This window comes from Ramlibacter sp. (assembly GCF_041916345.1).
In the GTDB taxonomy this organism is placed as follows: domain Bacteria; phylum Pseudomonadota; class Gammaproteobacteria; order Burkholderiales; family Burkholderiaceae_C; genus Ramlibacter.
This window is the reverse complement of sequence record NZ_JAYRZR010000011.1, coordinates 1-54,130: the sequence shown is the minus strand read 5'-3', so window position 1 is coordinate 54,130 and position 54,130 is coordinate 1. Positions and strand designations below refer to the sequence as shown.

Sequence of the window (54,130 nt, the reverse complement as noted above, 5' to 3'; positions counted from 1 at the left end):
TTCGACTACATCATCATCGGTGCCGGTACCGCCGGCTGCCTGCTGGCCAACCGGCTGAGCGCGGACCCCTCGAAGCGCGTGCTGCTGATCGAGGCGGGCGGGCGCGACGACTATCACTGGATCCACATTCCGGTGGGCTACCTCTACTGCATCGGCAACCCGCGCACCGACTGGCTGTACTTCACCGAGCCCGATGCGGGGCTCAATGGCCGCAAGCTGCGTTACCCGCGCGGCAAGACGCTGGGCGGCTGCTCCAGCATCAACGGCATGATCTACATGCGGGGCCAGTCGCGCGACTACGACCAGTGGGCGGGACTGACCGGCGACGCGGTCTGGCGCTGGGACCAGTGCCTGCCCTACTTCAAGCGGCATGAGGACCACCACCGCGGCGCCGACGCGCTGCATGGCGCCGGCGGCGAGTGGCGGGTGGAGCGCCAGCGCCTGCGCTGGGACGTGCTGGATGCCTTCGCCGAGGCGGCCGTGCAGGCCGGCATCCCGCGCACCGACGACTTCAACCGCGGCAGCAACGAGGGCGTGGGCTACTTCGAGGTCAACCAGAAGGCCGGCTGGCGCTGGAACACGGCCAAGGCCTTCCTGCGCCCCACCTGCTACGGCCGGCCCAACTTCGAGCTGTGGACGCGCGCGCAGGTGGCGCGGCTGATGCTGCAGCGACAGCCCGATGGCACCCAGCGCTGCACCGGCGCACAGGTGTGGACGGGCGACGAGATGGTGACGGTGGAGGCCACGCGCGAGGTCCTGCTGTGCGCGGGCAGCATCGGATCGCCGCAGATCCTGCAGTTGTCGGGCATTGGCGCCGGTGCGCTGCTGCGCGAACACGGCATCGAGCCGCTGCATGAACTGCCGGGTGTGGGCGAGAACCTGCAGGACCACCTGCAGATCCGCGCCGTGTTCAAGGTGGAGGGCGTGCAGACGCTCAACACGCTCGCCAACAGTCTGGTGGGCAAGGCGAAGATCGGGATCGAGTACGCGCTGCGGCGCAGCGGCCCGATGAGCATGGCGCCCTCGCAGCTGGGTGCGTTCACGCGCAGCGACTCCGGCCGCGAGTGGCCCAACATCGAGTACCACGTGCAGCCGCTCAGCCTGGACGCCTTCGGCGAACCGCTGCACGGCTTCGATGCCTTCACCGCCAGCGTGTGCAACCTCAACCCCACGAGCCGCGGCTGGGTGCGCATCCGCAGCCCGCGCTTCGAGGACGCGCCGCAGATCGCGCCGAACTACCTGAGCACCGAGGAAGACCGCCAGGTCGCGGCCGACTCGCTGCGTGTGACGCGGCGCATCGCGGCGCAGCCGGCGCTGGCGAAGTACCGGCCGCAGGAATGGAAGCCCGGCCCGCAGTACGAGAGCGACGAGGATCTGGCCCGCCTGGCCGGCGACATCGCCACCACCATCTTCCACCCGGTGGGCACGACGAAGATGGGCGCCGACGGCGACCCGCAGGCGGTGCTGGACAGCCAGCTGCGCGTTCGGGGCGTGGCGGGCCTGCGCGTGGTCGATGCCGGCGCCATGCCCACCATCACCAGCGGCAACACCAACTCACCCACGCTGATGATGGCCGAACGCGCGGCCGAATGGGTGATCCGCGCGGCGAAGCAGGCCGTTTAGAGCGGCCGCAGATTCAGCGGATGCCGCCCACGTAGCGCGGCACCGCGGGGGTGGGCCGGGGCTTGTCGGGCTCGAGCGTGGAATCGGCGAAACCGGAAGCCTTGAAGGCGGATGCCGCAAAGGCCCCGCTGCGTTCGGTGACGGGCACGGCGGGCGGCTGCGTGGTGGCCACCGCCGGCTGGCCACCGCGCTCCTTGAGCAGTTGCACCGCCGTCTGCACCAGGGGCCTGGCTCGCGGCTCGGGGCTGGCCGCGAGCACGGCACTTTCCAGCTTGTCGGCCCACTCGCGCAAGTCTGCATGACCGTCTTCGTCGGCCTTCGCGCGGGCGAAGCGCACGATCTCCAGCGCGTACTCCAGGTTCTCGGCCATCCACTCGGTATCGGTGACACGACCGGTCTTGCGCCGCAGCAGCACGTGCATGTGCGCGGCGATGGCGAGCTTCTGACTGGCGAGCATGAGGGTGCTCCTTGGTGGATGAAGTCGATCAGGGCCTGGCGGGCTCAGCCTCCCAGGCGCTCACGGTGCAGGCCGATGTCCAGCCCGGTCTGTTCGATCTGCTCATCGACCCGCAGGCCCACCAGCAGCTTGGTCACGAGAATCAGCACCACGGACATCACGGCCGCGTAGGCAAACACCGCCAGCGCGCCGAGGGCCTGCACCAGCAGGCTGCCTTCCACGCCCGATACGGCCTTGCTGGCGAGCGGGCCGGTCAGCAGCGAGCCGATGATGCCGCCGATGGCATGCACGCCGAACACGTCGAGCGAGTCGTCGGCGCGCAGCATGCGCTTGAGCGAGGTGGCCCCCCAGTAGCACGCGATGCCGGCGATGGCGCCGATCAGCAGCGCCGAGCGCGGCGTGACGAAACCCGAGGCCGGGGTGATGGCCACCAGGCCGGCGACGAGCCCCGAGCACAGGCCCAGCAGCGAGGGCCGGCCACGGATCGTCCACTCGCCCACCATCCAGCCCACCGCGCCCGCTGCCGCGGCGATGTGGGTGACGAGCATCGCCAGGCCCGCCCGCCCGTCCGCAGCGACCGCCGAACCGGCATTGAATCCGAACCAGCCGACCCACAACAGACCGGCGCCGGCCATGGTGAGGCCCAGGTTGTAGGGCTCGAAGGCCTCGCGGCCATAGCCGCGGCGCGGCCCCAGCGCGTAGGCGCACACCAGGCCCGTGACACCTGCGTTGATGTGCACGACCGCGCCGCCCGCGAAGTCGAGTGCGCCCATCTGCGCCAGCCAGCCGCCCGGCTCCCACACCCAGTGGGCCACGGGCGCGTAGACACACACCGTCCACAGGCTCACGAACACCAGCATGGCCGAGAAGCGCATGCGCTCGACCAGTGCGCCCACGATCAGCGCCGCGGTGATGACCGCGAAGGTGAGCTGGAACATCGCGTAGACCGACTCCGGCACGTTGGGCGCGATGTGGCTGACCATCACCTTGCCGGCATCCTTGAGGTAGTCCATGCCCTCGAAGCCCATGCGGCTGCCGTTGCCGATGAAGGCGTTGCCCGGCGTGAAGGCCCAGGAATAGCCGACCGCGAACCACAACAGGCTGACCACGCCGGCGATGGCCACGACGCTGGCCATGGTGTTGATGACACTCTTGCGCCGCACCATGCCGCCGTAGAAGAGCGCGATGCCGGGCAGCGTCATCAGCAGGACGAGCGCGGTGGATGTCATCAGCCAGGCCGTGTCGGCGCCATTGATGCGGTCGGCGGCGACGAGGGCCGGGCGTGTGATGGGCGCCGGGGCTGCCGGTGCGGCAGACGGAGTGGCCGGCGCAGCCGCCGCCGGCGCGGCAAGCGTTGCGGCCGGTTGCAAGGCGGCTGGCGCTGCTTCAGGGGCCGCTGGGGGGGCCGTCTGGGGGGCCTGTGCTGCCGCGGGCACCGAGAGGACAGACGCGGCGGCCAGGAGCAGGGCGGCGAGTGTTCGTTGCATGAGAGGGGCCTGCGCGGACGCGGAGTGGGTGACGTCCGATCACCTCACGCATAAGCTGTGCCAGTGACCAGCGGCGCCGACCCGGAGAGAAGCTCGTCGCGTCGCAGGATCCAGCACCCGGCTGCTTCGGGACTTTCGTATTCACAAGCCGCCGTGGGGAGGAGCCCGGGTTACTCCGGATGCACTGGGCGGGTGCGGCCCGCTACATTCCATGCACTCGCACCGGGCCCGGCACGGGGCCCTTGGGGGCGAGGGACCGAGGAGACAAACCCCCCGCAACAACACGAATATTCGCCGCTGGCTCATCGCAGGGCCAGCCGCACTCCAGGCGCCGCCCTTGCGGCGCCTTTTCTTTTGGTGCCCGGCCAGGTGGTCTGGCCCGGACCGCCCCGCATAATCAGGCCATGGACGACATCGTGCGCCAGGCCATGGCCAAGTGGCCCCGCGTGCCTCACTGCCACGGCTGGCTCGGCCTGGATGCCCGCGGCGGCTGGTACATGCGGGACGACCGCACGCAGGCCGCCGGGCCCTTTCCGCAGAGCAAGGGGTCGCTGCTGCGCCACGACAAGCTGATCGCCTTCATCCACCGCAACTACGAGCGCGACGACCAGGGGCAGTGGTACTTCCAGAACGGACCGCAGCGGGTGTACGTGGAGCTGGAAGCCACGCCCTGGATCTGGCGACTGGATGGACAGGGCGGGCTGTCCACGCACACCGGCCGTTCCGCCGTTGTCCGGGCGGCGTACGTCGACGAGGCCGGACGCCTCTACCTCGACACGGACCTCGGCCTGGGCCTGGTGCACACGCTCGACATGGCGCTGGCCGCGGACCGGGTGGAAAGCGGGGAATGGCAACCTGTCGAGGTGTCCAGCGCGGACTTGCCCACGCGCTTCGGCTTCATCCGCAGTCCGTGGGCCGCCCAGGCGGCGGTGGCAGCGCCAGAATGAAAAGAGCCGGCACGCAGCCGGCTCTCTTGCAGCGGTAGCGGCGACTTACTTGACGGTGCCGACCATGTATTCCACGGCGGCCTTCAGTTCGGCCTCGGAGGCGGCGGATCCGCCCTTGGGCGGCATGGCGCCCTTGCCCTTGACGACGGACTGCACCAGTGCCGGAACGCCTTGCGCCACGCGCGGCGCCCAGGCCGCCTTGTCACCCAGCTTCGGGGCGCCCGCCACGCCGGCGGCGTGGCAAGCCACGCAGGCCTGCTTGTAGAGGGCTTCACCACCGCCTGCCGCGGCAGCGGCCGCCACCGGGGCGGCTGCAGGCGCCGGCGCAGCCGCAGGGGCGGCAGCCGCCGTGGGGGCCGCCGGCGCAGCGGCTGCGGCGGGCGCCTCAGCGGCAGCGGCCGCACCGGCAGGGCCCTTCGGCTCTTCGAACTTGGCACCTGCCGCGTTGGCCATGTAGGCCACGGCGCGAGCAATCTCCACATCCTGGAAGTCACCGCCACCTTGCGCAGCCATGGCGCCCTTGCCCTTCAACGCGGAATTCACCAGCGCGTCGAAGCCGGTCTTGATGCGCGCGGCCCAGGCCGCGTTGTCGCCCAGCTTCGGGGCACCAGCGGCGCCGGCGGCGTGGCAGGCGGCACACTGGGTCTTGTAGACGGTCTCGCCGCCGGCCAGGGGGCGATTGGCATCGCGGATCTCGACCGTGCCGACCTTGCGCAGGCGCTCGGTGATGCCGCGCTCGATGGCGTCGGCAGACACGCCGCCCAGCGTCTGGCGATCGGCGTCGGCGCTGCCCGCGGGCTTGGGCTCGGAAGTCACGTAGGCCACGAGGCCGATGATGATGAAGACGGGCACCACGAAGGAGAAGAACACCGCCAGCAGCAGTTGCTTGGGCGTCTTGATCGGGCCGGTGTGGGCTTCTTCGTGCGTGCTGTCGCTCATGGCGTCCTCGGTGGTTGGCGCGGTGGACGCGCCTTGTTCGAAATCAACCTTCGATTATAGCCAGCGTGACTTTTCGGCCCGTGGGGCGTAGGGCGTGGCGGCCAGGCCCGCGCGCTTCGGCCATAATGCCGGATTCAGCAGCCACGCGGCTGTAGCTCAGTGGATAGAGTATTGGCCTCCGAAGCCAAGGGTCGTGGGTTCGATCCCCGCCAGCCGCGCCACATCCCCCCTTTTTTTGACTTGACCGCGCGCGACCCGCGTCGCGCAGCGGCCTTGCGTCAGCGACCGGGCGAGCCCGACGCTCCGCCGAGTGCATCCGGAGATGGGATGTCCAGCTTGAAGCCTTCCGCGCCGGCGGGCGCTGCTGCAGGCGCAGCAGCCACGGCAGCCGAGGCCCCGCCAGGCGCCAGCAGGTAGGAGAGGTCGGCAGGCCGGGGCACGATGAGCGTGACGGCGGCGGTGTTGCCGATCACGAGCACCAGGGTCCGCAGCATGTCGCAGATCGGATCGACCGCCAGGAACAGGATGAACGCGGCCTCGAAGGGCAGGCCCAGGTAGGCGCAGGTCATCCCGACGAGCGACACGGTCACCAGGCCCGTCATCCCGGCGGATGCGAAGCCCGCCAGCACCGAAGTGGCGATGACCAGCATGACGTCGGTGAACGTGAGGCTGCGTCCGTAGAGCTGGGCGATGAACAGCGTGGCGCAGACGTAGAACACGACCGGGCCGATGCGCAGCAGCGACACGGACAGGGGCACCAGCAGTTCGATGCGCGCGCGGGCGAAGCCGAGATGGGTGGCCAGCGCCTCGATCATCACCGGCATGCAGGTGGCGCTGCTGCGGGTGGCGAGCGCCAGCGCGAACGGCTCGCGCAGGGACTCCAGCACATCCTTCATGCTGCGGCCGGAGCGGCGCCAGATGACGAACACCGAGATGGCCAGGATGATGAGGCTGGCGATGGTGAAGGCCACGACGAACTGAACCATGGCCTTCAAGGGCTCCATGCCTGTCTTGCCGAGCTGTGCCGCGCTCATGCAGAACAGCACGATCGGCATCGGATAGGCCAGCCATCGCACCAGTGTCTGACACGCCTGGTAGATCGTCTCCAGCGAGACTGTCAGGCCGTCGGAGATCTTGGTGGGCACATGCCCCACGGCCAGGCCGAACAGCATGGCGAAGACCAGCGCCTTCAGTGTGTCGCCCACGGCCAGGGCATTGAAGATGTTCGCCGGCACCATGCTGATCAGCATCTCGGTGAAGGTGATGGACTTCTTCACCTCGTCGGTGCCTTCCAGGCTCATCGCAGTGTCGCTGGAGTTCAGATCACTGCCGACGATCTGGCCGAACTTGGCCATGGTCTCAGGCGGCAGATCGGCACCCGGGCGCAGGATGATGACCGCCACCGCACCGATGATGGCGACGAACACCGATGCCGCCAGGAACACCACCGCCAGGCGGCCAAGCAGCTTGCCCGTGCCACCCTCGCGGAAGAGCCGCTGCAGGCTGAAGATGATGGCCGACACCATGAAGGGCAGCGTGATCATCTTCAGCAGGTCGACGTAGATGTCCCCCAGGAAGCCAAGCTGCATGGCCTGTTTGGGCGCGATCGAGCCGACCAGGAAGCCCAGCGCCAGGCTGCCCAGGATGACCCAGGGATTGAGGGCGAGTGCGTAGAGTTTCTTGGCGTCCATGGTGTGTCGGTGTCAGTTCTCGAGGGCCGCCAGGACCTTGTTGATGGTCAGCTTGTCCCCGCGCTGGACGAGGAATTCATTGGCGAAGGCCAGCAGGGTGCGGTCGTTGATGCCCACTGCCATGCCGAGGGTGTCATTCAGGTCCTTCAGCGTGACGGTGCGCAGCGTGAGCGACAGCGTGGCGTCGGACTTCAGGATGCGCTTGACCTCGAATTCGTCGCGATACGCGGCCATCACCTCGCCCTTTTCGAGGGCCTTGAGCACGTCGGGCCAGCCCGGGTACGTCTTGATCTGGGCCTTGGGGAAGTAGCGGTTGGCGTAGTCCTGGAAGGACGAGCGGTTGATCACGCCGATGGTGCCCGTAAAGCGACGGATCACGTCGGGCAGCGGGCGTTCGCGCGCGAACTGCGCGAAGGCAACGCGGTTCAGGATCAGCGCGTGGTTGAGCGTGAGGTACGGCTCGGTGAAGGAGATCACCTGTGAGCGCGCGAGCGTGCGCGACAGCTTGCTGATGGCGATGTCGGCCTCGCCGCGGGCGATGATGTCGACGACGCCATTGAAGCTCTTGGCGGCGCGATTGAAGCGCACGTTGACACCCAGCTCCTTGGCCATGGCCTTGGCGAGATCGACCTCGAGGCCGACCAGCTCACCGTTCTTCTCGTAGAAGAACGGAGGCGTGTCCACGCCGAGCATGGCCACGATGAGCTCGCCGCGGGCCGCGATGCGGGCAATGTCGGGGGCCAGCATGCGGCCATCGGGCATCTTGACCAGCCCGCTGGCCATGGGTGTCGGGAACGCGGGGTTCGCCGCCGCCGAGGCGGCCGACCGGGCCGGCGTCGCGGCGGGCTTGGCCGCCTGCGCGGGAGCCTGCGTCTGCGCCAGGGACAAGCCGGCGAGGCCCCCGAGGCACACGGCAAGCAGCATGCCGCGCAACCAACCCGTAGCCTGTTTCCTCATCGATAGACCCCCACTCAAGAACGCTGGCAATCAGAACCCGGGCCACCGCGGCCCAGGCAGTCTGCGTGGAGCGGCTACTACCGGGGCGCCCCAGGCCGGGCATAGGTTTTGTTACCGCTGGATCCTAATGCAACATCGCGCCTCGGGGCAATCCCGGATAAACGCGGGCCGCTGGCAGATGTAGCGAATGAGGCGCCCGGCATGAATTGGGCCCCGCGCGAGTGGCGCCGATGCATCGCGACCGTGCGGAGCCCGTCAGGACCGCATCGATCCACGAGGCAGCGGCAGCTGAACAGCACCCACTCTTCCGTGCGGGGGCACCAAGCAAAACGCCCACCGTGAGGTGGGCGTTTTGCAGAAGGGAAGACCCTTCGTGTTTGGTTGCGCGGGCAAGATTTGAACTTGCGACCTTTGGGTTATGAGCCCAACGAGCTACCAGGCTGCTCCACCGCGCGTCGAGTCCGAGATTATAGCGTCATTCGGCGGCTTGTTCACCGGTCGTAGCAGCGGGCTCGGGCCGGTCCACCAGTTCGACCAGCGCCATGGGGGCGTTGTCACCCACGCGGAAGCCCATCTTGAGGATGCGCGTGTAGCCGCCCGGGCGGGTCTTGTAGCGCGGGCCCAGCTCGTTGAACAGCTTGGTCACGTTGTCGCGGTTGCGCAGGCGGTCGAAGGCCAGACGCTTGTTGGCGACCGTGGGCTCCTTGCCGAGCGTGAGCATGGGCTCGACCACGCGGCGCAGTTCCTTGGCCTTCGGCACGGTGGTCTTGATGACCTCGTGCTCGATGAGCGAATTCATCATGTTGCGCAGCATCGCCAGGCGGTGCTCGCTGGTGCGGTTCAGTTTACGGAGTCCGTGTCCGTGGCGCATGGTGTTTTCCTTTCCTTATCGAGCCCGCAGCCGTGTCAGGTACTGCGGGGTCACCATTCAAGATCAGGACGAGGCTCTGCCAGGCGCCTCGTCCTCGTTCGTTATCGCTTGTCCAGACCGGCCGGCGGCCACGACTCGAGCTTCATGCCCAGCGTGAGGCCGCGCGAGGCCAGCACTTCCTTGATCTCGTTGAGCGACTTGCGGCCCAGGTTGGGCGTCTTCAGCAGCTCGTTCTCGGTGCGCTGGATCAGGTCACCGATGTAGTAGATGTTCTCGGCCTTCAGGCAATTCGCGGAACGCACCGTGAGCTCGAGCTCGTCCACCGGACGCAGCAGGATGGGATCGAACTGCTGCGAGGTGCGCTGCGCGGGATGCTGGTCGAAGGCGGCGAGCTCGCTGCCCTCCAGCTGCGCGAAGACGGCCAGCTGCTCGACCAGGATCTTGGCAGAGGCGCGCACGGCGTCCTCGGCGGTGATGGCGCCGTTGGTCTCGATCTCCATCACCAGCTTGTCGAGGTCGGTGCGCTGCTCGACGCGGGCGCTCTCGACCGTGTAGCTCACGCGCTTGACGGGCGAGAACGAGGCGTCGAGGACGATGCGGCCGATGGACTTGGTCGGCTCGTCGCCGTAGCGGCGCATCGTGCCCGGCACGTAGCCACGGCCCTTCTCGACCTTGATCTGCATGTCGATCTTGCCGCCTTGCGACAGATGGGCGATGACATGATCGGGATTGATGATCTCCACATCGTGCGGCGTCTGGATGTCAGCCGCGGTGACCACGCCTTCGCCATCCTTGCGCAGCGACAGCGTCACCTCGTCGCGGTTGTGCAGCTTGAATACCACACCCTTGAGGTTCAGCAGGATCGTGACCACGTCTTCCTGGACGCCATCGATCGACGAGTACTCGTGCAGCACGCCGGCGATCGTCACCTCGGTCGCCGCGTAACCCACCATCGACGAGAGCAGCACCCGGCGCAGCGCGTTGCCCAGGGTGTGGCCGTAGCCGCGCTCGAACGGCTCCAGCGTCACCTTGGCCCGGTTGGTGCCAAGCTGTTCCACGTTGATGGACTTGGGTTTCAGCAGATTGGTTTGCATGCAGGGCTTCCTCTCAATACCCCCGGCTCGTTACACCGGTAAGGCTGGGGCCTGGATCACCAGGGAATAAAACTTGCAAGGACGAGGCTCCGCAGGAGCCTCGTTTCCTGTTGGTACTCGCGTCTATCGCGAGTACAGTTCCACGATCAGCGATTCGTTGATGTCGGCACCGAACTCGTCGCGATCCGGCACTTTCTTGAACGTGCCTTCGGCCTTGTCGGCGTTGACTTCCACCCACGCCGGGATGCCCACCTGCTGTGCCAGCTGAAGCGCCTCGACCACGCGGTTCTGCTTCTTCGACTTCTCGCGCACGGCGACCACATCGCCCGCCTTCACTAGGAAGGACGGGATGTTCACCGGCTGGCCGTTGACCGTGATCGCCTTGTGGCTGACCAGCTGACGGGCCTCAGCACGCGTGGAGCCGAAGCCCATGCGGTAGACCACGTTGTCCAGGCGGGACTCGAGCAGGAACAGCAGGTTGGCGCCGGTGTTGCCCTTGCGGCGGTCGGCTTCCTCGAAGTAGCGGCGGAACTGCTTCTCCAGCACGCCGTACATGCGCTTGACCTTCTGCTTCTCGCGCAGCTGCAGGCCGAAGTCGGAGGTACGCTGGCCCGAGGTGCGGCCGTGCTGGCCGGGCTTGGAGTCGAACTTGGCCTTGTCGCTGATCGCGCGGCGGGCGCTCTTCAGGAACAGGTCGGTGCCTTCACGGCGGGAGAGTTTGGCCTTGGGGCCGAGGTAACGTGCCACTTTTCTCTTTCCTTCAAACGACTACCGCGGCCTGTTGCCGCGGGAGCTGGCATGCGGAGATGCCAGCGGTGGTCTTACAAAAACGCGAGGGGTCGCACGCCGGAGGCGCCGCACCCTCGTTCGCTCAGATTCTCCGGCGCTTCTGCGGACGGCAGCCGTTGTGCGGCACCGGCGTCACGTCCGAAATCGAGTTGATGCGGATGCCCAGCGCGGCCAGGGCGCGCACCGAGGACTCGCGGCCCGGGCCGGGACCACGGATCTCGACATCGAGGTTCTTGATGCCCTGCTCCATGGCAGCGCGGCCAGCGACTTCGGACGCCACCTGGGCGGCGAACGGCGTGGACTTGCGCGAGCCCTTGAAGCCCTGCCCCCCGGAGGAAGCCCAGGACAGCGCGTTGCCCTGGCGGTCGGTGATCGTGATGATCGTGTTGTTGAAGGACGCGTGGACGTGCGCGACACCGTCGGACACGTTCTTGCGAACCTTCTTGCGCACGCGCTGCGCCGCGTTGTTGGCTGGAGCCTTGGCCATGTGTTTTTCCTAGTCAGTGGGGTCCGGACACCAGCGCTGCGCGCCAGGCACCCCGACCCCAGGTCATTATTTCTTCAGCGCCTGGGCCGCCTTGCGCGGGCCCTTGCGGGTGCGCGCATTGGTGCGGGTGCGCTGGCCGCGCATGGGCAGGCCGCGGCGATGGCGGAAACCGCGGTAGCAGCCGATGTCCATCAGACGCTTGATGTTCATCGTCGTCTCACGGCGCAGGTCACCTTCGATCGTGAACTGGGCGATCTGGTCGCGGATCTTCTCCAGGTCGGCGTCGGACAGTTCCTTGACCTTCTTGGAGTAGGGGATGCCGCAGGCTTCGCAGATCTTGCGCGCGCGGGTGCGGCCGATGCCGAAGATGGCGGTGAGACCGATCTCGGCGTGCTGGTGCGGCGGAATGTTGATGCCGGCGATACGTGCCATGTCTTTTCCTTCGAAACCGGTTGGGTCAGCCCTGGCGCTGCTTGTGCCGCGGGTCGGTGCAGATCACGCGGACCACGCCCTTGCGGCGGATGATCTTGCAGTTGCGGCAGATCTTCTTGACGGAAGCCGAAACTCTCATTTGCTTTCTCCTAAACCTTTCAACATCCGCTCACTTCGCGGAACACGATTCGTGCCCGCGAGGGATCGCAGGGCTCAACTCTTGAAATTCGCCTTCTTGAGCAGCGATTCGTACTGCTGGCTCATGAGGTAGTTCTGCACCTGGGCCATGAAGTCCATGGTGACCACGACGATGATCAGCAGCGAGGTGCCGCCGAAGTAGAAGGGCACGTTGTACTTCAGGATCAGGAACTCCGGCAGCAGGCAGACGATGGTGATGTAGATCGCCCCCGCCAGCGTGAGCCGGGCCAGGATCTTGTCGATGTAGCGCGCGGTCTGGTCGCCCGGCCGGATGCCCGGCACGAACGCACCGCTCTTCTTCAGGTTGTCGGCGGTCTCGCGGCTGTTGAACACGAGCGCCGTGTAGAAGAAGCAGAAGAACACGATGGCCGCGGCATACAGCATCACGTAGATCGGCTGTCCGGGCGCCAGGGTCGAGGCCATGTCCTTCAGCCAGCGCATGCCGTCGCCCGTGGAGAACCAGCTCACCACGGTGGCGGGCAGCAGGATGATCGACGACGCGAAGATCGGCGGGATCACGCCAGCCATGTTCAGCTTCAGGGGCAGGTGGGACGACTGGCCGCCGTACACCTTGTTGCCGACCTGTCGCCGCGCGTAGTTGACCAGGATCTTGCGCTGACCGCGCTCCACGAAGACGACCGCGTACGTCACCAGGCCGACCAGCGCCACGATGAAGATCGCCGCCAGGATGCTCATCGCACCCGTGCGCACCAGCTCCAGCAGGCCGCCGATCGCGCTGGGCAGGCCCGCCGCGATGCCGGCGAAGATCAGGATCGAGATGCCGTTGCCCAGCCCGCGCTCGGTGATCTGCTCGCCCAGCCACATCAGGAACATCGTGCCCGCCGTCAGGCTCACCACCGCGGTCATGCGGAAGCCGAAGCCCGGGTTGAGCACCAGGCCCTGCGAGCTCTCCAGCGCCATGGCGATGCCCAGCGACTGGAAGATCGCCAGGCCCAGCGTGCCGTAGCGCGTGTACTGCGTGATCTTCCGGCGGCCGGCCTCGCCTTCCTTCTTGAGCGCCTCGAACGTGGGGACCACGTACGTGAGCAGCTGCATGATGATGGAGGCGGAGATGTAGGGCATGATGCCCAGCGCGAACACCGTGAAGCGCGACAGCGCCCCTCCCGAGAACATGTTGAACAGGCTCAGGATGCCGCCTTGCTGGCCCTGGAAGAGCTGCTGCAGCTGCGTCGGGTCGATGCCCGGCACCGGGATGTGGGCGCCGATGCGGTAGACGACCAGGGCGAGCAGCAGGAAGACGAGCCGGCGACGCAGGTCGCCGTACTTGCCGGTCTTCGCGATCTGGGCTGCGCTAGTTGCCACGTATGCCTTTCGAACGGGTCAGAGGCCGGGTCAGGCGAAGCTGCCGCCGGCCGCTTCGATCGCGGCCTTGGCGCCGGCGGTCGCACCGATGCCCGTCAGCTTGACGGCGCGCTTGATCTCGCCGGTCTTGATGACCTTGACGTTGCGCGCGATCTCGCCGACCAGGCCGGCCTGCTTCAGCACCAGCACGTCGACTTCCGGGGCGCCCAGCTTCTCGAGCGCGGCCAGGGTGACTTCGGCGTTGAACTTCAGCGCAGCGGACTTGAAGCCGCGCTTGGGCAGGCGGCGCTGCAGCGGCATCTGGCCGCCTTCGAAGCCGACCTTGTGATAGCCGCCCGCTCGGGACTTCTGGCCCTTGTGGCCACGGCCGGCCGTCTTGCCCAGGCCGGAGCCGATGCCGCGGCCGACGCGGCGGCGCGCCTTCTTGCTGCCTTCAGCGGGCTGGATGGTGTTGAGTTCCATGTCAGAGCACCTTCACGAGGTAGTCGACCTTGTTGATCATGCCGCGCACCGCAGGGGTGTCCTGCAGTTCACGCACGGAGTTCAGCTTGCGCAGGCCGAGGCCGCGCACGGTGGCGCGATGATCGGCCTTGGTGCCGATCGGGCTGCGCACCAGCTGCACCTTGAGAGTCTTTTGTTCGGTAGCCATCGTGTGCTCCTCAGGCGGCGAAGATGTCTTCGACCGACTTGCCGCGCTTGGCCGCCACTTCCGAGGGAGTGGTGGAGTTCTTCAGCGCGTCGAACGTGGCGCGGACCATGTTGTAAGGGTTCGTCGAACCATGGCTCTTGGCCACGATGTCGGTGATGCCCATCACTTCGAACACGGCACGCATCGGGCCGCCGGCGATGATGCCCGTGCCCTTGGGAGCCGGGGCCATCATCACGCGGGCGGCACCATGGTGGCCGACCACGTTGTGGTGGATGGTGCCGTTCTTCAGCGACACCTTGGTCATGTTGCGGCGCGCTTCTTCCATCGCCTTCTGCACGGCGGAGGGCACTTCCTTGGACTTGCCCTTGCCCATGCCGACGCGGCCGTCACCGTCGCCCACCACGGTGAGCGCGGCGAAACCGAGGATGCGGCCGCCCTTCACCACCTTGGTGACGCGGTTGACCGCGATCATCTTCTCGCGCAGGCCGTCTTCCGGACCGTCACCCTGCGTCTTTGCTTGAACCTTAGCCATATCGCGCTTTCGTATCCGTTAGAACTGCAGGCCGGCTTCCCGGGCGGCATCGGCCAGGGCCTTCACGCGGCCGTGGTAGGCGAAGCCGGCGCGGTCGAACGCCACCTTCTCGACGCCGGCGGCCTTGGCCTTCTCGGCGATGCGCTTGCCGATCAGCTGCGCAGCGGCCACGTTGCCACCCTTGCCGGTGGTGCCGAGGGACTTGCGCACTTCGGCTTCGGCGGTGGAGGCCGTGGCGAGCACCTTGGCGCCGTCGCCCGAGATCAGGCTGGCGTAGATGTGCAGGTTGGTACGGTTCACCGTCAGGCGGGGCACGCCTTGCGTAGCGATGCGGATGCGAGTCTGACGCGCACGGCGCAGACGCTGTTCCTTCTTGGTCAACATCGTCATGCTCCTTACTTCTTCTTCGTTTCCTTGATCGCGACCTTCTCGTCCGAATAACGGATGCCCTTGCCCTTGTAGGGCTCGGGCGGACGGACGGCGCGGATCTCGGCGGCGAGCTGGCCCACGCGCTGGCGGTCGGCACCCTTGACGACGATTTCCGTCGGCGCGGGGGTCTCGAACTTGATGCCTGCGGGGGCCTCGATGTTCACGGGGTGCGAGAAGCCGACCGAGAGGTTCAGCTTGCTGCCCTGCACGGCGGCCTTGTAGCCCACGCCGACCAGGTTCAGCTTCTTCTCGAAGCCCTTGGTGACGCCGACGACCATGTTGTTCACCAGCTGGCGCATGGTGCCGCTCATGGCGTTGGCTTCGCGCGACTCGTCGGCGGGCGTGAACGTCAGCTTGCCGCCTTCGTTGGACACGGTCACCAGCGCGTTCGTGGACAGCGCGAGCGTGCCACCGGCACCCTTGACGCTGATCTGGTCTTCCTGGATGGCCACCTCGACGCCCGCGGGGACGGCGACGGGGGATTTTCCGACTCGGGACATGTTCTGCTTCCTCCGGTCAGGCCACGTAGCACAGGACTTCGCCGCCGACGCCGCTCGCGCGGGCCTTGCGGTCGGTCATGACGCCCTTGGGGGTGGTGACGATCGCCACGCCCAGGCCGTTCATGACCTGGGGAATGGCGTCGCGGCCCTTGTACACGCGCAGGCCGGGGCGGCTCACGCGCTCGATGCGCTCGATCACCGGACGGCCGGCGTAGTACTTCAGGGCAATCTCGAGCTCGCTCTTGCCGCCCTCGGTCTTGACCTGGAAGCCGTCGATGTAGCCCTCGTCCTTCAGCACCTGGGCAATGGCCACCTTCACCTTGGAGGCGGGCACGCTCACGGTCGACTTGGACACCATCTGCGCATTGCGGATGCGCGTCAGCAGGTCGGCGATGGGATCACTCATGCTCATGTTGGGTCTCCTTCGCGCTTACCAGCTGGCCTTGGTCACGCCCGGGATGTCGCCGGTGAAGGCCATCTCGCGGATCTTGGCGCGGGCCAGACCGAACTGGCGGAACGTGCCGCGCGGGCGGCCGGTGATCTCGCAGCGGTTGCGCTGGCGCGTGGGGTTCGCGTTGCGCGGCAGCTTCTGCAGCGCGAGGCGGGCGGCGGCGCGCTCCTCTTCGCTCTTCTTGGCATCGCCGGCGATGGCCTTCAGTTCCGCGTACTTCTTTGCGTACTGGGCAACCAGCTTGTCGCGCTTCTGTTCGCGCTGGATCAAAGCAGTCTTGGCCACGATGCTCTCTCAGTTCTTGAAGGGGAAACGGAAGCCCGCGAGCAGCGCCTTGCACTCCTCGTCGGTCCTGGCCGTCGTGGTGATGGAGATGTTCAGGCCGCGCAGCGCGTCGACCTTGTCGTACTCGATCTCGGGGAAGATGATCTGTTCCTTCACGCCGATGTTGTAGTTGCCGCGGCCGTCGAAGGCCCGGCCGCTCACACCGCGGAAGTCGCGCACGCGCGGCAGGGCCACGGTGACGAAGCGATCGAGGAATTCATACATGCGCACGCCGCGCAGGGTGACCATGCAGCCGATGGCCTGGCCTTCGCGGATCTTGAAGCCGGCGATGGCCTTGCGGGCCTTGGTCACCACGGGCTTCTGGCCGGAGATCTTGGTCAGATCGGCCACCGCGTGCTCCATCACCTTCTTGTCGGCGACGGCTTCGCTCACGCCCATGTTGAGGGTGATCTTGGTCAGGCGCGGCACCTGCATCGGCGACTTGTAGCCGAACTTCTGGGTCAGCTCGGGAGCGACCTTCTCGCGGTAGTGTTGTTGCAGACGGGACATGGTCAGGCCACCTTGATTGCTTCGCCGCTGGACTTGAAGACGCGCACGCGCTTGTCGCCCTCGACCTTGATGCCGACACGGTCGGCCTTGCCGGTGGCGGGGTTGTAGATCGCCACGTTGGACTGGTGGATGGGCATGGACTTCTCGACGATGCCGCCGGTCGTGCCCTTCAGGGGGTTGGGCTTGGTGTGCTTCTTCACCAGGTTGATGCCCTCGACCACCACGTGGTCGGCATCCTTGCGCAGCAGCACCTTGCCGCGCTTGCCCTTGTCGCGGCCAGCCAGCACGACGACCTCGTCGCCCTTGAGGATCTTGTTCATGGCGGTTCCTTAGAGGACTTCCGGGGCCAGGGACACGATCTTCATGAACTTCTCCGTGCGCAGCTCGCGCGTCACGGGGCCGAAGATGCGGGTGCCGATGGGCTCCAGCTTGTTGTTGAGCAGCACGGCGGCATTGCCGTCGAACTTGATGAGGGAGCCGTCGCCGCGGCGGATGCCCTTGGCGGTGCGCACCACCACGGCACTGTAGACCTCGCCCTTCTTGACGCGGCCACGGGGCGCGGCCTCCTTGATGGAGACCTTGATGATGTCGCCGACGCTCGCGTAGCGACGCTTGGAACCGCCGAGCACCTTGATGCAAAGAACGGACTTCGCACCGGTGTTGTCGGCGACTTCGAGCCGAGATTCAGTCTGGATCATTTCAGTTGTTCCCAACTTGTCCCGAATGCACCCTGGCGGACGATTCCGGCAGGACATCGGGGCAGTCTTGGGCCCGCCGTCCCCCCGCTGGCTGCTGGCCGGGCGAGGCTTCGAATGGGCAGATGTTCGCCTCCAAAAAAGGCGAGCCCGCGATTATGACCGATCGCGGCCGTTTGTCAAACACGGGGCTGAATCGGCCGCTCAGGCAGGCATGCGCAGATAGGTGGCGGCCAGTTCGCGGAACCCCGCTGCATCCGGGTCGCGGCCGTTTTCCTCCTGCAGGATCGCGCCGACTTCCGCCGCCAGCGAAGCTGCCAGCGCCGCATCAATGAAGAGCAATCGGCTCCGCCGTGCCAGGACATCCTCGACAGTACGCGCATACTCACACCGTGCCGCGAACCGCACCATGGCCACCGTCAGACCGCCTCCCAGGTGCCGCGCGTGGCCGGGCAACGCACCCACCTCGCCCGCTTCGCTGCCATACAGATGAACCCCCGGCGCGGCACTGATGCGCACGGCCGGGCCCGCGGCGCCGGCCCCCACCAGGGGCAGCGATGTCGTCTGCCCGGCGGGCCGGGCGGGCAGCAGGCCGGCTGCAGCGCAGCGCGCAAGCACGTCCTCCGCCATGGCCCGGTAGGTCGTCCACTTGCCGCCGGTCACCGTCACCAGGCCGCTGCGGCTGACGATCACGGTGTGCTCGCGGCTCAGGCCCTTGGTTTCCTCGCCGTCATCGCTCTGCGGCTTGACCAGCGGGCGCAGACCGACCCACAGGCTGCGGATGTCGGCCGGCTGGGGCGCGCGCTGGAGGTAGCGGGCCGACTCGCTGAGGATGAACGCCAGTTCCTCGCGGAAGGGGCGCGGCTCGCGCGCGAGGTCACCCCGCGGGGTGTCGGTCGTGCCCAGGATCACCTTGCCCATCCAGGGCACGCCGAACAGCACGCGGCCATCCGCCGTCTTGGGCACCATGAGCGCATGGTCGCCGGGCAGGAACTCGCGGTCGACCACCGCATGAACGCCCTGGCTCGGCGCGACCATCGGCCGGACGGTACGGCCGATGGCTTCGCCGTCCTGCTGCCGCAGTTCATCCACCCACACGCCTGCCGCATTGACGATGCAGCGGGCGCGCACTTCATAGGCACGCCCGGTTTCGGCGTCGCGCGCGCGCACGCCGGTGATGCGCCCGGCCTCGTGCACCAGGGCCTCCACCGGGCAGTAGTTCAGCAGCAGGGCGCCCTGCGCAGCGGCGGTGCGGGCGAGGGCCAGGGCCAGCCGCGCGTCGTCGAACTGGCCATCCCAGTACTTCACCCCGCCCTTCAGGCCCTCGGTGCGGACTGTCGGCAGGCACGCGATGGTGCCCGCGCGCCCGAGGAACTCCGTCGGCCCCAGGCCCGCCGAGCCCGCCAGCGCGTCATACAACTTGAGGCCGACGCCGTAGAACGGCGTCTCCCAGACGAGATACGAGGGCATCACGAAAGGCAGCGGCTGCGCCAGGTGCGGCGCATTGCGCAGCAGGTTGGCCCGCTCGTGCAGCGCCTCGCGCACCAGCGCCACGTCGCCCTGCGCCAGGTAACGCACACCGCCATGGACCAGCTTGGTCGCGCGCGACGAGGTGCCCTTGGCGAAGTCATGCGACTCCAGCAGCACCACCGAGTGGCCGCGCGCCGCCGCGTCCAGCGCCACGCCCAGCCCGGTGGCGCCACCGCCCACCACGGCCAGGTCCCAGGTACCGCCACGGGCCAGACGGGCCAGAAGATCGGCTCGCCGCGCGGGGGCGGCTGCTGTCGAGGCGGCCGCGCTCAAGGCCGGGCCCAGTTCTTGGCGCGCTCGACCGCCTCGCGCCAGCGGGCCAGCTTGGCGACGCGGTCCGATTCGCGCCAGCGCGGCTCGAAGCGGCGATCCACCTGCCACTGCTGCGCGATCTCATCGGCATCGCGCCAGAAGCCGGTGGCCAGCCCGCCCAGGTAAGCCGCGCCCAGCGCCGTGGTCTCGGTCACCCGCGGCCGGACCACCGGCACACCGAGAAAGTCCGCCTGCATCTGCATCAGCAGGTTGTTGCGCGCGGCGCCGCCATCGACGCGCAACTCGGCCAGCGCCAGGCCGGCATCGCGCGACATCGCGCCGAAGACGTCGGCCGCCTGCAGCGCGATCGCCTCCAGCGCCGCCCGCGCGATGTGGGCGCGATTCGAACCGCGGGTCAGGCCGACCAGCGCCCCCCGCGCGTAGCCGTCCCAGTCCGGCGTGCCCAGGCCGGCGAAGGCGGGCACCAGATAGACATCCCCGGTATCCTCCACTTGCGCCGCCAGTGACTCCACCTCCTCGGCGGAGCGGATGACCTGGAGGCCGTCCCGCAGCCACTGCACCGTGGCGCCGGCCATGAAGACGCTGCCTTCCAGGCAGTAGGCCGTGCGATGCGGCCCCTCGGGGCCCTGCCAGCCCACGGTCGTGAGCAGGCGGTTGCGGCTGGTCACCGGCCGCGAACCGGTGTTCATCAGCATGAAGCAGCCCGTGCCATACGTGTTCTTGGCCATGCCGGGCGCGAAGCAGGCCTGGCCGAAGGTGGCGGCCTGCTGATCCCCCGCCATGCCGGCGATGGGCAGCGCGCCGCCCAGCAAGGCGGCATCGGTCTCGCCCACCACGCCACTGGACGGCACCACCTGGGGCAGCACGGCGCGCGGGATGCGCAACAGCGTGAGCAGCTCGTCGTCCCAGGCCTGGGAGCGCAGGTTGAATAGCATGGTGCGGGAGGCATTGCTGGCATCGGTCACATGCACGCGGCCACCGGTCAGGTTCCAGACCAGCCAGCTGTCGATGGTGCCGAAGGCCAGTTCGCCGCGCTCGGCCCGGGCCCGCGCGCCGGGCACGTGATCCAGCAGCCAGGCGAGCTTGGTGCCGCTGAAGTAGGCGTCGATCAGCAGGCCGGTCTTGCGCTGGATGCGCGGCGTGTGGCCGGCCGCGCGCAGGGCATCGCAGGCAGCGGCGGTGCGGCGGTCCTGCCAGACGATGGCCGGCGCGACCGGCTGGCCCGTGGCGCGGTCCCACAGCACCGTGGTCTCGCGCTGGTTGGTGATGGCGAGCGCTGCAAACAGGCGCGCATCGGGCGTGCCGCCGCAGGCCGCCTGCATCGCCTGCAGGGCCACCGCATGCTGCGTGGCCCAGATCTCGCGGGCGTCATGCTCCACCCAGCCCGGCTGGGGAAAGTGTTGGCGGAACTCCTGCTGCGCCAGGGCGACGGTGCGCCCCTCCCGGTCGAACACGATGGCGCGCGAACTGGTGGTGCCCTGGTCCAGGGCCAGCACGTATTTCATGGGCCATCAGCGTACCGCATGGCGGGCGCCGGGACTAGACTTGACCGGAAGCGGATTGCCTTGCTGCACAGGAACACACCCATGACCTCTCCCACCGGCCGCATCGCCTTCATCGGCGGCGGCAACATGGCCAGCGCCATCATCGGCGGCCTCGTCCGCCAGGGCCTCACCCCGGATCGCATCGCGGTGGTGGAGCCGTTCGAGGAGGCGCGCCAGCGCCTGGCACAGGCCTACGGCGTGACCGCGGAACCTGCGGCCGGCCCCGCCCTGCAGGGCGCCGGGGTGGTGGTCTGGGCCGTCAAGCCGCAGACCTTCCGCGAGGCCGCGGCGCAGGCCCGGCCGCATCTCCCGGGCGCCATCCATCTGAGCGTGGCCGCCGGCATCCGGTCGGACAGCATCGCCGCTTGGACCGGCAGCGAGCGCATCGTGCGCGCCATGCCCAACACGCCGGCGCTGGTCGGCCGCGGCATGACCGGGCTCTATGCGCGCGAAGCGGTGAGCGCCGCCGACCGCGCCCAGGTGGAATCGGTGCTGGCCACCACCGGTCAGCTGCTGTGGGTCGGCGAAGAGCGCCACCTGGACGCCGTCACCGCCCTCTCGGGCTCGGGCCCGGCCTACGTCTTCTACTTCCTGGAGGCGATGCAGCAGGCCGGCGTGGAGATGGGCCTCTCCGCCGAGCAGGCCCGCACGCTGGCCGTGGGCACCTTCGATGGTGCGTCGGCGCTGGCAGCCGCTTCACCGGACCCGCTGGCCACGCTGCGCGAGCGCGTCACCTCCAAGGGCGGCACCACCTACGCCGCGCTCACCTCACTGGAGGCCGCTGGCGTCAAGGCCAGCTTCGTCACCGCCCTGCACGCCGCCTGCCGCCGGGCCGACGAACTGGGCAACGAGTTCGGCGCTAGCTGAGCAGGTACCCGGCCACCACGCCGGCGAACAGCGTGAAGCCGAACCAGTGGTTGAGGCGGAAGGCGCGGAAGCAGCCCTCGCGGCTGCGGTCACGGATCAGCGTGTAGTGCCACAGCGCCTGGGCCGCAGCGATCACGACTGTCACCGCGATCACCCCCACCGGCAGGCGGTCCGCCAGGGCCAGGGCCCAGATCGCCAGCGCGGCGCCATAGCACAGCATGACCACGAGCACGTCGGCGCGGCCGAGGGTGATCGCCGAGGTCTTGATGCCGATGCGCAGGTCGTCGTCGCGGTCCACCATGGCGTACTCGGTGTCGTAGGCCAGGACCCAGAACAGGTTGCCCACCAGCAACACCCAGGCCAGCAGGGGCACGCGGGATTGCACCGCGGCAAACGCCATCGGGATGCCGAAGCTGAAGGCCACGCCCAGCACCGCCTGCGGCATGGAGACGTGCCGCTTGGCATAGGGGTAGGCGATGGCAATGGCCAGCGCCGCGAACGACCACGCCACGGTGGTTGCGTTGGTGGTGAGCACGAGCCCGAACGCCGCCAGCGCGAGCACCGCGCCCACGGCCAGCGCTTCGCGCACGCCCACCGCGCCCGTCGTCACCGGCCGCTGCGCGGTGCGCTTGACGTGGCGGTCGAACTCGCGGTCGGCCACGTCGTTCACGCAGCAGCCCGCGCTGCGCATGAGGATGGTGCCCAGGGTGAACACCGCCACCAGGTGCCACCCAGGAAAGCCGTGCGCGGCCACCCACAGGGCCGCCAGCGTGGGCCAGAGCAGCAGCAGCCAGCCCGCCGGACGGTTCCAGCGGATCAGGTCGAGGTAGCGCGCGAACCGCTCGCGCAGCACGGCGCTCACACCCCCAGCAGCCGCAGGTCGAGGCGGCCTTCGCGCAGCGGCGGGCACCAGAAGGCCGCCGAGGTGACCGGCCGCGAGAAGCTGAACAGGGCATCGGTGATGCCGTCGTCATGGCCGGTCATGCGCTGCAGTTGCGCCTCGAACGCGTCCAGGGAATGGCCGAAGGAGACGAACACCAGTCCGCTCTGCAACCCGCGCACCCAGGGCATGGAGCGGCGCACGACGAAGGCTTCGGGCTCGAAGTCCTCCTGCGCGGTGCGCTTGACGTGCGCCGACTCGGGCGCGTCGGCCAGTTCCTCGCTGTCGGCCCGACGGCGGCCGATGCAATGGTCCCGCTCCATGGTCGACATGGCGTCGAAGGCGTTGAAGTCATGCTGCCAGCGTTGGACGGCGACGAAGCTGGATCCGGCAAGGCCGTCACCGGTGGCCAGCGCTGCCGCCTCGGCCGCCTCGTCGACCGGGTTCTCGATGCCGTCCTCGTAACCGGTGAGATCCAGTCCGTGGCCATTGGGGCCCCGGCCGTGGCGAAAGGCCTCCACCGCTTCGGCCAGCACGAAGGCCGGCGCCAGGGCGCGATCGATGCGGCGCGTCACCTCCAGCAGCGGCCCGGGCGCATCGCCACGCAGCCAGATCCACAGCGGGCCCGGCGTCACCGGCAGCGGCAGGGCCGGCGTGGAGAAGTCCTTCAGCTCGCGCAGGCCCGGCACCCGTGCCTGCAAGGCGGACGCCAGCGAAGCGCCCACGCCGACGACGGCTGCGTTGCCATCCACCTGCCCTGCCAGTCGCGAAAGCGCCGCGCGAATCACGGCCGCCGGAGGTGGCGGCTCGGCCAAGCGGAAGTCGAGATAGCGGCCGAAGTCCGGCAGCGGCGCGAGGATGCCCGGCTGGGCGAGTGCGGAGGCTTGCATGGAAGTGGATCAGGACAGTCGCTTCACGCCCGGCAGCTCGCAGGCGTAGATGGCATTGCGCAGGGCCGCGATGGCCTCGTAGCGGGTGAAGCTGCGCCGCCACGCCAGCACCACGCGCCGGCTGGGCGGCACCCCCTCGAAGGGGATGTAGCGCACATAGGCCTCGTCGTCGGCCTTGCGGCGCCCGCGCGGCGCCAGCGCCTCCTTCGGCACGGACAGCCGAGGCACCAGCGTCACGCCCATGCCGGCGGCCACCATGTGCTTGATGGTCTCCAGCGAGGAGCCCTCGAAGCTCTTGCGGATGCCCTCGGCGTCGCTGGAGAAGCGCGCGAACTCGGGGCAGACCTCCAGCACGTGATCGCGGAAGCAGTGGCCGGTGCCCAGCAGCAGCATCGTCTCCTTCTTCAGCTCCTCGGCCTGGATGGTCTTGTGGCCCGCCAGCGGATGCGTGCTGGGCACCGCGGCCAGGAAGGGCTCGTCGTAGAGTGCCGCGATCGCGAGGCCGGTATCGGGAAAGGGCTCGGCCATGATGGCCGCGTCGATCTCGCCGGTGCGCAGCATCTCCAGCAGGCGTACGGTGAAGTTCTCCTGCAGCATCAGCGGCATCTGCGGCGTGCGCGCGATGGCCTGGCGCACCAGGTCCGGCAGCAGGTAGGGGCCGATGGTGTAGATCACGCCCAGCTTCAGCGGGCCGGCCAGCGGATCCTTGCCGCGCTTGGCGATCTCCTTGATGGCGGCGGCCTGCTCCAGCACGCTCTGCGCCTGGCGCACGATCTCCTCGCCCAGCGGCGTGACCGAGACCTCGTTGGCGCTGCGCTCGAACAGCTTCACCTCCAGCTCTTCCTCCAGCTTCTTGATCGCCACGGACAACGTCGGCTGCGAGACGAAGCACGCCTCGGCCGCGCGGCCGAAGTGCTTCTCGCGCGCCACGGCCACGATGTACTTGAGTTCGGTGAGCGTCATGCCGGTGTCAGGCCTTCAGATAGTCGGATTTTCCACCCAACCAGCGGGCCACATGGCGCCGCGCCTGCTCGGGGTGACGGTCGAGCATCACGGCGGCGGTGTCGCGTGCCCAGGGAATGAGAGCGGCATCCGCGCTCAGGTCGGCGAAGCGCAGCAGCGGCGCGCCGGATTGCCGCGCGCCCAGGAACTCCCCCGGGCCGCGGATCTCCAGGTCGCGCCGGGCGATCTCGAAGCCGTCGGTGGTCTCGGCCATGGCCTTCAGCCGTGCGCGCGCCGTCTCGCCGACGCGCCCGCTCTCGCCGGGCGCCTAGAGCAGCACGCACGCCGAAGCGGCCGCGCCACGGCCCACCCGCCCACGCAGCTGATGCAGCTGCGACAGGCCGAATCGCTCCGCATGCTCGATCACCATCAGCGACGCGTTGGGCACGTCCACGCCCACCTCGATCACCGTGGTGGACACCAGCACGCCCATCTGGCCGCCGGTGAACAGCGACATCACCGCCTTCTTCTCCGCCACCGGCATGCGCGAGTGCAGCAGGCCCACCATCACGCCCGGCAGGGCCTGCGTGAGCTCGGCGTGCGTCTCGGTGGCATTCGTCAGGTCGAGCGTCTCGCTCTCCTCGATCAGCGGGCAGACCCAGTACACCTGCCGGCCCTGGGCCACCTGATCGCGGATGCGCGCGACCACCTCCGCGCGCCGTGTCTCGGCAATCAGCTTGGTCACCACCGGCGTGCGGCCCGGCGGCAACTCGTCGATGGTGGAGACATCCAGGTCCGCGTAGTAGCTCATCGCCAGCGTGCGCGGGATGGGCGTGGCGGACATCATCAGCAGGTGCGGCTCCCACTGTGCATGCGAATCGGCGCCCTCTTCCGCCGCGCCGCGCGCCTTCTCGCGCAGGGCCAGCCGCTGCGCCACGCCGAAGCGGTGCTGCTCGTCGATGACCGCCAGGCCCAGCGACTTGAAGCGCACCTGCTCCTGGATCACCGCATGGGTGCCGATCACGAGCGCCGCCTCGCCGCTGGCGACGCGCTCCAGCATGACGGTGCGTTCCTTGCGCCGCTGGCTGCCGGTGAGCCAGGCCACGCCCAGGCCGCGTGGCGCGAGCAGCGGCTCCAGCCAGCCGATCAGCTTGCGGAAATGCTGTTCGGCCAGGATCTCGGTGGGCGCCATCAGCGCGCACTGCCAGCCGGCGTCGATGGCGATGGCCGCCGCGAGCGCCGCGACGATGGTCTTGCCCGAGCCGACATCGCCCTGCAGCAGACGATGCATCGGCCGGTCCTGCGCCAGGCTGGCCGCGATCTCCTCGCCCACGCGCTGCTGGGCGCCGGTCAGCGCGAACGGCAGTGCCGCCAGCAGTTGCGCGTGCAGGCCGCCGGGCACCGGCCGCAACGGCGGCGCACGCAGCAGATCATGCGCGCGCCGGCTCTCCAGCTGCGAGAGTTGCTGCGCCAGCAGCTCCTCGGCCTTCAGCCGCAGCCACGCCGGATGACTGCGGTCCTCGAACGTCGCCAGCGGCACGTCAGGCGTGGGGTGATGCAGGAACTGCAGCGCCTGCTTGAGCGACCAGCCGGTGGCGCCGCCCGGCGCGGCCGGCACGTCCGGCGGCAGCGTCTCCGACAGATCCGCGCGCGCCAGCCCCCCCAGCACCGCCTTGCGCAGATACGCCTGCGGCAGCGCCGCCACCGTGGGATAGACCGGCGTCAGCGCCGCGGGCAGCTCGCCGCCGGCGGCCCGGAAGCTGGGGTGCACCATCTGCCAGCCGAGGAAGCCGCCCTTCACCTCGCCGCGGATGCGCAGCCGCGCGCCCACGGCCAGAGTCTTCTGATGCGACGAGTAGAAGCTGAAGAAGCGCAGCACGCAGCGATCGCTGCCATCGTCCACCGTCACCACCAGCTGGCGTCGCGGCCGGTACTGGACTTCGCTGTCGGTGACGGTTGCCTCGATCTGCACCGTGTCGCCCTCGCGCGCGTCGCGCAGGCGGGTGAGGCGCGTCTCGTCCTCGTAGCGCAGCGGCAGGTGCAGCGCGAGATCGATGTCGCGGGACAGACCCAGCTTGCGCAACGCCGCCTGCGGGCCGGAGGCGGCGCGCTCGGGGGTCGGCTGGGCAGCGGGCATGGGACAATTCTGCCCGCACCTCTTCCCCGCGCCGCCACGCGACCGCGCTGCCCGCCGCCATGACGACGTACACCCTGGGCGATTTCGATTTCGCCCTCCCCTCTGAACTGATCGCCCAGCATCCGGCCGCGGAGCGCAGCAGCTCACGCCTGCTGGACGGCACCGGCCCGCAGCCGGCGGACCGCATCTTCCGGGACCTGCCGGGCCTGCTGGCGCCGGGCGACCTGATCGTCTTCAACGATACGCAGGTGGTGAAGGCCCGCCTGTTCGGCGGCAAACCCTCGGGCGGCCGGCTGGAACTGCTGGTGGAGCGCGTGCTGGGCGAGCGCGAGGTGGCCGCGCACATGAAGGTGAGCCGCAAGCCGCCGGTCGGCACCGTGCTGCACATGGACGGCGGCTTCACGGCCACGCTGCTGGGCCGCTGGCCCGACGCCGACGGCCCGCTGTTCCGGCTGGCCTTCAGCGACGAACCGCATGACCTGATGGCGCGCCATGGCCATGTGCCCCTGCCGCCCTACATCACGCACGAGGACACGGCGGAGGACGAGCGGCGCTATCAGACCGTCTTTGCTGCCAGGCCCGGCGCGGTTGCGGCACCCACCGCCTCGCTGCACTTCGACCAGGGCGTGCTCGATGCGCTGGCCGAACGCGGCGTGCAGCGCGCCACCGTCACCCTGCACGTGGGCGCCGGCACCTTCCAGCCGGTGAAGACCGAGGATCTGGCGCAGCACCGCATGCACAGCGAGTGGTACGAGGTACCGGAGGCCACCCAGGCGGCGATCCAGGCCGCGCGCGCGCGCGGCGGGCGCATCGTGGCAGCGGGCACGACCACCGTGCGCACGCTGGAATCCTGGGCGCGCAGCGGCCAGGCGAGCGGCGACACCGACATCTTCATCACGCCGGGCTTCGACTTCCAGGTGGTGGACCTGCTGGTGACCAACTTCCACCTGCCCAAGTCGACGCTGATGATGCTGGTGAGCGCCCTGGCCGGCCACGCGAAGGTGATGGCGCTGTACCGCCACGCCATCGCGCAGCGCTACCGCTTCTTCAGCTATGGCGATGCCATGCTGCTGCAGCGCGCCGAGGCCGCCTGAGCGGCAGACCCCGGCGATCGGGCATCAGCCCATGCGGGCCACGCGGCCCTGCACGCCCTCGATGCCGGCAATACGCGTCAGCACCGACTGCGCATCCGCCTCGGAGGCGAGATCCGCAATCTGCACCACGTGCTCGCCGCCGCGTGTGATCAGCCGCGCCGGATAGCCCTCGCCGCGCAGGCGCCCGCCCACCTGCAGGGCCGCGCGCGCGTCGCGGCCGCTGAAGGCCACCACCCGCCAGCGGCCGCCGGCCAGCGCGATGCCGCGGCCGGGCGTGAGCTCGGTGGAGTTCAGGAAGGTGTTGAGCTGCTGCGGCGTGGCATTGCCCACCGGCTGCACCGGCCGCTGGAAGAAGCGCGCCCAGAAGGCAGTGGGCTGATCGAGCGTGAGGGCGCCCTGATCGCGCGTGTCCAGCGCGATGCGGCCCTCGAACACGCAGGCGGCGTCGTGCTCGTCGTCCGTCATGCTCCAGAAGTCGGTGCCGCGGATGCCGATGGTGGCGGTGCGCAGCGCCACCTGCACCTGGCGCTCCCCCACCGCCTTCGACACGGCCGAGGTGGCGAAGCGGAAGAAGCCGTCGAAGAGCTTGAGCTCGGACTGCACCTGCACCCGGCCCTCGCGCTCGCGGGATTCCATCCAGGGCACGCCCAGGCGTGACTTCTCGCCCAGCCGCACCAGGCTGCCCTCGGGCAGGCGCAGCACGATGCCGGCCTGCGCGCCGGTGCGCACTTCATCGGCGGTGGTGACGGTGTCGCCCGGGGCGACCGGCAGCCGCTGGCCGGCGCGCTCCACCCAGCAGGGCATCTGCACGGCTTCCACCGTGGTACTGAGCCGCTCCGCGCGGGCGGGTTGCGCCTGCGCGGCACCGCCCAGGGTCAGCGCGCCAGCGGCCAGACCGACGCCGCCCAGAAACTTTCTTCTCTCTTCCATCTGCATGGGTACTCCGTGTGTGAGGGGACTGAAGGCGCTGCGACGCAGCCGTTCACAAGTCGTTACGTGTAGCCCTGGCGCGCAGATTCGCTTGGCCCCACGACGCCTGCGGAAATGCCCTTGGCCCGTGATCCATGTCACGCCTGCGCCATCAGGGACAATCCATCCCCCATGCTCGCGTTCGAACTGCTGCAAACCGAAGGCCTGGCCCGCCGTGGCCGCCTGACCCTGAACCATGGCGTCGTGGAGACGCCCATCTTCATGCCGGTGGGCACCTACGGCACCGTCAAGGGCGTGATGCCGCGCTCGCTGGAGGAGATGGGCGCCCAGATCATCCTGGGCAACACCTTCCACCTGTGGATGCGCCCCGGGCTCGACGTGCTGCAGCAGTTCGGCGGCCTGCACCGCTTCGAGCAGTGGCAGCGCCCCATCCTCACCGATTCCGGCGGCTTCCAGGTCTGGAGCCTGGGCGAGATGCGCAAGATCAGCGAAGAGGGTGTGAAGTTCGCGTCGCCCGTCAACGGGGACCGGCTGTTCCTCACGCCCGAGATCTCCATGCAGATCCAGACCGTGCTGAACAGCGACATCGTCATGCAGTTCGACGAGTGCACGCCGTACGAGACCAAGGGCCACATCACCACCGAGCGCGAGGCACGCGCCTCGATGGAGCTTTCGCTGCGCTGGGCAAAGCGCTGCCAGGCCGAGTTCGAGCGGCTTGCCAACCCGAACGCCCTGTTCGGCATCGTGCAGGGCGGCATGTTCGAGAACCTGCGCGAGGCTTCGCTAGCCGCTCTGGTGGACATGAACTTTCCGGGCTACGCCGTGGGCGGCGTGAGCGTGGGCGAACCCAAGGCCGAGATGCTGCGCATCATGGCCCACACGCCGCACCGGCTGCCCGCGCACAAGCCGCGCTACCTGATGGGCGTGGGCACGCCCGAGGATCTGGTGGAAGGCGTGGCGCAGGGCGTGGACCTGTTCGACTGCGTCATGCCCACGCGCAACGCGCGCAACGGCCACCTGTTCACCCGCTTCGGTGACCTGAAGATCCGCAACGCGAAGCACCGCAGCGACGAGCGCCCGCTCGACGAGACCTGCACCTGCTACACCTGCCGTGGCCACACGCGACCCGACGGCAGCGTGAGCGGCGGCTTCTCGCGCGCCTACCTTCACCACCTGGACCGCTGCGGCGAGATGCTCGGCCCCATGCTGGCCACAGTGCACAACCTGCACTACTACCTGAACCTGATGCGCGAGGTGCGGGCCGCGCTGGACACGGGCACCTTCGCGGCCTTCCGCCGGCAGTTCGCGGCGGATCGCGCGCGCGGGGTCTGAGCGGCGCTTGCGGCTACGGCTGCAGGCTCACCGGCGCGCCGGCCAGGCCGCTGCGCTGCAGCCACTGGAAGACGGAGTCGACGGTGACGGTCTCGATGCGGTCCGTGAAGCGCTTCGCATCGGGATGATCGTCGAAGGCGACGTTGGCCGCCGAGAGGCGGCCGCCCATCCGCGTGAGCGGCCCCAGCCTCAGCACGGTGGGCTGGTAGCCCTTGCGCTGCAGCCAGGCCTGGGCTCGCCCGCGCGTGCTGGCCGCGGGCTCCATGGCCATGGCCAGGGTCTCGATGGCCCACTGGTTGGATTGCTGGTACGTCTGTCCCCAGGCGTAGCTGACGATGCTGTAGCGTCGCTGATGCAGCGTGGCGATGCGGGCGTCGTCCCCCAGCAGCGCCAGCAGCCGGGCCTGCACCTCGGGCGTGGGCACCGCCCAGGCCGCCTCGTGGCGCCAGAGGTCGTCGAGGAAGAACTCGCCGAGTCCCTGCCGGTAGAGGCTGGCCTGCGCCGTGCCGCAGTGGTTGAGCTTGTGCACGACACGCCAGGCGCCGGCCGGGGTGCGATAGGCCAGGCCGAGGTGCGAGTAGTGCAGACCGTACTTGCGCAGGTCCTGCCCGGCGCGTGCCAGCACCACCACTCGGGCGCCACTGGCCTCCAGCGCCTCCAGCGTCTTGCCGGCCAGACCCAGGCTGGTCTCCAGCGTCCGGGGGGTGAGCTTGCGCGGCTCGCAGGATCGGCCGGCCCGGGCGTCCGGCGCGTAGGGCAGGGCAAGGGCCAGGATCGCGGCCATGGCACAGGGCAGCATGTTCATCGCAGCCTCTCAAGGCGCGATGCGCTCGTTGTGCAGCAGCGCCCGGCCCAGCGCATTCGGAATGAACGCGATGGCTTCGCCTGCCGCCGAGAGCACGACGCCAGACGCCAGAACGCTGGTCGTGACGGCGGCGCCCAAGCCGAGGGCCATGACGCCCGCACCGCCGGCTGCGATCTCGACACTGACGCGGGCGCCGTCCGAAGCACGCTCCAGCACATAGAGCGTGCCGCGTGCCGTGACCTCGACAGCCTTGACGATGAACACGGCGCCAGCGGCACTCAGCACCACGGGAACGGCGCTGACGGCCCCCACGGCGGCCGCGCCCACGGAGGCCGTGGCGACCACCGAGGCGATCGGCAGTACCGACAGGGTGACCGACGCCTCGCTTTGTGCATGGGCGCTGCACCACAGACCGGCCGACAGCAGCAAGACCAACAGGGACTTCTTCATGACAGGCTCCTTGGGTGGATGATTCGTGGCACTCACGCCGCTTCCGCATCGCGCTGGGCGCGGCCCTGCATGCGCGCCTCGGCGAGATCCGCCTCGTGACGGTCGCGCAGCATCTTGGCCAGGGTGAAGGTGCAGGTGATCAGGTACAGCCAGCTCACCAGCAGGAAGGCCTTGTAGGTCACGTTGATGTCCATGCGAGCCAGGCCCCAGCCCGTCAAGACCATGGCAAGGAAGAAGCCGCTCCAGACCACCACCTTGAACATCGGCGTGTCGGCTGGACGCCGTTCCTGCCGCGCCTTCTCGCTGTCGCGCACGAACTTCGCCAGCACGAAGGCCGCCGACAGGCAAAAGAAGTACCCCATCACCATGAACGCCCGGTCCAGATCCTGACCGGGCAGGTACGCCAGGCCGACGCCACACAGAAAGACGGCGATCAGGAAGGAGGCCCAGACCTGGAGTTGCCAGGCTGAGGAATCGCGTTGGATCAGGACTTGCATCGTTGCCCTCGCAGGCTGTTGAACAGGCTTCGCAGTCTGCGTGGCTACGGCTGATTTGGGATCGACCGAGTACACCAGTTGATCTGAATCGGCCATTCGGTAGCCATTGGCGATACTCCTTGTGCAGGCATACTCCGCGACACGGCGGCATCGCCGGTTTCGGGAGCAACACTTTGGCACTGCATGTCCAACGCCCGACGGGCGCTTTCGTGGCGGCATCCTGGACCGCCCTGTTCGTGGGCGGCCTCACGTTCCTGTGGGGCGTCTGGAACGCGAAGATGGAGCTCAATGAGCAGGGCTACTACTTCACCCTGCTCATGTACGGCTTGTTCTCCGCGGTCTCCCTGCAGAAGACCGTGCGCGACCGGCTGGAAAACATCCCGGTCACCAACATCTACTACAGCCTGTGCTGGACGTCACTGATCCTGTCCATCCTGCTGCTGGTCATCGGCCTCTGGAACGCGTCGCTGAACGGCACCGAGAAGGGATTCTTTGCGATGTCGTTCCTGCTCGCGCTGTTTGGCGCGGTCACGGTGCAGAAGAACGTACGGGACAACGCGCTGGCTGATCGCGTGGAGCACCGACGCGGCAACGCGGACGGCGAGGAGCGATAGGCCGCGCGGTGAAGCGCATGGCCGGGCGGGTCGAGCCATGAGACCCTGAGGCCACCATCCCGGGTCTGGCATGCACAAGGTCGCCAAGGCACTGATCACCGTCGCACTGCTCGCGCTCTTCGGTGGCGCAGCATGGCTGGCGTTTGACCGCACCGCGCCAGCCACGCTGCCGCCGGCGCTCACGGGGCGGCCGGCACAGGCCGTGGACCTGACCGGCCTGATCGCGCTCGACGTCGAGCCCTACTTCAAGGATCCGCGGGTGATCGAGGCACTGGCCACCAAGGGCTTCAGGGTCAGCGTGGCCCGCATCGGGTCGCGCGAGATGGCGGCCCGCGCACTGCCCGGACAGGCGCCGGACTTCTTCTTCCCCTCGGGCGTGGTCGCGGCCAATCAGATCGCCGACGCGGCCGGCAAGGCCGGGATCCCGACGACGGCCTACTCGCCCTTCTACACCCCCATGGTCATCGCATCGTGGCGGCCAGTGGCCCAGGTGCTGGCCGCCAACGGGCTGGCGCGGGAAAGCCAGCCCGGTGTGTGGGCGCTGGATTTCGGCCAGCTCGTGGCAGGCATGCTGGCGCGCAAGCGCTGGAATCAGCTCAGGGACGCGCAGGCCTACAACGTGAACAAGAGCATCCTGGTGTCGACCACCGACGTCCGGCGCAGCAATTCGGCCGCGATGTACCTGGCATTGGTCACGCATGCGATGAATGGCGGCGAGGTGGTTGCCGACCGCGCCACCGCGCGGTCGGTGGCACAGAAGGCGAGCGAGCTGTTCAAGCGCCAGGGCTACCAAGAGAACTACGTCAACGGCAACTTCGACGACTATGTCTCCATCGGCATGGGCAAGACACCGCTGGCGTTCATCTACGAGAATCAGATGGTGAGTTTCGCCCTGGCACGCAAGGGCATCGCCGCTGACATGGTGCTGATGTATCCGCAGCCCACCCTCTTCAACAAGGTCGTCTTCGTGGCGGCGCGGGACAAGGCCAAGGCGCTGGGCGAGGCACTCGCCAGCGACGCGACGCTGCTGCGGCTGGCGGCGGAACATGGCTTTCGCATCGGTGACACGGGCACGTTCATGCAGGTCGCGCGCGGCGCCGGACTGGCGGTGGAGGAGCGGCTGACCCAGGTGGTGGACCCACCCACCTTTGACCTGATGTCCGAGATGATCGACGTGGTGGCCGCCGAGATGAGCCGCTGACCCCGCCGCCGTGGAGCCATCGACCAGGGAGTCCGACATGCAGATCATCAGGCCATGGCTTGCCGTCGTACTGGCCGCCGCGCTGACGCTGGCGGCCTGCGGCAAGCCGGCGGACCCGCCCAGTTCCGCAAGGACTTCACCTCCACCCGCCCCGGTCGCCCAGGCATTCCGCGTCCTGGCCACCAGCGATCTGCGCGACGCCCAGCCCCTGGAAGAGATGGTCCTCAAGGCCACCGGCGTGCCCCTCCAGTTCACGTTCGGCGGCACCATGGAGAGCACCGAAGCCGTCCTGACCGGCACGACGCGTGCGGATGCCGCATGGTTCGCCAATGCCAAGTACCTGCTGGCCGACGCCCAGGGCCAGTCGCGCGTGAAGCTTCAGGAGAAGATCATGCTGTCCCCCATCGTCGTGGGGGTGAGCCGCAGCCAGGCCCAGGCACTCGGCTGGGATCAGCCAGCGATGGCTGGCAAGATCACATGGAAGACCGTGGCCCAGGCGGCCCAGGAAGGCCAGCTACGCTACGCCCTTTCCAACCCCGCCACGTCCAACCAGGGGTTCATGGCCTTGATGGGCGTCGCCGCCGCGGCCGCCGGCAAGCCGGAGGCCCTTGCAGCCGCCGACGTGGACCGGAGCGCCATCAGCGCCTTCATCCGTGGCTACAAGCTGCCCGGCGACAACAGCACCTACCTGAGCGAGAAGTTCATCGAGCAGCAGGGCCCGCGCCTGAATGCCTTCATCAACTATGAAAGCTGGCTGCTGTCGCTCAATCAGTCCGGCAAGCTGAAGGAGCCGCTCACGCTGGTCTACCCGCACGAAGGCGTTGCCACGGCCGACTACCCTTTCATGCTGCTGAACGAGGCGCGGCGTGCGGACTACCAGAAGGTCGTGGACTACCTGAAGGGCGAGGCGGCCCAGACGTGGCTGGCGCGCACGACCCTGCGGCGCCCGGTCAACAGCGCGGTGGCGCAGGCGCAGGCCTCGCTGTTTCCGTCAGGGGGCCTGCTGGTGGAGCTGCCCTTCTCACCGGATCGCGCCCTGGCCGACGGGCTGATCGACGCGTACCTGAACGAGTTCCGCACCCCGATTGCCTCCACGTTCGTGCTCGACACGAGCGGCAGCATGAACGCCAGCGGTCGCCGTACGCAGCTCGTGCAGGCGCTGCAATACATCGCTGGCGACGACGCTTCGCTGACGGGTCGCATCGCCCGATTGACCAGCCGCGAGAAGGTCTGGATGCTGCCGTTCTCGGACGCCCCGGGCGAGCCACGCCTGTTCGAGCTGCCCGCCAGCCGGCCCAGTGCCCGCGGCGTGCAGGTGCAGCAGGACAGTGCCGCCAAGAAGGCCACGCTGGCCGAAGTGCGCGACTACGCCGAGCGCCTGAACATGACCGGCTCCACCGCGCTCTACGACGCCGTGCTGAAGGCTTTGCAGCTGATGCTGGATGAGCGCGCCCGCCATGGCAGGTACCAGTATTCGGTGGTGGCCTTCACCGATGGCGAGAACAACCGGGGGCGCAATCTCGCCGAGTTCAAGGCGGCCTATGCCGCGCTGCCGGAGGACGTGCGTGCCATCCCGGTCTTCATGGTCGTGTTCGGCGAAGCCAATGAACGCGAGTTGCGCGAGCTGGTGGCCACGACGGGCGGACGCGTCTTCGACGCCCGCAAGGCCTCGCTCTACAGCGTGTTCAAGGACATCCGGGCCTATCAATGATCCAAGGCCTGTCGCGGCTCCTGCAGTCCCCTTCCAACTGGGCCGGCCTGGCGCTGGCCACGGTCGGGCTGGCACCGCAGGCACTGGGCTGGCCGCTGGCGGGCGGCTGGCTGTTGCCGCCGCTCGGGTATGCGGTGGGCTTTGCTGTCGCGGGCCTGTGGTTCGGCTGGCCGAAGTGGCGCGCCGGCGCCTGGGAGCAGGAACTCACGTTCGAGGACCAGGGCGACGCGCGCCAGGCCATGGGCCAGGCGCTCAACTCGGTCCGCCGGCTGGTGCAGCACAACCCGGATGAACGCCTGTCCGCGAGCCTGCAGGCCCGGCTGCTGGAGCTGTGCGACCAGCTCGGCCATCTGCTGGCGCAATGGGAGCGCAGTCGCGGCGCGCTGTCGCTCGAAGAGAGCTTCCTGGCGCGCCACATCGTCCTGCGCTACCTGCCCGATGCGATCAAGACCTACCTGTCGATCCCGCCCCGCTTCGCGCAGACCCGGCGCCTCGCCAACGGCCGCACGGCTGAGGACACCTTGCGCGCCACGGTCGACGACCTGTCGGCCAAGGTCCTGCAACTGACGGATGACCTCGCCGCGCAGGACGCGCAGGCGTTCCTGAATCACTCGCGCTTCCTGGAAGAGAAGTTCAGGCCGCCCGAGAATCCGGTCAAGACCCGCTGAGGCGGCTAGAGCGCCACCGGTCCGCTGATGGCGGCCTTCGTCGCCTCACGGACCTGTTGCTGGCGAACCCGGTCCAGGTACTGGTCGGCCTTGGCGACCTGGTCCTTGATCATTGCGTTGTTCTGCCCCATGACGGTGATGGCCTTGGAGCGGAAGTCATCCATCGCGTCCATGGCCTTGAAGGTCTGGTCGAACATCTCCTTCAGCTTCTCGATGCCGACCATCGGGTTCTGGGCGAACTGGGTGGTCTTCTCCACGTGGGTGTTGAGCTGGCGGCCGCTCTCGGCGATCAGCCCTTCGATGGTGCTGTTCACGCCGCTCAGCATGTCCATCACCTGGATCTGGTTGCCGGTGGCGCGGGCCACGGTCTGTGCCACCGCCAGCGCACTCATGCCGGTGGTGGCCACGCGGTTGCAGCCGTTCATGACCTCGCGGCCGGTCTTCTTCAGCACGTCGAGCGCCAGGTAGCCGTTGGTGCACACGGCCTGCTGCGTGAGCATGTCCTGCAGGTTCTGGCGCACGTAGAAAAGGACCTCCTGTTCTAGGGCCTTCGCGCGCGGCGCGTCCGTGGCCTTCAGCGCCTCGACCTTGGCATGCAGCCGTGCATCCAGCGTCTCGGCGAAGTGGATGGCGGCACCGAGCTTCTGCATCGCGTCCCACAACTTGGTCCGTGTGGCCTCGATGTCCACCACATCCCTCTGCATGTCATCGCGTGCCGCGTAGAGCTGCTCCATGCTTTTCTGCAGCTGCGTGGAGGCGCTCTGGTACTTGCGGAAGTAGGCCTGCAGCTTGTTGCCGTAGGGAATGATGCCCAGCAGCTTCTGCGGCTGGAACAGGTCGCCCTCCTTGCCGGGATTCAACTTGTCCAGGTGCCCGCGCATCTCCTGGATCGCCTTGAAGGCCGTGCTGTCCTCCAGGCCGACGAAGTTGCGCTGGAGCATCGGTCCCTGCATCAGGCCGGCCGCCACCGAGACCTCCTCACGGCCGAGGGCGAAAGCGCTGTCCAGCCGCTGCTTGAAGGCCTCGCTCTGCACATCCTCGGTGAGCAGGCCGTCCATGAAGCGCACCACCTGGTCTTCCACTGCGGACTTCATCTCGGGTGGCAACGGTACGGCGGTGCGCGCGGTCTCCACGGCCACCGGCTGGATCACCTCGGGGGGCGTCAGCTGGAAACTGGCCGCCGCTGGCGCTTGCGATTGCGGATCCGACATCGATCACCTCAAATTGAACTTTTGTTGCAAGCCAAAGCCTACCCGGCCGCCAGCAGTTTCGCAACCGAGGCCTGCAACCCCACCGGCTCCACCTGCGGCGCCGGCACCGGCGTTCCGACATTCAGCCCGACCCGGTTGAACACCCCGCGGCGGAACGGTCGCACCATGGCATTGCCCTGCTCCACGCGGCTGAAGAAAGAGCCCCAAAGGTGCGTCAGGGCCATGGGGATCACGGGCGGCTCGATGCCATCGGCGCGGGCCTGCTCCAGGATCTTCATGATCCCGCCCTTGAAGGGCTGCAGCTGGCCGTCGCGCGTGATGCCGCCTTCGGGAAAGATTGCCAGCAGGTCGCCTTCGCGCAGCACCTGCGCCGCGCGCTCGAAGGCGGCCTGGTACACCGCCGGATCCTCCTTCTGCGGCGCGATCGGGATGGCCTTGGCGAGGCGGAACAGCGCACCGAGCACCGGGAAGCGGAAGATGCGGTGGTCCATCACGAAGTAGATCGGCCGCGGGCTGGCCGCCATCAGCAGCACGGCGTCGACGAAGCTCACGTGGTTGCAGGCCAGGATGGCCGGGCCCTCCACCGGGATCGCCTCGTCACCGCGCACCTTGAAGCGGTAGACGATGCGCGAGGCGACCCAGGCCACGAAGCGCAGCAGGTACTCGGGCACCAGCATGAAGATGCGGAAGGCCACCACCGCGTTGGCCAGGCCCACCAGCAGGAAGATCTGTGGAATGGTGAAGCCCGCCTTCAGCAGCGCGCCGGCGATCACCGAGCTGGCGATCATGAACAGCGCGTTCAGGATGTTGTTGGCTGCGATGATGCGGGCGCGGTGCGTGGGCTGGGCGCGCAGCTGGATCAGCGCATACATCGGCACGCTGTACAGGCCCGCGAACAGCGAGAGCAGCGCCAGATCCGCCATCACGCGCCAGTGCGCGGGCTGGGCGACGAACTGCGACAGCGTGAGCGCGGCCGACGGCGGCAGCCCGCGCGAGGCGAAGTACAGGTCGATCGAGAACACGCTCATGCCGATGGCACCCAGCGGCACCAGGCCGATCTCCACGTGACGGCGCGACAGCAGTTCGCACATCAGCGAGCCGGTGCCGATGCCGATGGAGAACACCACCAGCAGCAGCGAGGCCACCTGCTCGTTGCCGTGCAGCACTTCCTTGGCGAAGCTGGGGAACTGGCTCAGGAACACGGCGCCGAAGAACCACATCCAGCTGATGCCCAGCAGCGAGCGGAACACGACGACGTTGCCGTGCGCCAGCTTCAGGTTGCGCCAGGTCTCTGTGAACGGGTTCCAGTTGATCACGAGGCCCGGATCGGTGGCGGGCGAGGCCGGGATCCAGTGCGCCACGATGCGGCCGATGATGGCCACGCCCACGCAGCTGAAGCCCACGTGGTGCGCGCCGATCTCGGGCACGGCGATGATCAGGCCGCCGGCGACGTTGCCCAGCAGGATGGCCACGAAGGTGCCCATCTCCACCATGCCGTTGCCGCCGGTCAGCTCACGCTCGTTCAGGTGGTGCGGCAGGTAGGCGAACTTGACCGGGCCGAACAACGTGGAGTGCAGCCCCATCAGGAAGGTGCAACCCAGCAGGATGGGGATGTTCGCGCTGAAGAAGCCCCAGGCGGCCAGCGCCATGATGAAGATCTCCAGCCGCTTCACGAACAGGATCAGCGTGCGCTTGTCGTACTTGTCCGCGAGCTGGCCGCTGGTGGCGGAGAACAGCAGGAAGGGCAGGATGAACAGCGCGCCGATCACCAGCCCCGCCATCGCCGGCGGCAGCCAGGCCACCTGCAGCTGGTAGGTCACCATCACGGTGAACGCGAACTTGAACAGGTTGTCGTTCGCGGCGCCGGCGAACTGTGTCCAGAAGAAGGGCGCGAAGCGGCGCTGCTTCAGCAGCGCGAACTGGTTCGGGTGCGCATCGGCCGCGGCGGCGGGCGCCGCATGGCCCTGCAGGGTGTCGGCTTGGCTGGATGTCATGGACTCTTCTCCTCCTCAGGCGCGGCCAGTGTGCAGGGCGGGGCTCGTCGGCGCCGGCTCGCGCACGCCATTCTGCATGGGGCGCAGGGCGGCGATCACCGGCCAGGCGGCGAGGGCCGCCACCAGGTGCTTCAGCGTGTGGCCGCTCAGCCAGCCGCCGGTGGCCTCGAAGATCGTGTGGTCGCCCACCTCCATCAGCTTGGCCACGGCGTACGCGGCGATCACACAGCCCCACTGCACGCGCAGGCCCGGGCCGGCAGGTGCCCGCCAGGCCAGCGCCACCACGAGCGCCATGCCGCCGAACTGCAGCACCGCCCAGGGCAGCACGTTGCCGGTCCGCCAGCAGAGCCACGCCGCGAGCGGGCCCGCCACCAGCAGCGCCACGCCGAGCGCGGCGCCAGACCGTTCGCTCACCTGGGCGGCCACCAGCAGGCCCAGCAGGCCGGCGAAGGCCACGGCCATGCCCAACCGGTCCACCATCAGGCCCGCGTCATCGGGGCGCAGGTGGTACCAGGACGAGGCTGCCGCCGTGAGGATCAGCCCCGAGAAGAACAGCGCGCCCAGCCAGGCCTGCGACGGCGGCACGGCACCCGCGGGCAGCCGCCCCAGCACGCGCAGGCCCAGCAGGCCCGCGAGAGCGAACGGCAGGTTGGACAGCACGTCCAGTGCGCACGGCACGCCCCACAGCAGCCGCTGGTCCGCGAAATCATGGATGTGCGCCTGCTGCTGCAGCGGTGGCGCGAACCACGCGGCCAGCAGGGCGGCCACGCAGGCAGCGAGCAGCACGAATTCGATTCGGGACAGGGATGCACGCATGGCTTCTCCAGCAGTGACGATGCGCCGCACTGTGCGGGCGGCCGCGCGGCGGCACTCGACTTTCCCGCTACATTGTCATCCCAATGCCCTCGCGGTATCGCGAAACGAGACTTCCATGAGCACCACCGGCGATCTGGTCACGGCCATCAAGAAGGAGCTGAAGGCGGCGCAGCTCACCTACGCCGACCTGGCGCGCGGGCTGGACATGGCCGAATCCAGCGTCAAGCGCATGCTGTCCCGCGGTGACATGACCCTGGCGCGGGTGGACGCGATCTGCCGCGTGCTGAAGATCGACTTCGCGGAGCTGGCGCGGCGCGTGGCCGACGCGCAGCCGCTGCTGAAGGAGATGACGCACGAGCAGGAGCGCGCGGTGGTCTCCGACAAGAAGCTGCTGCTGGTGGCGATCTGCGTGCTGAGCCAGTGGACGCTGGAGCAGATGGTGACGGAATACCGGCTGAGCGAGGCCGAGTGCATCAAGTACCTGGTGCAGCTCGATCGCATCGGCATCATCGAGCTCAAGCCGCTGAACCGCTACCGCCTGAAGCTGGCCAAGACCTTCCGCTGGCGGCCGCACGGGCCGGTGATGCAGTACTTCCGCGAACACGCGGTCCTGGACTATTTCGGCGGCGGGTTCGACGGGCCGGCCGAGTGCGTGCTGCTGGTCCACGGCTCGGTGGCGCAGGGCATCGCGCCTTCGTTCGTGGATCGCCTGCAGCGCGTGGCGCAGGACTTTGCGCAACAGCACCAGGCCGACCAGAAGCTGCCGCAGAAGTCGCGCGAGGGCTATACGCTGCTGCTGGCCATGCGCAGCTGGGAGTTCGAGGCCTTTGCCGCCCTGCGCCGTTGAGGCCCCCGCGGCCGCGCCTCAGCGCAGCGGGCCGTGAGAGGTTTCCACCAGGCGCGAGGGCACCATGTCTTCTTCCGTCCCCTCGGCCTCCCGCCGCTGACCGCGCACGGAGACTTCGGACGCATGGCGGTCCCATTCCGGCGGCTGCAGGCTCTGGGTGTTGCGCGACAGGCGTGCCTCGCGCGTGCCGCGATGCAGCACCTCGCGCAGGCGCGTGCGCAGCAGCTTGCGGGTGCGGATCCAGAAGTCCGCCCGGCGCATCTGCGATTCGCGCTTCTCGGGCGAGAGGTCCGTGGCTTCCAGCTTCTCGTCGGACTGGCGTGGCAGCACCAGCCAGCCCGGGGGGCCCTTGCGGGCGCCGAAGTGCTCCCACAGGGAGTCGTAGCTGGCGTAGATGCGGGCCGCGTTGTCACGGCGGCGGGCACTGAGCATCGACGTCCAGCCTTGCAGCCGGTGCGCGGCCGGGTCCAGGCCCACGAGTTCCAGTCGCCAGCGTGCCGCCAGCTCCTGCATGACGCGCACCAGCAGCACGGAAGGCCGCCAGCCCGCGAGCGCCTGCCCGAGCTCGATGCGCGAGACGCGGTTCACCGGATCGCGCTGGCCGCGCACGCCGCCGATCAGCAGGCAGCCCTTGCCCTGCACACGGAAGTGGCTGAAGGCCAGCACTGCCGCCTGCACAGAGGCCGCCTGCTGGAGATCGGCCGAACGCTGCATCTGCAGCGTGAGCAGCAGTTCGCCTTCGACCAGCCGGGCCGGCGCGAGCTCAAGCTGCAGCCGGATGAAGTCGTAGCCGCGCGGGGGGGGCAGCTCCGCCAGCACCAGCGGCACGCCGCGCATCAGCTGTTCCAGGAAGGCAGGCTGGATGGCCGTCTCCAGCCAGTCGACGTGCTCGATGAGCTGCAGCACGCGCTGGCTCACGCCCGTGTGGCGATTGATCGAGGGCCGGACGGCACGCAGGTATTCGCCGGGCAGGTCATGCACCATGCCGCGCGACTGCTGCTCCACCACCACCGCCATCCAGCGGGCCAGCGCGCTGCCATGGATGAGCGTGACACGCAGGGCACGGCCCAGGAAGCGCCAGCGGCGCGCGCCCTTGCCTCCGCGCTGCCAGGCCCAGGCCAGGCCGCGCAGCACGCTGGGCACGGGCGTCGGGTCGGCGCGGCTCATCGATCCTCCCTGGGGGCCGATGGAAAGACCGTCAGCACGCCGGTGTAGCCATAGAGGTGACGATGGGCGATCTCGCCGCCGGCGAAGAAGCCCACCAGCGGCACATCCCCCAGCGCCCGGCGCACGATCTGCAGTTCGGCGCTGGGGCCGCCAAAGTGCGGGCCGCCGCGCCCGGCGCAGCTCACGTACACCGCGCCGGCGATGCCGTTGCCCGGATGCGGCTGGGCCAGCGGCTCGGCCGCGGCGCGTGCGCCCGCCACGGCGAGCGGCTGGTCCTGTGGCTCCAGCTCCTCGCGGATCTCGGCGCAGATGCGCACCAGGTCCGCGCGGGCGGCCTCCACATTGCGGCGGCAGAAGGCCAGGCGCATGCCGGTCTCGACCGGGCTGGCGACGGCAACGCCGCGGCGCTGGGGATCGAGGCCGATCAGGTGGCGCACCAGGACCTCGCTGCCGAAGTGGCCCGCGCGCCCCGCTGCGTCGGCACCGGCCGCGCTCAAGCCGGCCAGCGTGGCGCGCAGCGTGCCCATGGCGAGCTGCGGCTGGTCGAGCGAGACACCCGTGTCGCGCAGCAGCACGTCGAGCGCGGGTTCGTCATCGAGGGCCAGCACCACATTGCCCTCGGCCGCGCTGATGCGGTGCGTGCCGGCCACGGGGTGGCAGCCCTGGGTGACGCGCGAGACCAGCGCCACCTCGGCATCGAAGGCCACGCCCGACAGGCCGCCGCGGAATACGCCGCCGGCGCGGCCCTGGCCCCGCAGGTTGCCGTCGGCCGCCACCGCGAACTGCACCGTGTCACCGCGGCTGGCTGCCAGGCCGCCGAACAGGTAACCCGAGGCGGTACGGTCGGCGAGCTCGCCGATCAGCTCGCTCACGTCGGGCGTGGCCGCATCGGCATGCACCAGGGCCGTGTGCGCCGGCCAGCTGGCGGGCAACGGCGCCACGCCCGAGAACACGCGGTACGACTGCGGGGGCAGCGCGCACAGCATCACCGCGAGCGCGGGTTCGTCGAAGTACTCCACGTTGCTGGAGGCAATGCCCACACCCACCGTGCCCGACCAGTCCGTCACCTCGGGCAGCTCGGCCGCCAGGTGGTCGAGGATGTCCTGCGCGGCGCTGGCGTAGTGGTCCGTCACGTACAGCAGGCCGAGTGTGGGCGAGGCCGCGTAGTCGGGCAGCTGCATCTGCGCGCGCAGCTGCGCCAGCACCAGCCCGGCGGCCATGCGCCACTGGGGGTGGGTGGCATGCCCGAAGGGGAAGAGCTTCACGGGACCTTGCTCCTCAGGTCTTGCCGGCCTTGCGAGGTGCGGCCTTGCGCGGCGCGGCCTTGCGTCGCGTTGCCGGCACCGACGTCGCGGACGAAGCCGGGGCAGGCGCGGGGGCCGCACGGCGGGCCGCCTGGCGGGCGGCGCCCGTGGCTGCCTTCATCGCCTCCTTGGCGACGCCGGTGGCCATGTGCCGCGCGGTGTCGGCGGCGGTGCGGCTGGCGGCATCCTTCAGCGCCGTGGTGGCGATCTGCTGGAACTGCTGGGTGAGCGATCCCCACCATTGCAGCGGGTCCACCATGGGCGCGGCCGCGGTCTTGCCCTTGCGCGCGGGCCGCTGTGCCTTGCCGCCGTGGCGCATGGCATCGGCGGCACCCGCCACGGCACCCGCGGCGCCGGCCGCCGTCTCGGTGACCTTCTGCACGCCGCCCAGCACCGAATCCGCGGCCTTGAGCTTGAGCGCGTTGGCCACGTCGCCCATGTTGAAGTTCATGCCCCGCAGCGTGGCCAGGGTCATCTTCTGCACTTCCAGTGCCTGGATGGTGGCGCCCAGGGCCTTGCTGTTCTGGTCCAGCCAGAAGTGCACGGCCTTCAGCTCCTCGATGCGCTTGTCCAGTTCCTCCACGTTGAGCGTGGGAGCCACCCAGTTGGACAGGTTGGGCAGCTGCGGGATCGTGCTGGAGGCGCCCTTGGCCAGGTTCTGCAGGAAGTCGAACCCCGGGACGAACTTGCCGAAGCCGAAGTTCTGTTGGTCGCTCATCGAAGCCGCTCCTCGGGTTGGGATGGTCGGCAGCTTACCCCAAAGGGCGGCTCGGCGGGACGCGGCGTGGCCGGCGCGAGACGGCGTCGCAGGCCGGCCGGCCGCTGCGGCTTCAGTGCTTCTGGTGGCCACCGGCGGCCATGCCGCCTGGTGCCTTGGCTGCCACCGGGATGGTCAGGTCCATGGTGCGCTCCTGGCCCTTGGCATCGCGCAGGCGCAGCGTCACCGGCACCTGCGTATCCACCTTCAGCGGCGCCTTCAGCTCCATCAGCATCAGGTGGTAGCCGCCGGGCTTGAGCGCCACCGGCTTGCCGGCCGGCAGCTCCAGTGCGGGCATGGCGCGCATCTTCATCACGTCGCCTTCCATCTTCATCTCGTGCACCTCGCCCACGCCGGCCACCGGCGAAGCCACGCCCACCAGGCTGAGCGGCTCGCTCGCGGTGAGCGTCATGAAGCCGCCCGTGCCGCTCTGGCCGGGCACGGTGGCTCGGATCCAGGCGCCTTCCACCTTCACCGGCGCGGGCGCCTGCGCAAGGGCAGGCTGGGCGGCCAGCAGGCCGGCGGACGCCAGCGCCAGGCCGGCCAGGGTGCGGTTCAGGGTGTTCATCTTCATCATCATCTTCCTTTCAGGGTTGGATCGGTTGGAGGGGGATCGGTTCGCGCGCTCGCTCAGTGGGCATGGCCGGCCGCTGCGCCGGGCAGCACCTCCAGCACGGCGGCCGGCGACTTGAGGTCGCCGCGCTTCTGGCCCGGCGCGGGCACCTCCACCCAGTCATGGCGGCCGCGCTCGCAGAGCTGCCGCACGGGCCAGTACAAGGTGCCGGCTTGCTCCGGTGTGCGCACGGCGAGCACGAATTCGTCGTACTGGTCGTTGGGGAGCTGGTCCTCGCGGGTGCGCGCGGTCCAGGTCACGCGGCTCACGTCCTCGGTGATCGTGCGGCCGTGGCTGGTATAGGGCTGGGCAAGCTTCTCGCGCACGATCTCCAGCGCCCAGCCCGGCTTGGGCATGGGCTTGGCGCCTTGCACGCCGGCGGGAATGTCGATGCTGATCTGCCACGTGGGCGTGCCTTCGCAGCCGTGCCCGACCTTGAAGGTGGCGCGATAGCTGCTGGCCGCCGGGGCGACCTGGTACTCCAGCACGACGTGGGCGTGCGCGGGCCAGGCAGCGAGCGCGGCGATGGTGGCGAGGGCAGCGGCCAGTCGGCCGCGCCGATGTCGGTGGGATGCGTTCATGTCAGAAGTCCGCCTTCAGTTCCGCGACATAGCTGCGCTGCGGATAAGGGTGGAAGTTCCAGTACTTGTCGTTGCCCACGTTGTCGATGCCGAAGGCCCCGGTCACGGTCTTGCTGATCTTCCACTGCGCGCGCAGGTCCACCACGAAGAAGCGGCTGACGCCGAAGTAGGTGAAGCCGTTCACGTCGGCGTTGTCCAGAGTGCGGAACTGCTGGCCCGAGTAGCGCGCACCCACGCTGGTGCTGAAGGCGTCGTTCCACCGGTACGAGGCCAGGGCACTGGCGCGCCAGCGCGGGATGTTCGGCTGGCGCTTGCCCACCGTGTCGCCCGGCACCGAGACGAAGCCCGCGTTCTCCTTGATGATGGAGTGCGCGTAGGTCACGCTGGCCTGCAGGTCCAGGCCCTTGAGCGAGACGTCCTGCGCGTTGAACGCGGCCTCCAGGCCCTGGGTGGCGATGCGGCCGACGTTCTGCACGCGGCTGACGTTGCGGTTGGCCAGCGGATCGAACGTGGTCTGCGAGTAAAGCGCGTCGCGCGTGTTCTCGGCAAAGAAGGTCAGGCGCGCCAGGCCGTTGCCCAGCTCCCGCTCGGCCGAGAGCTCCGCCGTCCACGACTTCTCGGGCTTGAGGTTCGGGTCGTTGATGGACTGGGAGTTCACGGTGCTCGTGGCCCCGTAGAGTTCACCCACCGTCGGGTAGCGCACGGCCCGGCCCAGCGAGGCCTTCAGCACCGTGTCGGGCCGCCACTGCCAGGACAGCGCCGCCTTCGGCGAGAACGACGTCTCGGTGCGATCCGGCCAGGCGGTGTTGATCGCGGGCGTAGCACCCGGGATGCGCGTGCGGCCCTCGCTGGCCGTCCAGCGCTCGAGCCGGCCACCGAGCACAGCCTTCCAGGTCGGTGCGAGACGCCACACGTCCTGCGCCCACAGCGCCTGCAGCCGCGTGCGGCCCCCCACGTCGCTGGACACCGCGCCGGGCGCATCGGCGAGCCAGTTGCCGGTGATGCTGGAGGTCAGGTAGTCGAGCTTGTAGCCGGCGTGCTGCCAACCGAAGTCCACGATGTGCGCGCCTTTCTCGCCGCCGGGGCGCCAGGTGCCGCGCAGGGCCAGGGTCTGCCAGCCGGTGCCGCTGCCGTCCGCGAGCGTGCCCGCGCCGCCGGTGGCGGCGCCAGGTAGCGTGTTGCCGCCCGCGTTCTGCCGCTTGTGATCGCGGTCATAGTCGTACAGGCTGGCCGACACCTCCCAGTCGAACAGGCCCTGTGTGCGCGACTTGACGGAGAAGCCGTGCATGAAGTGGGTCAGCTTCTCTTCGGTGAGCGGCAGGTCGCCGCCGGTCACCGCGCCGAAGCTGGCGCCATTGATGTTGATCGCACCGCTCGTCACGACGGCGCCCGAGGCGTTGCGCAGGTAGCTCTGCGGCCGGTTCGTCGACGTGTTCTGCCAGGAGCCGAACGTGTAGGCCGCCCGCACCGTGGGCGAGAAGTCGTAGGCCAGCTTGATCTTCGCGTGGTCCTGGATGGTGTGGTACTGCGTGCTGTGGCCGATGTAGTAGATCGGCGCGTTCGCGGTGTTGCGCTCGGGCACGGCGCCCGTCACCGCCGTACCGCTGGTACCCACCGTTCCGGTGGAGACCGTGCGACTCGCGAAACCCAGGGGCTGGCCTTCGCTGTCCGTGCGGTTGACGTTGATCCAGTACGACCAGTCGCCGGACTTGCTGCCGACGGAGGCACTGGCCTGCCAGCTGCGGTAGGTCTCGTTCGTGCCATAGAGCTCGAACGGCTGCACCACATAGCCCACGCGCACGTGGCCCTCCAGCCGCGTCGGCATGCGCGTCACGTAATCGACCACGGCACCGACCGAGTTGCCCGGGTAGGCGGCGGAAAACGGACCGTACATCACGTCGACGCGGTCGATCTCCTCCGGCGTGACCAGGCCCCAGCGCGGCGGAAAGCTCAGGCCGCCGACGCCGTTGCCCAGGTAGTTGGACAACAGGATGCCGTCCGCGTAGACCGCCGAGCGCGCGCTGTTGCCGGTGCCCGAGGCGCGGCTGGACAGGATGGCATGGTTGTAGTCGCCGATGTAGCGCTTGCGCACCAGCAGGCTGGGGAAGTACTTGAGCGCGTCCTCGCTGTCGGTCGCGTTGATGGCGCGCTCGATCTCGGTGCGCGTGATGCCCTCCATGGTGGTGGTCACCTGCGTGGGCAGCGAGGTCGGCTGCCCGCCGGTGATGGTGACGATGCCCAGGTCGCGCGTGGGCCCGGGAACAGCCTGCGCATGCACGGCGCAGGCGAAGGGAAAGGCGGCGGCGAGTGCCGCGGCCAGGCGGTGTTTCCGCATGGAAATCTCCTGATGAAAGAGGCCGGCCGGCCACGCCTGCAACGCATCAAGGCGGGCAGGCCAGGCCGGAGAAAAGGCGGATCAGGAGTAGGCGGGTGGCCCGCGAGCGGGCAACGGCGCGCGCGTGAGCGCGGCCAAGGTGGCGGCGATGACCGGCCGCAAGGCATGGGCGAGCGCCGGATGCGGTTCGCTCACGCGCGGCTGTGCGGGCGGGGGCGTGCCGGCCCCCAGGCACTGGGGGCAATCCAGCGTGTGGCTGGAGACCGTCTCGCCGCCGTCGGCGGACTTGACGATCAGCTTCATGACGCCGGAGCCGGTGCAGATCAGCTCCATGGCCTTCGGCTGCACCATGGGCGCCGCCACGGCGACACCGAGGGCCAGCAGGAACCACGCCAGCGTGAGGCGGGCGAGGTGGCGGGCTTGGCGCAGGGCGTGCATGAGCGATCGATTATCGTCCACGCCGCCGAAGGCCTGCCCGCGACGGGCGGCGCTCAGCCGCCGAACTTCGGCGCCCGCTTGTCCCGCAGCGAGGCCACGCCCTCGCGCACGTCGGGCCCGGCGAAGCCCATGAATTCGAGCGCGAGCGAGGTGTCGAAGCTCGGGCCCGCCTGGCGCAACCAGTTGTTCAGCGCGTACTTGGTCCAGCGGATGGCCGTCTGGCTGCCCTCGGCCAGGCGATCCGCCACCGCGTAGGCGCGCGGCAGCAGCTCGGCGCCGTCCACGGCCAGTGACACCAGGCCGATGCGCTCGGCCTCCTCGCCGCTCACCGGTTCGCACAGCATCAGGTAGTACTTCGCCTTGGCCATGCCGCACAGCAGCGGCCAGATGATGGCTGCGTGGTCGCCGGCCGCCACGCCCAGCCGCGTGTGGCCGTCGACGATGCGCGCGTCCTTCGCCGCGATGGAGATGTCCGCCAGCAGGCCTGCCACCAGCCCCGCGCCCACGGCCGGGCCGTGCATCGCGCTGACGATGGGCTTGTCGCAGTTGATGACGTTGTAGACCAGGTCGCGCGCTTCCTTCCAGACGCGGGCGCGCACCTCGAAGTCGCTGGCCATGTCCTGCACCAGGGCCAGGTCACCGCCACCGGAGAAGCCCAGGCCCTCGCCGCGCAGCACCGCGCAGCGCACGCTGTCGTCGGCGCTGACGTCGCGCCAGATCTCGGTCAGCTCGCGGTGACCAGCGTGGCCGGCAGTCGGGAGCTTGCCGTTGGCGGCCCGCATCTGGATGTCCAGCACGGCGTCGTTGACGCCACGGCGCGTGATGGCCAGGGTTTCGTAGTGCGAGTAGTCGATGGTCATGGCTTCTGGGGGGTGAAGGAAACCCGCTGCACCTGGAAACCCCGGGCGGCCAGCAGGCGGGGAAGGGCGTTGGGGCCTGTCATGTGCAGGGCGCCGACGCCGGCGAAGAAGGTCGTGCCGCCATGCAGCTCGGTCAGGCGGGCGGCGAGCGCGACATTGCGGTCGTCGTTGAGCCGCTTCATCCAGGCCTGCTCGGCGGGCGTGTCCACGCAGCGGCACCAGCTTGCGTAGGCAGCCAGATCCGCGGCGTCGCCCTGCTCCCAGGCCCGCAGCAGGCGAAGCAGCACCTCGCGCCCGTCGCCGTTGCGCAGCTCCTCGATCGACTGCCGCACGAGATCGCGCTCCTCCGCCTCGTCCGCAATGGTGATCGCTTCCATCTGCGCGGCGACCGTCTCCAGCGCCACCACCGGCTTGCCCAGCCGGCGCGCAACGGCCCACAGCATGACGTCGGCCGCCAGCTCGGGATGGAAGCCATCGCGCCGCATCTGCTGCAGCGCCACCGTCATCACCTGCAGCAGCGGCGCGGCGTTGGCCAGCAGCGACTCGCGCGGCAGGCAGGCGCCCTGCCACAGAGCGGCCAGCTGCTCGCCGGCATCGCCCGCCAGCACGCGCTGGCGGCGCGACGCGTCCACTGGCGCCAGCATCCGGCGCGGGATCTCCGGGTCGGAGGGATCGAGCTCCAGGGCCACCACGTCCACGTCACGCAGGGCCTGCCGCACGGTCGGCCCCGGCAGCGCCCAATCGAGTCGATTGACATGCACGGTGCCATACAGCCACGAGGTGCGGCCATCCTTGTCCAGGCGCCACAGCAGGCCGCGGTCGGTGGCCGCGGCGGCCTGGCGGGCCGGGTCGGGCAGCGCCGTGGGCGCTGTGGGCGGGCAGTCGGCGCGCGGCGCCTGGGCCCAGGCGGCCGGCAGCGGCAGGGCCAGCAGGAGGCCGGCTGCCAGCCGGGCGAGGATTCGGTGGAGGCGCATGGCAACGATTGTGCGCGAGTGCCGCTGGCGCGGGGACGATGGCGGACCCGGTTGATGATCGTCAATGCCGCGCCCCCTGCCTGGGGCGACGATGCAGCATCGAATCAACGCAACCCCACTCATCGATGAGCACCTATCACGCCGTGGTCTGGATGGACCACACCGAAGCCCATGTCCTGTCGTTCGACCGCGAGCACGTGGAAGCACAGAAGATCCGTTCGCGCAGCCACCACAAGCACCAGGGCAAGAGCGGCGACACCACCTACTTCCCCGCCATCTCGGCGGCGCTCGGCGGCCACCATGAAGTGCTGCTCACCGGCCCCGGCCAGGCGCGCGAGGAATTCCGCGCCTGGGTGCAGAAGCACCAGCCCGAGGCGGCGAAGCTGATCGTGGATTCGGTGCCGTCCGATCACCCCAGCGACGCGCAGATCGTCGCGCTGGCGCGCAAGTACTTCGTGCGCTTCGACCAGATGGCGGGCGACCCGGCCGCCCAGTGAGGCGCACGGCGCGCGCCTCGCGCGCCGTGATCAGCGCAGCTTGTCCCACTCGGCCTTCAGCTCGCGCGGCATCGCGAGCTGAAGGCCTTTTGGCGCTGCCGCATGGGGCTGGATGAACCACTTGCGGTACAGCTCGGTGGCGCGCCCGTTGCGCACCATCATCGCCATGCCCTGGTCCACCGCCTTCTGCAGTTCCGGATCGGTCTTGGGCAGCGCGATCGCATTGATCTCGGTGGAGATGATGTCCGGCAGGATGGTGAAGTCGCCGGCCCGCGGGAACGCGGCCAGCTGGCTGAGCATGAGGATCTCGTCGCGGGCATAGGCCTTGACCTGGCCGATGTCCAGCTGACCCAGCGCGGCGTCAGCCGTGAGCGCGCGCGAGATGGTGAGGTTCAGGCCCTGCCGCTCGCCGTAGGCCGGCACGGCCTGTTCCGCCGTGGTGCGGCCGACCACCGCCACCGGCAGGCCCTTGAGCTGCGCGGCGGAGGTGATGCCGTCGCGCGTGCGGACCATGAACTTCGCGTGGGTCACGAAGATCGGCGGCGAGAAGCTCATGCTGCGCCGGCGCTCCTCGGTGTCGGAAGTGCCCGCGCACAGCAGATCGACGCCCGCCGCGGAGACGATGCGCACCACCTGATCGGCCGGCACCGGGATGAACCGGACCTGCAGCGTGGGCTTGTTCACCTCCGCCGCGATCACCTCGGCGATGCCCTTGCACAGCTCCAGGCTGTAGCCGGCCGGCTGGCCCTGGGCGTCGACGAACGAGAACGGCGGTGAATCCTGGCGGAAGCCGATGTTGATCTGCTCGCGCAGGCGGATGCGGTCCATCACGTGTTCGGCCGCGGCGGTGATCGCGCACGTCAGCAGCAGCAGGCCGACGCCGGCGCGACGGGCGCGCGACAGGGTGGATGGTTGCATCGTGGGATCCTCCATGCGAGAGGTGCATTGTTGGACAGCTCAGCGCGGCTGCGCAAGTGGCGTTCACGCCGATGTGGCGTGGCCGCCCGGGTGTAGGCCCGGTCCTACGCGAGACAGCGGTGCCCGCGTCTCGCCAGACACCCCGGGCCCGCCTAGAGTGGGGCGGCATGATGCTTCCCATCGCCCTCTCCGGCGACGCGGCGCTGTTCCTGGACTTCGACGGCACCCTGGTCGACATCGCCGCCGCGCCCGAGGCGGTGCGCGTGCCCCCTGGCCTGGTGGCCAGCCTGGGCCGCCTGGCCGACCGTCTGGATGGCGCCCTTGCACTCGTGTCGGGCCGCCCGGTGAGCGAGCTCGACACCCTGCTGGCCCCGCTGCGCCTGCCGGCCGCCGGCGTGCATGGTGCCGAACGGCGCGACGCCAGTGGCCACCTGGCCCGGATCGCCTCGCCCGATGCCGCGCTCGCCGAGGTGGCGGCCGCTGCGGCCGCCTTGTCCGCGCGCCACCCGGCCTTGCGGGTCGAGCACAAGCGCGGCGCCATCGCCCTGCACTACCGGCAGGCCCCCGATCTGGCACAGCTGTGCCATCGCACGCTGGCCAAGGTGGTGGCCGGTGCGCCGGGCCTTCGCCTTCAGCAGGGCAAGCAGGTGGTCGAGGCCCTGGCCGGCTCGGTGGACAAGGGCCGCGCCGTGCGCGACTTCCTCGACGAGCCCCCCTTCCGCGGCCGGCGACCGGTGTACATCGGCGACGACCACACCGACGAGGCCGGCTTCGCGGCGGCCCAGGCCGCGGGCGGGCTGGGCTTCAAGGTCGGTGACGGGCCGAGCGCCGCACGCGGCCGCATCCCCGACCCGGATGCCGTGCGGCAGGCCCTCGCGGCACTGGCCTGGAGTCATGCATGAGGCCTGCCTCCCTGCAACTCGGCATGATCGGCAACTGCGCCTACAGCGCGCTGGTGGATCCGCTGGGCCGCATCGTCTGGTGCTGCCTGCCACGCTTTGACGGCGACCCGGTGTTCAATGCCCTGCTGGACGACAGCCCCGAGGGCGCGCTGTGGGCCTTCGAGCTGGAGGAGCTGGTGCACGCGGAGCAGGCCTACGAGCCCAACACCGCCGTGCTGCGCACGCGCCTGCACGACCGGCGCGGCGCCGGCATCGAGATCACCGATTTCGCCCCCCGCTTCACAAGCCGCGGACGGATGTTCCGCCCGGTCACGCTGATGCGCACGGTGCGCGTGCTGCAGGGCTCGCCGCGCATGCGCGTGCGGCTGCGGCCCCGCTTCGACTGGGGCCGCGTCGCGCCGGTGGTCACGCAGGGCAGCAGCCACATCCGCTACGTGGGCCCCGGGCTCACGCTGCGGCTCAACTGCGACGCGCCGCTGGCGTACGTGATGGCCGAGACACCCTTCGTGGTCGATCGCGACATGCACTTCATCCTCGGCCCCGACGAGACGCTGGAGACCGGCATCGCCGAGACCACGCGCCGCTTCGAGCAGGAGACGGCGACGCACTGGCGCGGCTGGTCGCGCAGCCTCGCCCTGCCGCTGGAATGGCAGGACGCGGTGATCCGGGCCGCCATCACGCTCAAGCTGTCCCTGTACGAGGACACCGGCGCCATCGTGGCCGCCATGACGACCAGCATCCCCGAGGCACCGGACAGCGGCCGCAACTGGGACTACCGCTACTGCTGGCTGCGCGACGCCTTCTTCGTCGTGCGCGCGCTCAACAGCCTGTCGGAAGTGGCCACCATGGAGGAATACCTGCGCTGGCTGATGAACGTGGTGGTGCGCTCCGGCGGCGGGCACATCCAGCCCCTGTACGGCATCGGCGGCGAGGACCGCCTGACCGAGCAGGTGCTGCCCCACCTGCCGGGCTACCGCGGCATGGGGCCGGTGCGGGTGGGCAACCAGGCGCAGGAGCACTTCCAGCACGACGTGTACGGCAACGTGGTGCTGGGCGCGGCGCAGGCGTTCCATGATCGGCGGCTGCTGCGGCCGGCGGGCGCCGCCGAGTTCACCCACCTGGAGGCGGTGGGCGAGCGCGCGTTCCGGCTGCACGACCAGCCCGATGCCGGCATGTGGGAGCTGCGCACCCGCGCCCGCGTGCACACCTCGTCGGCGCTCATGAGCTGGGCCGCCTGCGACCGCCTGGCCAAGGTGGCCGCCACGCTGCGCCTGCCGCAGCGCGAGGCCCTGTGGCGCGAGCGGGCCGACACCGTGCGTGAGCGCATCCTGCGCGAGGCCTGGAGCGAGGAGCGCCAGGCCTTCGCCGAGAGCTTCGGCGGCCGCGACCTCGACGCCAGCGTGCTGCTGATGGCGGAGGTGAACCTGATCGACCCGCGCGATCCGCGCTTCGTGGCCACGGTGGACGCGCTGGAGCGCCACCTGTGCGAGGGACCGTACATGCGGCGCTACGAGGCCCCGGACGACTTCGGCCGGCCCGAGACCGCATTCAACATCTGCAGCTTCTGGCGCATCGACGCGCTGGCGCGCATCGGCCGGCGCGAGCAGGCGCGGGAGATCTTCGAGACCCTGCTGGCCCGCCGCAACACCCTGGGCCTGCTGTCGGAAGACACGCACCCCGTGACCGGCGAGGCCTGGGGCAACTTCCCGCAGACCTATTCCATGGTGGGCCTGATCCAGGCCGCCGCACGGCTGTCCGCGCGCTGGGACAGCGTGATCTGATGCGCCGCCGGGCCGAACCGTGAGCCGCCTGGTCGTCGTCTCCAACCGCGTGGCGGACCCACGCCGCACCGCTGCCGGCGGGCTGGCGGTGGCGCTGGCCGAGGTGCTGCAGGACACCGGCGGCCTGTGGTTCGGCTTCAGCGGCAAGGTGGTCGAGGACGAGCCGGGTCCGCCGCACCTGCACCAGGCCGGCACGGTGACCCTGGCCACCGTGGACCTGGCGCGCGCTGACCACGATGCGTACTACCTGGGCTATGCGAACGGCGTCCTCTGGCCGGTGTTCCACTACCGGCTCGACCTCGCCGCGTTCGACAGCGGCGCCATCACCGGCTACCGCCGGGTGAACCAGCAGTTCGCGCGCCAGCTCATGGCGCTGCTGCGCCCG

The 54,130-nt window shown here is 69.3% G+C and carries 58 protein-coding genes, 2 tRNA genes and 1 pseudogene (1 of these 61 cut by a window edge); 15 read left to right on the top strand and 46 right to left on the bottom strand.

What is annotated here, in order from left to right; all coding sequences use genetic code 11:
* Positions 1–1,623 carry the 3' portion of a GMC family oxidoreductase gene (locus tag ACE3T5_RS05525; protein ID WP_374665299.1) on the top strand. It extends 15 nt beyond the left edge of the window, so only the last 1,623 of its 1,638 coding nucleotides appear in the window; its start codon lies beyond the left edge, outside the window; its stop codon occupies positions 1,621–1,623.
* A 13-nt stretch (positions 1,624–1,636) separates the two neighbouring features.
* Here the strand turns inward: ACE3T5_RS05525 and ACE3T5_RS05520 are convergent, their stop codons facing one another.
* Together ACE3T5_RS05520 and ACE3T5_RS05515 are read right to left on the bottom strand one after the other, a co-directional pair.
* Positions 1,637–2,080, bottom strand: coding sequence for a hypothetical protein (locus tag ACE3T5_RS05520; RefSeq protein ID WP_374665297.1), 444 nt, complete (start codon positions 2,078–2,080; stop codon positions 1,637–1,639).
* Between the two features lie 44 nt (positions 2,081–2,124).
* Entirely contained in the window at positions 2,125–3,450 is a 1,326-nt protein-coding gene (locus ACE3T5_RS05515; RefSeq protein WP_374665294.1) for an ammonium transporter, read from the bottom strand.
* Positions 3,451–3,971: 521 nt separating this feature from the next.
* Here ACE3T5_RS05515 and ACE3T5_RS05510 point away from each other — a divergent pair.
* Entirely contained in the window at positions 3,972–4,514 is a 543-nt protein-coding gene (locus ACE3T5_RS05510; RefSeq protein ID WP_374665292.1) for a DUF2946 family protein, read from the top strand.
* A gap of 45 nt (positions 4,515–4,559) precedes the next feature.
* Here ACE3T5_RS05510 and ACE3T5_RS05505 read toward each other — a convergent pair whose 3' ends face one another.
* The gene (locus ACE3T5_RS05505; protein WP_374665290.1) at positions 4,560–5,453 is read right to left on the bottom strand and encodes a cytochrome c5 family protein; all 894 of its coding nucleotides are present in this window, start codon (positions 5,451–5,453) and stop codon (positions 4,560–4,562) included.
* Between the two features lie 145 nt (positions 5,454–5,598).
* Between ACE3T5_RS05505 and ACE3T5_RS05500 the strand changes: the two genes are divergently transcribed.
* A tRNA-Arg gene (locus ACE3T5_RS05500) sits at positions 5,599–5,674 on the top strand.
* Positions 5,675–5,731: 57 nt separating this feature from the next.
* On the opposite strand, the gene ACE3T5_RS05495 is transcribed toward ACE3T5_RS05500, so the two are convergent.
* The 22 genes from ACE3T5_RS05495 to glpK form a co-directional block, all read right to left on the bottom strand.
* A complete protein-coding gene (locus ACE3T5_RS05495; protein ID WP_374665288.1) occupies positions 5,732–7,144 on the bottom strand; it encodes a dicarboxylate/amino acid:cation symporter in 1,413 nt (470 codons plus the stop codon).
* Between the two features lie 12 nt (positions 7,145–7,156).
* The gene (locus ACE3T5_RS05490) at positions 7,157–8,068 is read right to left on the bottom strand and encodes an ABC transporter substrate-binding protein (protein ID WP_374665286.1); all 912 of its coding nucleotides are present in this window, start codon (positions 8,066–8,068) and stop codon (positions 7,157–7,159) included.
* A gap of 411 nt (positions 8,069–8,479) precedes the next feature.
* A tRNA-Met gene (locus ACE3T5_RS05485) sits at positions 8,480–8,556 on the bottom strand.
* Positions 8,557–8,576: 20 nt separating this feature from the next.
* Positions 8,577–8,972, bottom strand: a complete 396-nt coding sequence (rplQ, locus tag ACE3T5_RS05480; protein WP_374665284.1) for a 50S ribosomal protein L17 — start codon at positions 8,970–8,972, stop codon at positions 8,577–8,579.
* Between the two features lie 101 nt (positions 8,973–9,073).
* Positions 9,074–10,066 carry a DNA-directed RNA polymerase subunit alpha gene (locus tag ACE3T5_RS05475; RefSeq protein WP_374665282.1) on the bottom strand — a complete coding sequence of 331 codons (993 nt, stop codon included), beginning with the start codon at positions 10,064–10,066 and terminating at the stop codon, positions 9,074–9,076.
* Positions 10,067–10,189: 123 nt separating this feature from the next.
* Entirely contained in the window at positions 10,190–10,813 is a 624-nt protein-coding gene (gene rpsD / locus ACE3T5_RS05470; RefSeq protein WP_374665280.1) for a 30S ribosomal protein S4, read from the bottom strand.
* A gap of 124 nt (positions 10,814–10,937) precedes the next feature.
* Positions 10,938–11,342: a 30S ribosomal protein S11 gene (gene rpsK, locus ACE3T5_RS05465; protein WP_332826871.1), complete on the bottom strand. Its 405-nt coding sequence runs from the start codon at positions 11,340–11,342 to the stop codon at positions 10,938–10,940.
* A 66-nt stretch (positions 11,343–11,408) separates the two neighbouring features.
* Positions 11,409–11,774: a 30S ribosomal protein S13 gene (rpsM, locus tag ACE3T5_RS05460; RefSeq protein ID WP_374665278.1), complete on the bottom strand. Its 366-nt coding sequence runs from the start codon at positions 11,772–11,774 to the stop codon at positions 11,409–11,411.
* A gap of 25 nt (positions 11,775–11,799) precedes the next feature.
* Positions 11,800–11,913, bottom strand: a complete 114-nt coding sequence (gene rpmJ, locus ACE3T5_RS05455) for a 50S ribosomal protein L36 (protein WP_011481465.1) — start codon at positions 11,911–11,913, stop codon at positions 11,800–11,802.
* A gap of 74 nt (positions 11,914–11,987) precedes the next feature.
* Positions 11,988–13,295, bottom strand: coding sequence for a preprotein translocase subunit SecY (secY, locus tag ACE3T5_RS05450; RefSeq protein ID WP_374665275.1), 1,308 nt, complete (start codon positions 13,293–13,295; stop codon positions 11,988–11,990).
* Positions 13,296–13,325: 30 nt separating this feature from the next.
* Positions 13,326–13,757 (bottom strand): 50S ribosomal protein L15, encoded by a 432-nt coding sequence (gene rplO / locus ACE3T5_RS05445; protein ID WP_374665273.1) that lies wholly within the window; start codon positions 13,755–13,757, stop codon positions 13,326–13,328.
* A gap of 1 nt (position 13,758) precedes the next feature.
* Positions 13,759–13,944 carry a 50S ribosomal protein L30 gene (gene rpmD / locus ACE3T5_RS05440; RefSeq protein ID WP_374665271.1) on the bottom strand — a complete coding sequence of 62 codons (186 nt, stop codon included), beginning with the start codon at positions 13,942–13,944 and terminating at the stop codon, positions 13,759–13,761.
* A 10-nt stretch (positions 13,945–13,954) separates the two neighbouring features.
* On the bottom strand, positions 13,955–14,476 hold the full coding sequence (rpsE, locus tag ACE3T5_RS05435) for a 30S ribosomal protein S5 (protein WP_374665269.1): 522 nt from the start codon (positions 14,474–14,476) through the stop codon (positions 13,955–13,957).
* Positions 14,477–14,494: 18 nt separating this feature from the next.
* Positions 14,495–14,860 carry a 50S ribosomal protein L18 gene (gene rplR / locus ACE3T5_RS05430; protein ID WP_374665333.1) on the bottom strand — a complete coding sequence of 122 codons (366 nt, stop codon included), beginning with the start codon at positions 14,858–14,860 and terminating at the stop codon, positions 14,495–14,497.
* A gap of 11 nt (positions 14,861–14,871) precedes the next feature.
* On the bottom strand, positions 14,872–15,405 hold the full coding sequence (gene rplF, locus ACE3T5_RS05425) for a 50S ribosomal protein L6 (RefSeq protein ID WP_374665267.1): 534 nt from the start codon (positions 15,403–15,405) through the stop codon (positions 14,872–14,874).
* Positions 15,406–15,421: 16 nt separating this feature from the next.
* The gene (gene rpsH / locus ACE3T5_RS05420) at positions 15,422–15,817 is read right to left on the bottom strand and encodes a 30S ribosomal protein S8 (RefSeq protein WP_374665265.1); all 396 of its coding nucleotides are present in this window, start codon (positions 15,815–15,817) and stop codon (positions 15,422–15,424) included.
* A gap of 18 nt (positions 15,818–15,835) precedes the next feature.
* Complete coding sequence (rpsN, locus tag ACE3T5_RS05415) at positions 15,836–16,141, bottom strand: 30S ribosomal protein S14 (protein WP_374665263.1); 306 nt, start codon at positions 16,139–16,141, stop codon at positions 15,836–15,838.
* 9 nt (positions 16,142–16,150) lie between these two features.
* Positions 16,151–16,690, bottom strand: coding sequence for a 50S ribosomal protein L5 (rplE, locus tag ACE3T5_RS05410; protein WP_374665261.1), 540 nt, complete (start codon positions 16,688–16,690; stop codon positions 16,151–16,153).
* 2 nt (positions 16,691–16,692) lie between these two features.
* Complete coding sequence (gene rplX, locus ACE3T5_RS05405; protein WP_374665259.1) at positions 16,693–17,010, bottom strand: 50S ribosomal protein L24; 318 nt, start codon at positions 17,008–17,010, stop codon at positions 16,693–16,695.
* 9 nt (positions 17,011–17,019) lie between these two features.
* Positions 17,020–17,388, bottom strand: a complete 369-nt coding sequence (rplN, locus tag ACE3T5_RS05400; RefSeq protein WP_187075638.1) for a 50S ribosomal protein L14 — start codon at positions 17,386–17,388, stop codon at positions 17,020–17,022.
* A gap of 201 nt (positions 17,389–17,589) precedes the next feature.
* Positions 17,590–19,188 carry an FAD-dependent oxidoreductase gene (locus ACE3T5_RS05395; RefSeq protein ID WP_374665256.1) on the bottom strand — a complete coding sequence of 533 codons (1,599 nt, stop codon included), beginning with the start codon at positions 19,186–19,188 and terminating at the stop codon, positions 17,590–17,592.
* A complete protein-coding gene (gene glpK / locus ACE3T5_RS05390; protein ID WP_374665254.1) occupies positions 19,185–20,693 on the bottom strand; it encodes a glycerol kinase GlpK in 1,509 nt (502 codons plus the stop codon). Before glpK ends, ACE3T5_RS05395 begins: the two co-directional genes overlap by 4 nt.
* A gap of 81 nt (positions 20,694–20,774) precedes the next feature.
* Here glpK and proC point away from each other — a divergent pair, with 81 nt between their 5' ends.
* Entirely contained in the window at positions 20,775–21,599 is an 825-nt protein-coding gene (proC, locus tag ACE3T5_RS05385) for a pyrroline-5-carboxylate reductase (protein ID WP_374665252.1), read from the top strand.
* Here proC and ubiA read toward each other — a convergent pair.
* The 4 genes and pseudogenes from ubiA to recG form a co-directional block, all read right to left on the bottom strand.
* Entirely contained in the window at positions 21,592–22,452 is an 861-nt protein-coding gene (ubiA, locus tag ACE3T5_RS05380; RefSeq protein WP_374665331.1) for a 4-hydroxybenzoate octaprenyltransferase, read from the bottom strand. The genes proC and ubiA overlap by 8 nt on opposite strands.
* A 5-nt stretch (positions 22,453–22,457) precedes the next feature.
* Positions 22,458–23,369, bottom strand: coding sequence for a Dyp-type peroxidase (locus ACE3T5_RS05375; RefSeq protein WP_374665250.1), 912 nt, complete (start codon positions 23,367–23,369; stop codon positions 22,458–22,460).
* Between the two features lie 9 nt (positions 23,370–23,378).
* The gene (locus tag ACE3T5_RS05370; RefSeq protein ID WP_374665248.1) at positions 23,379–24,332 is read right to left on the bottom strand and encodes a hydrogen peroxide-inducible genes activator; all 954 of its coding nucleotides are present in this window, start codon (positions 24,330–24,332) and stop codon (positions 23,379–23,381) included.
* A gap of 7 nt (positions 24,333–24,339) precedes the next feature.
* Positions 24,340–26,448: pseudogene (recG, locus tag ACE3T5_RS05365) on the bottom strand (ATP-dependent DNA helicase RecG).
* A gap of 59 nt (positions 26,449–26,507) precedes the next feature.
* Here recG and queA point away from each other — a divergent pair.
* A complete protein-coding gene (queA, locus tag ACE3T5_RS05360; RefSeq protein ID WP_374665246.1) occupies positions 26,508–27,542 on the top strand; it encodes a tRNA preQ1(34) S-adenosylmethionine ribosyltransferase-isomerase QueA in 1,035 nt (344 codons plus the stop codon).
* 24 nt (positions 27,543–27,566) lie between these two features.
* Here queA and ACE3T5_RS05355 read toward each other — a convergent pair whose 3' ends face one another.
* A complete protein-coding gene (locus ACE3T5_RS05355) occupies positions 27,567–28,472 on the bottom strand; it encodes a FecR domain-containing protein (RefSeq protein ID WP_374665244.1) in 906 nt (301 codons plus the stop codon).
* Positions 28,473–28,643: 171 nt separating this feature from the next.
* Here ACE3T5_RS05355 and tgt point away from each other — a divergent pair, with 171 nt between their 5' ends.
* The gene (gene tgt / locus ACE3T5_RS05350) at positions 28,644–29,804 is read left to right on the top strand and encodes a tRNA guanosine(34) transglycosylase Tgt (protein ID WP_374665242.1); all 1,161 of its coding nucleotides are present in this window, start codon (positions 28,644–28,646) and stop codon (positions 29,802–29,804) included.
* 13 nt (positions 29,805–29,817) lie between these two features.
* Here the strand turns inward: tgt and ACE3T5_RS05345 are convergent, their stop codons facing one another.
* From ACE3T5_RS05345 to ACE3T5_RS05335, 3 genes are read right to left on the bottom strand one after another with little or no spacing between them, the layout of a single operon-like run.
* Positions 29,818–30,603, bottom strand: a complete 786-nt coding sequence (locus ACE3T5_RS05345; RefSeq protein WP_374665329.1) for a DUF2145 domain-containing protein — start codon at positions 30,601–30,603, stop codon at positions 29,818–29,820.
* Between the two features lie 15 nt (positions 30,604–30,618).
* A complete protein-coding gene (locus ACE3T5_RS05340; protein WP_374665240.1) occupies positions 30,619–31,059 on the bottom strand; it encodes a hypothetical protein in 441 nt (146 codons plus the stop codon).
* 32 nt (positions 31,060–31,091) lie between these two features.
* Complete coding sequence (locus ACE3T5_RS05335; protein WP_374665327.1) at positions 31,092–31,556, bottom strand: YiaA/YiaB family inner membrane protein; 465 nt, start codon at positions 31,554–31,556, stop codon at positions 31,092–31,094.
* Between the two features lie 173 nt (positions 31,557–31,729).
* Between ACE3T5_RS05335 and yiaA the strand changes: the two genes are divergently transcribed.
* The 4 genes from yiaA (at position 31,730) to ACE3T5_RS05315 (ending at position 35,750) form a co-directional block, all read left to right on the top strand.
* A complete protein-coding gene (gene yiaA / locus ACE3T5_RS05330) occupies positions 31,730–32,170 on the top strand; it encodes an inner membrane protein YiaA (RefSeq protein WP_374665238.1) in 441 nt (146 codons plus the stop codon).
* Positions 32,171–32,240: 70 nt separating this feature from the next.
* A complete protein-coding gene (locus ACE3T5_RS05325; RefSeq protein ID WP_374665236.1) occupies positions 32,241–33,371 on the top strand; it encodes a hypothetical protein in 1,131 nt (376 codons plus the stop codon).
* A 37-nt stretch (positions 33,372–33,408) separates the two neighbouring features.
* Positions 33,409–35,082, top strand: coding sequence for a VWA domain-containing protein (locus ACE3T5_RS05320; RefSeq protein ID WP_374665234.1), 1,674 nt, complete (start codon positions 33,409–33,411; stop codon positions 35,080–35,082).
* Positions 35,079–35,750, top strand: a complete 672-nt coding sequence (locus tag ACE3T5_RS05315; RefSeq protein WP_374665232.1) for a hypothetical protein — start codon at positions 35,079–35,081, stop codon at positions 35,748–35,750. The genes ACE3T5_RS05320 and ACE3T5_RS05315 overlap by 4 nt, the downstream gene beginning before the upstream one ends.
* A gap of 5 nt (positions 35,751–35,755) precedes the next feature.
* On the opposite strand, the gene ACE3T5_RS05310 is transcribed toward ACE3T5_RS05315, so the two are convergent.
* Genes ACE3T5_RS05310 through ACE3T5_RS05300 form a run of 3 tightly spaced genes read right to left on the bottom strand, consistent with a single transcriptional unit; the run spans position 35,756 to position 39,771 of the window.
* Positions 35,756–36,961 (bottom strand): toxic anion resistance protein, encoded by a 1,206-nt coding sequence (locus ACE3T5_RS05310; RefSeq protein ID WP_374665230.1) that lies wholly within the window; start codon positions 36,959–36,961, stop codon positions 35,756–35,758.
* A gap of 38 nt (positions 36,962–36,999) precedes the next feature.
* Complete coding sequence (locus tag ACE3T5_RS05305) at positions 37,000–38,955, bottom strand: MFS transporter (protein ID WP_374665228.1); 1,956 nt, start codon at positions 38,953–38,955, stop codon at positions 37,000–37,002.
* A gap of 15 nt (positions 38,956–38,970) precedes the next feature.
* On the bottom strand, positions 38,971–39,771 hold the full coding sequence (locus tag ACE3T5_RS05300; protein WP_374665226.1) for a hypothetical protein: 801 nt from the start codon (positions 39,769–39,771) through the stop codon (positions 38,971–38,973).
* Positions 39,772–39,886: 115 nt separating this feature from the next.
* On the opposite strand from ACE3T5_RS05300, the gene ACE3T5_RS05295 reads away from it, so the two are divergent.
* A complete protein-coding gene (locus ACE3T5_RS05295) occupies positions 39,887–40,618 on the top strand; it encodes a helix-turn-helix domain-containing protein (RefSeq protein ID WP_374665224.1) in 732 nt (243 codons plus the stop codon).
* 18 nt (positions 40,619–40,636) lie between these two features.
* On the opposite strand, the gene ACE3T5_RS05290 is transcribed toward ACE3T5_RS05295, so the two are convergent.
* The 9 genes from ACE3T5_RS05290 to ACE3T5_RS05250 all read right to left on the bottom strand — a co-directional run bounded on the left by ACE3T5_RS05290 (position 40,637) and on the right by ACE3T5_RS05250 (position 49,647).
* Complete coding sequence (locus tag ACE3T5_RS05290) at positions 40,637–41,785, bottom strand: DUF535 family protein (protein WP_374665222.1); 1,149 nt, start codon at positions 41,783–41,785, stop codon at positions 40,637–40,639.
* Positions 41,782–43,050 (bottom strand): FIST N-terminal domain-containing protein, encoded by a 1,269-nt coding sequence (locus ACE3T5_RS05285; RefSeq protein WP_374665220.1) that lies wholly within the window; start codon positions 43,048–43,050, stop codon positions 41,782–41,784. Before ACE3T5_RS05285 ends, ACE3T5_RS05290 begins: the two co-directional genes overlap by 4 nt.
* 13 nt (positions 43,051–43,063) lie before the next feature.
* Complete coding sequence (locus ACE3T5_RS05280) at positions 43,064–43,807, bottom strand: PhaM family polyhydroxyalkanoate granule multifunctional regulatory protein (RefSeq protein WP_374665218.1); 744 nt, start codon at positions 43,805–43,807, stop codon at positions 43,064–43,066.
* 112 nt (positions 43,808–43,919) lie between these two features.
* The gene (locus ACE3T5_RS05275) at positions 43,920–44,414 is read right to left on the bottom strand and encodes a copper chaperone PCu(A)C (protein ID WP_374665325.1); all 495 of its coding nucleotides are present in this window, start codon (positions 44,412–44,414) and stop codon (positions 43,920–43,922) included.
* 62 nt (positions 44,415–44,476) lie between these two features.
* Positions 44,477–45,040, bottom strand: a complete 564-nt coding sequence (locus ACE3T5_RS05270) for a YcnI family protein (RefSeq protein ID WP_374665216.1) — start codon at positions 45,038–45,040, stop codon at positions 44,477–44,479.
* A gap of 1 nt (position 45,041) precedes the next feature.
* A complete protein-coding gene (locus ACE3T5_RS05265; RefSeq protein WP_374665214.1) occupies positions 45,042–47,375 on the bottom strand; it encodes a TonB-dependent receptor in 2,334 nt (777 codons plus the stop codon).
* An 81-nt stretch (positions 47,376–47,456) separates the two neighbouring features.
* The gene (locus ACE3T5_RS05260) at positions 47,457–47,813 is read right to left on the bottom strand and encodes a DUF2946 domain-containing protein (protein WP_374665212.1); all 357 of its coding nucleotides are present in this window, start codon (positions 47,811–47,813) and stop codon (positions 47,457–47,459) included.
* A gap of 53 nt (positions 47,814–47,866) precedes the next feature.
* Positions 47,867–48,673, bottom strand: a complete 807-nt coding sequence (locus ACE3T5_RS05255; protein WP_374665210.1) for an enoyl-CoA hydratase/isomerase family protein — start codon at positions 48,671–48,673, stop codon at positions 47,867–47,869.
* A complete protein-coding gene (locus ACE3T5_RS05250; RefSeq protein ID WP_374665208.1) occupies positions 48,670–49,647 on the bottom strand; it encodes a TraB/GumN family protein in 978 nt (325 codons plus the stop codon). The genes ACE3T5_RS05255 and ACE3T5_RS05250 overlap by 4 nt, the downstream gene beginning before the upstream one ends.
* A gap of 125 nt (positions 49,648–49,772) precedes the next feature.
* Here ACE3T5_RS05250 and ACE3T5_RS05245 point away from each other — a divergent pair, with 125 nt between their 5' ends.
* Positions 49,773–50,144 carry a hypothetical protein gene (locus ACE3T5_RS05245; protein ID WP_374665206.1) on the top strand — a complete coding sequence of 124 codons (372 nt, stop codon included), beginning with the start codon at positions 49,773–49,775 and terminating at the stop codon, positions 50,142–50,144.
* Positions 50,145–50,174: 30 nt separating this feature from the next.
* Here the strand turns inward: ACE3T5_RS05245 and ACE3T5_RS05240 are convergent, their stop codons facing one another.
* Positions 50,175–51,062 (bottom strand): amino acid ABC transporter substrate-binding protein, encoded by an 888-nt coding sequence (locus tag ACE3T5_RS05240; RefSeq protein ID WP_374665204.1) that lies wholly within the window; start codon positions 51,060–51,062, stop codon positions 50,175–50,177.
* Between the two features lie 167 nt (positions 51,063–51,229).
* Between ACE3T5_RS05240 and otsB the strand changes: the two genes are divergently transcribed.
* From otsB to ACE3T5_RS05225, 3 genes are all read left to right on the top strand, one after another.
* Positions 51,230–51,964 (top strand): trehalose-phosphatase, encoded by a 735-nt coding sequence (otsB, locus tag ACE3T5_RS05235; RefSeq protein WP_374665202.1) that lies wholly within the window; start codon positions 51,230–51,232, stop codon positions 51,962–51,964.
* Positions 51,961–53,745 (top strand): glycoside hydrolase family 15 protein, encoded by a 1,785-nt coding sequence (locus ACE3T5_RS05230; protein ID WP_374665200.1) that lies wholly within the window; start codon positions 51,961–51,963, stop codon positions 53,743–53,745. Before otsB ends, ACE3T5_RS05230 begins: the two co-directional genes overlap by 4 nt.
* Positions 53,746–53,764: 19 nt before the next feature.
* Positions 53,765–54,130 (top strand): trehalose-6-phosphate synthase (locus tag ACE3T5_RS05225; protein WP_374665198.1); only part of this gene is annotated, 366 nt, incomplete at its 3' end.

Bases quoted from the DNA above. Each gene is read 5' to 3' on its own strand.
- ACE3T5_RS05520 (WP_374665297.1), bottom strand. From the start codon at position 2,080: ATGCTCGCCAGTCAGAAGCTCGCCATCGCCGCGCACATGCACGTGCTG.
- ACE3T5_RS05510 (WP_374665292.1), top strand. From the start codon at position 3,972: ATGGACGACATCGTGCGCCAGGCCATGGCCAAGTGGCCCCGCGTGCCT.
- ACE3T5_RS05505 (WP_374665290.1), bottom strand. From the start codon at position 5,453: ATGAGCGACAGCACGCACGAAGAAGCCCACACCGGCCCGATCAAGACG.
- ACE3T5_RS05495 (WP_374665288.1), bottom strand. From the start codon at position 7,144: ATGGACGCCAAGAAACTCTACGCACTCGCCCTCAATCCCTGGGTCATC.
- ACE3T5_RS05490 (WP_374665286.1), bottom strand. From the start codon at position 8,068: ATGCTGCTTGCCGTGTGCCTCGGGGGCCTCGCCGGCTTGTCCCTGGCG.
- rplQ (WP_374665284.1), bottom strand. From the start codon at position 8,972: ATGCGCCACGGACACGGACTCCGTAAACTGAACCGCACCAGCGAGCAC.
- ACE3T5_RS05475 (WP_374665282.1), bottom strand. From the start codon at position 10,066: ATGCAAACCAATCTGCTGAAACCCAAGTCCATCAACGTGGAACAGCTT.
- rpsK (WP_332826871.1), bottom strand. From the start codon at position 11,342: ATGGCCAAGGCTCCAGCCAACAACGCGGCGCAGCGCGTGCGCAAGAAG.
- rpsM (WP_374665278.1), bottom strand. From the start codon at position 11,774: ATGGCACGTATCGCCGGCATCAACATTCCGCCGCACCAGCACGCCGAG.
- rpmJ (WP_011481465.1), bottom strand. From the start codon at position 11,913: ATGAGAGTTTCGGCTTCCGTCAAGAAGATCTGCCGCAACTGCAAGATC.
- rplO (WP_374665273.1), bottom strand. From the start codon at position 13,757: ATGGAACTCAACACCATCCAGCCCGCTGAAGGCAGCAAGAAGGCGCGC.
- rpmD (WP_374665271.1), bottom strand. From the start codon at position 13,944: ATGGCTACCGAACAAAAGACTCTCAAGGTGCAGCTGGTGCGCAGCCCG.
- rpsE (WP_374665269.1), bottom strand. From the start codon at position 14,476: ATGGCTAAGGTTCAAGCAAAGACGCAGGGTGACGGTCCGGAAGACGGC.
- rplR (WP_374665333.1), bottom strand. From the start codon at position 14,860: ATGTTGACCAAGAAGGAACAGCGTCTGCGCCGTGCGCGTCAGACTCGC.
- rplF (WP_374665267.1), bottom strand. From the start codon at position 15,405: ATGTCCCGAGTCGGAAAATCCCCCGTCGCCGTCCCCGCGGGCGTCGAG.
- rpsH (WP_374665265.1), bottom strand. From the start codon at position 15,817: ATGAGCATGAGTGATCCCATCGCCGACCTGCTGACGCGCATCCGCAAT.
- rplE (WP_374665261.1), bottom strand. From the start codon at position 16,690: ATGTCCCGTCTGCAACAACACTACCGCGAGAAGGTCGCTCCCGAGCTG.
- rplX (WP_374665259.1), bottom strand. From the start codon at position 17,010: ATGAACAAGATCCTCAAGGGCGACGAGGTCGTCGTGCTGGCTGGCCGC.
- rplN (WP_187075638.1), bottom strand. From the start codon at position 17,388: ATGATCCAGACTGAATCTCGGCTCGAAGTCGCCGACAACACCGGTGCG.
- glpK (WP_374665254.1), bottom strand. From the start codon at position 20,693: ATGAAATACGTGCTGGCCCTGGACCAGGGCACCACCAGTTCGCGCGCC.
- proC (WP_374665252.1), top strand. From the start codon at position 20,775: ATGACCTCTCCCACCGGCCGCATCGCCTTCATCGGCGGCGGCAACATG.
- ACE3T5_RS05375 (WP_374665250.1), bottom strand. From the start codon at position 23,369: ATGCAAGCCTCCGCACTCGCCCAGCCGGGCATCCTCGCGCCGCTGCCG.
- ACE3T5_RS05370 (WP_374665248.1), bottom strand. From the start codon at position 24,332: ATGACGCTCACCGAACTCAAGTACATCGTGGCCGTGGCGCGCGAGAAG.
- queA (WP_374665246.1), top strand. From the start codon at position 26,508: ATGACGACGTACACCCTGGGCGATTTCGATTTCGCCCTCCCCTCTGAA.
- ACE3T5_RS05355 (WP_374665244.1), bottom strand. From the start codon at position 28,472: ATGGAAGAGAGAAGAAAGTTTCTGGGCGGCGTCGGTCTGGCCGCTGGC.
- tgt (WP_374665242.1), top strand. From the start codon at position 28,644: ATGCTCGCGTTCGAACTGCTGCAAACCGAAGGCCTGGCCCGCCGTGGC.
- ACE3T5_RS05345 (WP_374665329.1), bottom strand. From the start codon at position 30,603: ATGCTGCCCTGTGCCATGGCCGCGATCCTGGCCCTTGCCCTGCCCTAC.
- ACE3T5_RS05340 (WP_374665240.1), bottom strand. From the start codon at position 31,059: ATGAAGAAGTCCCTGTTGGTCTTGCTGCTGTCGGCCGGTCTGTGGTGC.
- ACE3T5_RS05335 (WP_374665327.1), bottom strand. From the start codon at position 31,556: ATGCAAGTCCTGATCCAACGCGATTCCTCAGCCTGGCAACTCCAGGTC.
- ACE3T5_RS05325 (WP_374665236.1), top strand. From the start codon at position 32,241: ATGCACAAGGTCGCCAAGGCACTGATCACCGTCGCACTGCTCGCGCTC.
- ACE3T5_RS05320 (WP_374665234.1), top strand. From the start codon at position 33,409: ATGCAGATCATCAGGCCATGGCTTGCCGTCGTACTGGCCGCCGCGCTG.
- ACE3T5_RS05315 (WP_374665232.1), top strand. From the start codon at position 35,079: ATGATCCAAGGCCTGTCGCGGCTCCTGCAGTCCCCTTCCAACTGGGCC.
- ACE3T5_RS05310 (WP_374665230.1), bottom strand. From the start codon at position 36,961: ATGTCGGATCCGCAATCGCAAGCGCCAGCGGCGGCCAGTTTCCAGCTG.
- ACE3T5_RS05305 (WP_374665228.1), bottom strand. From the start codon at position 38,955: ATGACATCCAGCCAAGCCGACACCCTGCAGGGCCATGCGGCGCCCGCC.
- ACE3T5_RS05300 (WP_374665226.1), bottom strand. From the start codon at position 39,771: ATGCGTGCATCCCTGTCCCGAATCGAATTCGTGCTGCTCGCTGCCTGC.
- ACE3T5_RS05295 (WP_374665224.1), top strand. From the start codon at position 39,887: ATGAGCACCACCGGCGATCTGGTCACGGCCATCAAGAAGGAGCTGAAG.
- ACE3T5_RS05290 (WP_374665222.1), bottom strand. From the start codon at position 41,785: ATGAGCCGCGCCGACCCGACGCCCGTGCCCAGCGTGCTGCGCGGCCTG.
- ACE3T5_RS05280 (WP_374665218.1), bottom strand. From the start codon at position 43,807: ATGAGCGACCAACAGAACTTCGGCTTCGGCAAGTTCGTCCCGGGGTTC.
- ACE3T5_RS05275 (WP_374665325.1), bottom strand. From the start codon at position 44,414: ATGAACACCCTGAACCGCACCCTGGCCGGCCTGGCGCTGGCGTCCGCC.
- ACE3T5_RS05270 (WP_374665216.1), bottom strand. From the start codon at position 45,040: ATGAACGCATCCCACCGACATCGGCGCGGCCGACTGGCCGCTGCCCTC.
- ACE3T5_RS05265 (WP_374665214.1), bottom strand. From the start codon at position 47,375: ATGCGGAAACACCGCCTGGCCGCGGCACTCGCCGCCGCCTTTCCCTTC.
- ACE3T5_RS05260 (WP_374665212.1), bottom strand. From the start codon at position 47,813: ATGCACGCCCTGCGCCAAGCCCGCCACCTCGCCCGCCTCACGCTGGCG.
- ACE3T5_RS05255 (WP_374665210.1), bottom strand. From the start codon at position 48,673: ATGACCATCGACTACTCGCACTACGAAACCCTGGCCATCACGCGCCGT.
- ACE3T5_RS05250 (WP_374665208.1), bottom strand. From the start codon at position 49,647: ATGCGCCTCCACCGAATCCTCGCCCGGCTGGCAGCCGGCCTCCTGCTG.
- ACE3T5_RS05245 (WP_374665206.1), top strand. From the start codon at position 49,773: ATGAGCACCTATCACGCCGTGGTCTGGATGGACCACACCGAAGCCCAT.
- ACE3T5_RS05240 (WP_374665204.1), bottom strand. From the start codon at position 51,062: ATGCAACCATCCACCCTGTCGCGCGCCCGTCGCGCCGGCGTCGGCCTG.
- otsB (WP_374665202.1), top strand. From the start codon at position 51,230: ATGATGCTTCCCATCGCCCTCTCCGGCGACGCGGCGCTGTTCCTGGAC.
- ACE3T5_RS05230 (WP_374665200.1), top strand. From the start codon at position 51,961: ATGAGGCCTGCCTCCCTGCAACTCGGCATGATCGGCAACTGCGCCTAC.